54 protein-coding genes (1 of these 54 cut by a window edge) are annotated in these 55,636 nt (G+C 67.8%); 37 read left to right on the top strand and 17 right to left on the bottom strand.

Going from position 1 to position 55,636, the window contains the following annotated elements; translation table 11 throughout:
• Both RM50_RS01505 and RM50_RS01500 read left to right on the top strand, forming a co-directional pair.
• Window positions 1-512, top strand: the 3' portion of a protein-coding gene (locus RM50_RS01505; protein WP_043449356.1) for a TetR/AcrR family transcriptional regulator. The gene continues 67 nt to the left of window position 1, outside the view; 512 of the gene's 579 nt are visible here — the last part of the coding sequence; the start codon falls outside the window, past its left edge; its stop codon occupies window positions 510-512.
• 90 nt (window positions 513-602) lie between these two features.
• A complete protein-coding gene (locus tag RM50_RS01500; protein ID WP_043449212.1) occupies window positions 603-1,304 on the top strand; it encodes an esterase/lipase family protein in 702 nt (233 codons plus the stop codon).
• Here the strand turns inward: RM50_RS01500 and RM50_RS01495 are convergent.
• The gene (locus tag RM50_RS01495; protein ID WP_043449210.1) at window positions 1,273-2,403 is read right to left on the bottom strand and encodes a flavin-containing monooxygenase; all 1,131 of its coding nucleotides are present in this window, start codon (window positions 2,401-2,403) and stop codon (window positions 1,273-1,275) included. The two genes, RM50_RS01500 and RM50_RS01495, sit on opposite strands and share 32 nt — an antisense overlap.
• 108 nt (window positions 2,404-2,511) lie before the next feature.
• On the opposite strand from RM50_RS01495, the gene RM50_RS01490 reads away from it, so the two are divergent.
• Window positions 2,512-3,186 carry a TetR/AcrR family transcriptional regulator gene (locus tag RM50_RS01490; RefSeq protein WP_043449208.1) on the top strand — a complete coding sequence of 225 codons (675 nt, stop codon included), beginning with the start codon at window positions 2,512-2,514 and terminating at the stop codon, window positions 3,184-3,186.
• Window positions 3,187-3,232: 46 nt separating this feature from the next.
• Here RM50_RS01490 and RM50_RS01485 read toward each other — a convergent pair whose 3' ends face one another.
• The gene (locus tag RM50_RS01485; protein ID WP_043449354.1) at window positions 3,233-3,583 is read right to left on the bottom strand and encodes a hypothetical protein; all 351 of its coding nucleotides are present in this window, start codon (window positions 3,581-3,583) and stop codon (window positions 3,233-3,235) included.
• A gap of 92 nt (window positions 3,584-3,675) precedes the next feature.
• Here RM50_RS01485 and RM50_RS01480 point away from each other — a divergent pair, with 92 nt between their 5' ends.
• The 6 genes from RM50_RS01480 (at window position 3,676) to RM50_RS01455 (ending at window position 7,448) form a co-directional block, all read left to right on the top strand.
• On the top strand, window positions 3,676-4,251 hold the full coding sequence (locus RM50_RS01480) for a TetR/AcrR family transcriptional regulator (protein WP_043449206.1): 576 nt from the start codon (window positions 3,676-3,678) through the stop codon (window positions 4,249-4,251).
• Window positions 4,252-4,414: 163 nt separating this feature from the next.
• Window positions 4,415-4,954 (top strand): alternate-type signal peptide domain-containing protein, encoded by a 540-nt coding sequence (locus RM50_RS01475; RefSeq protein ID WP_043449204.1) that lies wholly within the window; start codon window positions 4,415-4,417, stop codon window positions 4,952-4,954.
• A 74-nt stretch (window positions 4,955-5,028) separates the two neighbouring features.
• A complete protein-coding gene (locus RM50_RS01470; protein ID WP_043449202.1) occupies window positions 5,029-5,637 on the top strand; it encodes a hypothetical protein in 609 nt (202 codons plus the stop codon).
• Between the two features lie 133 nt (window positions 5,638-5,770).
• Window positions 5,771-6,271 carry a signal peptidase I gene (locus RM50_RS01465; protein WP_346421895.1) on the top strand — a complete coding sequence of 167 codons (501 nt, stop codon included), beginning with the start codon at window positions 5,771-5,773 and terminating at the stop codon, window positions 6,269-6,271.
• Window positions 6,272-6,769, top strand: a complete 498-nt coding sequence (locus RM50_RS01460) for a hypothetical protein (protein WP_043449197.1) — start codon at window positions 6,272-6,274, stop codon at window positions 6,767-6,769.
• Window positions 6,770-7,067: 298 nt separating this feature from the next.
• Entirely contained in the window at window positions 7,068-7,448 is a 381-nt protein-coding gene (locus RM50_RS01455) for a VOC family protein (RefSeq protein WP_043449352.1), read from the top strand.
• 234 nt (window positions 7,449-7,682) lie between these two features.
• Here RM50_RS01455 and RM50_RS01450 read toward each other — a convergent pair whose 3' ends face one another.
• Window positions 7,683-8,588 carry a phosphatase PAP2 family protein gene (locus RM50_RS01450; protein WP_043449193.1) on the bottom strand — a complete coding sequence of 302 codons (906 nt, stop codon included), beginning with the start codon at window positions 8,586-8,588 and terminating at the stop codon, window positions 7,683-7,685.
• A 36-nt stretch (window positions 8,589-8,624) separates the two neighbouring features.
• Window positions 8,625-9,809, bottom strand: coding sequence for an MFS transporter (locus RM50_RS01445; RefSeq protein WP_043449190.1), 1,185 nt, complete (start codon window positions 9,807-9,809; stop codon window positions 8,625-8,627).
• A gap of 53 nt (window positions 9,810-9,862) precedes the next feature.
• On the opposite strand from RM50_RS01445, the gene RM50_RS01440 reads away from it, so the two are divergent.
• From RM50_RS01440 to menD, 8 genes are all read left to right on the top strand, one after another.
• Window positions 9,863-10,849: an ABC transporter ATP-binding protein gene (locus tag RM50_RS01440; RefSeq protein ID WP_043449188.1), complete on the top strand. Its 987-nt coding sequence runs from the start codon at window positions 9,863-9,865 to the stop codon at window positions 10,847-10,849.
• A gap of 1 nt (window position 10,850) precedes the next feature.
• A complete protein-coding gene (locus RM50_RS01435) occupies window positions 10,851-12,473 on the top strand; it encodes an ABC transporter permease (protein WP_043449184.1) in 1,623 nt (540 codons plus the stop codon).
• On the top strand, window positions 12,470-13,009 hold the full coding sequence (locus RM50_RS01430; protein WP_240471790.1) for a GbsR/MarR family transcriptional regulator: 540 nt from the start codon (window positions 12,470-12,472) through the stop codon (window positions 13,007-13,009). The genes RM50_RS01435 and RM50_RS01430 overlap by 4 nt, the downstream gene beginning before the upstream one ends.
• A complete protein-coding gene (locus RM50_RS01425) occupies window positions 13,006-14,022 on the top strand; it encodes a magnesium and cobalt transport protein CorA (protein ID WP_043449181.1) in 1,017 nt (338 codons plus the stop codon). The genes RM50_RS01430 and RM50_RS01425 overlap by 4 nt, the downstream gene beginning before the upstream one ends.
• Window positions 14,023-14,083: 61 nt before the next feature.
• Window positions 14,084-15,085: an o-succinylbenzoate synthase gene (locus RM50_RS01420; RefSeq protein ID WP_043449178.1), complete on the top strand. Its 1,002-nt coding sequence runs from the start codon at window positions 14,084-14,086 to the stop codon at window positions 15,083-15,085.
• 41 nt (window positions 15,086-15,126) lie between these two features.
• A complete protein-coding gene (locus tag RM50_RS01415; protein WP_205622210.1) occupies window positions 15,127-15,504 on the top strand; it encodes a hypothetical protein in 378 nt (125 codons plus the stop codon).
• 171 nt (window positions 15,505-15,675) lie between these two features.
• Window positions 15,676-17,742: a PhoX family protein gene (locus RM50_RS01410; protein ID WP_043449175.1), complete on the top strand. Its 2,067-nt coding sequence runs from the start codon at window positions 15,676-15,678 to the stop codon at window positions 17,740-17,742.
• 147 nt (window positions 17,743-17,889) lie between these two features.
• Entirely contained in the window at window positions 17,890-19,629 is a 1,740-nt protein-coding gene (gene menD / locus RM50_RS01405; RefSeq protein WP_205622213.1) for a 2-succinyl-5-enolpyruvyl-6-hydroxy-3-cyclohexene-1-carboxylic-acid synthase, read from the top strand.
• Between the two features lie 102 nt (window positions 19,630-19,731).
• On the opposite strand, the gene RM50_RS01400 is transcribed toward menD, so the two are convergent.
• The 4 genes from RM50_RS01400 to RM50_RS01385 all read right to left on the bottom strand — a co-directional run bounded on the left by RM50_RS01400 (window position 19,732) and on the right by RM50_RS01385 (window position 24,055).
• On the bottom strand, window positions 19,732-20,508 hold the full coding sequence (locus tag RM50_RS01400) for an amino acid ABC transporter ATP-binding protein (RefSeq protein ID WP_043449170.1): 777 nt from the start codon (window positions 20,506-20,508) through the stop codon (window positions 19,732-19,734).
• Window positions 20,505-21,464, bottom strand: a complete 960-nt coding sequence (locus tag RM50_RS01395; protein WP_043449167.1) for an amino acid ABC transporter permease — start codon at window positions 21,462-21,464, stop codon at window positions 20,505-20,507. The genes RM50_RS01400 and RM50_RS01395 overlap by 4 nt, the downstream gene beginning before the upstream one ends.
• 35 nt (window positions 21,465-21,499) lie before the next feature.
• A complete protein-coding gene (locus RM50_RS01390) occupies window positions 21,500-22,453 on the bottom strand; it encodes an ABC transporter substrate-binding protein (RefSeq protein ID WP_043449165.1) in 954 nt (317 codons plus the stop codon).
• Between the two features lie 186 nt (window positions 22,454-22,639).
• On the bottom strand, window positions 22,640-24,055 hold the full coding sequence (locus tag RM50_RS01385; RefSeq protein ID WP_043449162.1) for an isochorismate synthase: 1,416 nt from the start codon (window positions 24,053-24,055) through the stop codon (window positions 22,640-22,642).
• A gap of 120 nt (window positions 24,056-24,175) precedes the next feature.
• On the opposite strand from RM50_RS01385, the gene RM50_RS01380 reads away from it, so the two are divergent.
• The 4 genes from RM50_RS01380 to RM50_RS01365 all read left to right on the top strand — a co-directional run bounded on the left by RM50_RS01380 (window position 24,176) and on the right by RM50_RS01365 (window position 28,723).
• The gene (locus RM50_RS01380) at window positions 24,176-24,952 is read left to right on the top strand and encodes a demethylmenaquinone methyltransferase (protein WP_240471788.1); all 777 of its coding nucleotides are present in this window, start codon (window positions 24,176-24,178) and stop codon (window positions 24,950-24,952) included.
• A gap of 3 nt (window positions 24,953-24,955) precedes the next feature.
• A complete protein-coding gene (locus tag RM50_RS01375; RefSeq protein ID WP_043449157.1) occupies window positions 24,956-26,287 on the top strand; it encodes a geranylgeranyl reductase family protein in 1,332 nt (443 codons plus the stop codon).
• Window positions 26,284-27,384: a polyprenyl synthetase family protein gene (locus RM50_RS01370; RefSeq protein WP_043449154.1), complete on the top strand. Its 1,101-nt coding sequence runs from the start codon at window positions 26,284-26,286 to the stop codon at window positions 27,382-27,384. The genes RM50_RS01375 and RM50_RS01370 overlap by 4 nt, the downstream gene beginning before the upstream one ends.
• Window positions 27,385-27,871: 487 nt before the next feature.
• The gene (locus RM50_RS01365) at window positions 27,872-28,723 is read left to right on the top strand and encodes a DUF559 domain-containing protein (RefSeq protein ID WP_043449151.1); all 852 of its coding nucleotides are present in this window, start codon (window positions 27,872-27,874) and stop codon (window positions 28,721-28,723) included.
• 111 nt (window positions 28,724-28,834) lie between these two features.
• Here the strand turns inward: RM50_RS01365 and RM50_RS01360 are convergent, their stop codons facing one another.
• Window positions 28,835-29,263, bottom strand: a complete 429-nt coding sequence (locus tag RM50_RS01360; protein ID WP_043449149.1) for a hypothetical protein — start codon at window positions 29,261-29,263, stop codon at window positions 28,835-28,837.
• A gap of 52 nt (window positions 29,264-29,315) precedes the next feature.
• Complete coding sequence (locus tag RM50_RS01355) at window positions 29,316-29,969, bottom strand: trimeric intracellular cation channel family protein (RefSeq protein WP_043449146.1); 654 nt, start codon at window positions 29,967-29,969, stop codon at window positions 29,316-29,318.
• Between the two features lie 60 nt (window positions 29,970-30,029).
• Between RM50_RS01355 and RM50_RS01350 the strand changes: the two genes are divergently transcribed.
• The 5 genes from RM50_RS01350 to RM50_RS01330 are packed head-to-tail and all read left to right on the top strand — an operon-like array spanning window position 30,030 to window position 35,777.
• Entirely contained in the window at window positions 30,030-30,899 is an 870-nt protein-coding gene (locus RM50_RS01350) for a sirohydrochlorin chelatase (protein WP_043449144.1), read from the top strand.
• A gap of 54 nt (window positions 30,900-30,953) precedes the next feature.
• Window positions 30,954-32,699, top strand: a complete 1,746-nt coding sequence (locus RM50_RS01345) for a nitrite/sulfite reductase (RefSeq protein WP_043449142.1) — start codon at window positions 30,954-30,956, stop codon at window positions 32,697-32,699.
• On the top strand, window positions 32,699-33,427 hold the full coding sequence (locus RM50_RS01340) for a phosphoadenylyl-sulfate reductase (RefSeq protein ID WP_043449139.1): 729 nt from the start codon (window positions 32,699-32,701) through the stop codon (window positions 33,425-33,427). Before RM50_RS01345 ends, RM50_RS01340 begins: the two co-directional genes overlap by 1 nt.
• Complete coding sequence (gene cysD / locus RM50_RS01335; protein WP_043449136.1) at window positions 33,424-34,368, top strand: sulfate adenylyltransferase subunit CysD; 945 nt, start codon at window positions 33,424-33,426, stop codon at window positions 34,366-34,368. The genes RM50_RS01340 and cysD overlap by 4 nt, the downstream gene beginning before the upstream one ends.
• Complete coding sequence (locus RM50_RS01330) at window positions 34,368-35,777, top strand: sulfate adenylyltransferase subunit 1 (RefSeq protein WP_043449134.1); 1,410 nt, start codon at window positions 34,368-34,370, stop codon at window positions 35,775-35,777. The genes cysD and RM50_RS01330 overlap by 1 nt, the downstream gene beginning before the upstream one ends.
• 96 nt (window positions 35,778-35,873) lie before the next feature.
• Here the strand turns inward: RM50_RS01330 and RM50_RS01325 are convergent, their stop codons facing one another.
• A complete protein-coding gene (locus RM50_RS01325; RefSeq protein WP_043449131.1) occupies window positions 35,874-36,311 on the bottom strand; it encodes an SRPBCC family protein in 438 nt (145 codons plus the stop codon).
• 74 nt (window positions 36,312-36,385) lie between these two features.
• Here RM50_RS01325 and RM50_RS01320 point away from each other — a divergent pair, with 74 nt between their 5' ends.
• From RM50_RS01320 to RM50_RS01290, 7 genes are all read left to right on the top strand, one after another.
• The gene (locus RM50_RS01320) at window positions 36,386-37,552 is read left to right on the top strand and encodes an RtcB family protein (RefSeq protein WP_043449128.1); all 1,167 of its coding nucleotides are present in this window, start codon (window positions 36,386-36,388) and stop codon (window positions 37,550-37,552) included.
• Window positions 37,553-37,682: 130 nt separating this feature from the next.
• Window positions 37,683-38,813: an ABC transporter substrate-binding protein gene (locus RM50_RS01315; RefSeq protein ID WP_043449125.1), complete on the top strand. Its 1,131-nt coding sequence runs from the start codon at window positions 37,683-37,685 to the stop codon at window positions 38,811-38,813.
• A 27-nt stretch (window positions 38,814-38,840) separates the two neighbouring features.
• A complete protein-coding gene (locus RM50_RS01310) occupies window positions 38,841-39,566 on the top strand; it encodes an ABC transporter ATP-binding protein (protein ID WP_043449123.1) in 726 nt (241 codons plus the stop codon).
• A complete protein-coding gene (locus tag RM50_RS01305) occupies window positions 39,556-40,521 on the top strand; it encodes an ABC transporter permease (RefSeq protein ID WP_043449120.1) in 966 nt (321 codons plus the stop codon). Before RM50_RS01310 ends, RM50_RS01305 begins: the two co-directional genes overlap by 11 nt.
• A gap of 198 nt (window positions 40,522-40,719) precedes the next feature.
• Window positions 40,720-41,166 carry an SRPBCC family protein gene (locus RM50_RS01300; RefSeq protein ID WP_043449117.1) on the top strand — a complete coding sequence of 149 codons (447 nt, stop codon included), beginning with the start codon at window positions 40,720-40,722 and terminating at the stop codon, window positions 41,164-41,166.
• Between the two features lie 87 nt (window positions 41,167-41,253).
• Window positions 41,254-42,510, top strand: a complete 1,257-nt coding sequence (gene cobA / locus RM50_RS01295; protein WP_043449116.1) for a uroporphyrinogen-III C-methyltransferase — start codon at window positions 41,254-41,256, stop codon at window positions 42,508-42,510.
• Window positions 42,511-42,533: 23 nt separating this feature from the next.
• Complete coding sequence (locus RM50_RS01290) at window positions 42,534-44,000, top strand: FAD-dependent oxidoreductase (RefSeq protein ID WP_043449113.1); 1,467 nt, start codon at window positions 42,534-42,536, stop codon at window positions 43,998-44,000.
• A gap of 73 nt (window positions 44,001-44,073) precedes the next feature.
• On the opposite strand, the gene RM50_RS21015 is transcribed toward RM50_RS01290, so the two are convergent.
• The 3 genes from RM50_RS21015 to RM50_RS01270 are packed head-to-tail and all read right to left on the bottom strand — an operon-like array spanning window position 44,074 to window position 46,468.
• Window positions 44,074-45,315 carry an SRPBCC family protein gene (locus RM50_RS21015; RefSeq protein WP_240471787.1) on the bottom strand — a complete coding sequence of 414 codons (1,242 nt, stop codon included), beginning with the start codon at window positions 45,313-45,315 and terminating at the stop codon, window positions 44,074-44,076.
• Window positions 45,316-45,343: 28 nt separating this feature from the next.
• Window positions 45,344-46,174, bottom strand: a complete 831-nt coding sequence (locus RM50_RS01275) for a DUF1206 domain-containing protein (RefSeq protein ID WP_043449110.1) — start codon at window positions 46,172-46,174, stop codon at window positions 45,344-45,346.
• Between the two features lie 3 nt (window positions 46,175-46,177).
• Complete coding sequence (locus tag RM50_RS01270) at window positions 46,178-46,468, bottom strand: hypothetical protein (protein WP_043449107.1); 291 nt, start codon at window positions 46,466-46,468, stop codon at window positions 46,178-46,180.
• Window positions 46,469-46,626: 158 nt separating this feature from the next.
• On the opposite strand from RM50_RS01270, the gene RM50_RS01265 reads away from it, so the two are divergent.
• Window positions 46,627-47,166: a hypothetical protein gene (locus tag RM50_RS01265; RefSeq protein ID WP_043449342.1), complete on the top strand. Its 540-nt coding sequence runs from the start codon at window positions 46,627-46,629 to the stop codon at window positions 47,164-47,166.
• A 187-nt stretch (window positions 47,167-47,353) separates the two neighbouring features.
• On the opposite strand, the gene RM50_RS01260 is transcribed toward RM50_RS01265, so the two are convergent.
• Window positions 47,354-48,034 carry a FadR/GntR family transcriptional regulator gene (locus RM50_RS01260; RefSeq protein WP_043449105.1) on the bottom strand — a complete coding sequence of 227 codons (681 nt, stop codon included), beginning with the start codon at window positions 48,032-48,034 and terminating at the stop codon, window positions 47,354-47,356.
• 4 nt (window positions 48,035-48,038) lie between these two features.
• The gene (locus RM50_RS01255) at window positions 48,039-49,367 is read right to left on the bottom strand and encodes a CynX/NimT family MFS transporter (protein ID WP_043449102.1); all 1,329 of its coding nucleotides are present in this window, start codon (window positions 49,365-49,367) and stop codon (window positions 48,039-48,041) included.
• 135 nt (window positions 49,368-49,502) lie between these two features.
• Here RM50_RS01255 and RM50_RS01250 point away from each other — a divergent pair, with 135 nt between their 5' ends.
• Window positions 49,503-51,089: a CYTH and CHAD domain-containing protein gene (locus RM50_RS01250; RefSeq protein ID WP_043449100.1), complete on the top strand. Its 1,587-nt coding sequence runs from the start codon at window positions 49,503-49,505 to the stop codon at window positions 51,087-51,089.
• Between the two features lie 39 nt (window positions 51,090-51,128).
• Here the strand turns inward: RM50_RS01250 and RM50_RS01245 are convergent, their stop codons facing one another.
• Window positions 51,129-52,565 (bottom strand): PucR family transcriptional regulator, encoded by a 1,437-nt coding sequence (locus tag RM50_RS01245; RefSeq protein WP_043449099.1) that lies wholly within the window; start codon window positions 52,563-52,565, stop codon window positions 51,129-51,131.
• Between the two features lie 168 nt (window positions 52,566-52,733).
• Here RM50_RS01245 and RM50_RS01240 point away from each other — a divergent pair, with 168 nt between their 5' ends.
• Both RM50_RS01240 and gabT read left to right on the top strand, forming a co-directional pair.
• Complete coding sequence (locus tag RM50_RS01240) at window positions 52,734-54,164, top strand: aminobutyraldehyde dehydrogenase (protein WP_043449096.1); 1,431 nt, start codon at window positions 52,734-52,736, stop codon at window positions 54,162-54,164.
• Window positions 54,165-54,222: 58 nt separating this feature from the next.
• Window positions 54,223-55,593, top strand: coding sequence for a 4-aminobutyrate--2-oxoglutarate transaminase (gabT, locus tag RM50_RS01235; RefSeq protein WP_043449094.1), 1,371 nt, complete (start codon window positions 54,223-54,225; stop codon window positions 55,591-55,593).
• The last annotated feature ends 43 nt before the right edge of the window (window positions 55,594-55,636 follow it).

Below are 55,636 nucleotides of genomic sequence, written 5' to 3'. Positions count from 1 at the left end.
AGCGGGGGATCCGTGCGGTGGGAATGGATACCGTGGTCAAGGAGTGCGGGGTGGGGAACGCCACCATCTACCGTCAGTTCCCCACCAAGGACGCCCTCGCTACGGCATATGTACAGGGGCGTGCGGATGCGTGGTTTGAGCGGATGTGGCAGGTAGCCGACGAATGCAACGAACCCCGGGAAAAGCTCATGGCCGTCTTTCGGGTTTTAGCGGAGGACACCGCGGGCGCCACTTACCGCGGGTGCCCGATGCTGAATACGAACACGGAGTTCCCGGAGGGAAACCATCCGGCGCACCTGGTGGCCGTGGGACACAAGCAGCAAGTTCGGGACTGGTTCCAGTCCCTTGCAGCCGAGGCTGGAGTGCGTGATCCGGATGAGCTGGCCGAAGAGTTGCTCATCGTCCTTAACGGGGCCTACGCCACGGGCGCGGTTCTCGACGGCGCCCTCTACGGCAAGCGCGCCCTGAATCTTGCCCGGCGCCTCGTCGATGACGCCTGCGCGGGGCTCTAACTGGCGGAAGCCTGCAGGGTCTGGCCGTGGCTTGACGTGCCGCTGGTGGTGTTCGCAGGAAGTGTCGCAGGGGCGCGTTATCCTCAACACATGAGTGACCCTGGCGCAGACCTCCGCATCAGTCCACTGCAGAAAGCCGTGTGGTGGGCGCAGGACTATGTGTACGCCGCGGCCTGGCAGGTGCGCGGATTCCTGTCGCGCGTGCAGCCGGGGTCGTTCCGCAACGGAACCCGCGCCCCCGTGGTGATCATTCCCGGCGTCTACGAAAACTGGCAGTTCATGATGCCGCTCATCCAGGTGATCCACGACGCCGGACATCCGGTGCACGTGGTCACCGTCCTGCAGCGCAACAAGCTGAAGGTGCCCGACGCCGCCCGCCTGGTGGCCCAGCACCTGGAGGAAGCCGGGCTGCGCGATGCCATCCTGGTGGCACACAGCAAGGGCGGCCTGATCGGCAAATACACCATGCTGCAGCTGGATCCCGGGCACCGGATCGACCGGATGATCGCCGTCTGCGCCCCGTTTTCCGGTTCCCGCTATGCCCGGTACATGCTGCTGCCCAGCCTGCGGATCTTCTCGCCGCGGAACGCCCTGACCCTCCAGATGTCCCGCGAGTTGGCCATCAACGGCCGCATCACGTCCATCTACGGGCCCTTCGATCCGCACATTCCGGAGGGGAGCGTGCTGCCCGGCGCCACCAACATTGAACTGCCCGTGGCGGGGCACTTCAAAATCCTGGGCGATCCCGAGACGGCGAGGATCATTGTGGAGCAGCTGAACCTTCCGGCCTGACCGCGTCCGCCGCCTGCGTGGCCTCTGGTGCTGCCGGTGTCCGGGAGGCAATGTGCTGCGCGATGAACGCCGCGTCGGCTCCCACGCCGTGGACCATGGAGGATGCCAGCGACTGCTGGAAAGTGGCGCCCAGGAAGAACAGCCCAGGCTGCGCCGCGGCCACGCCCCGGTGCTGATCCGGCTGCCCGTCCCGGCCAAACACCGGCAGCTGGATCCAGTCCAGGTCCGGCCCGAACCCTGTGCACCACACGACGTTGGAGACCTCGAGGGTCCTGCCGTCCGCAAGCACCGGCCACCCGTCCCGGGCGCTTTCCGTCCGGGGGACGCGTTCGACGCCGGCGCGCACCAGATCCCGGTTCTTCACCCTGACCAGTGGTCCACTGTGCGCAAGGATCTGTGGGCGGGCTTTCCTGCCCAGGGGCGTGTTGAGCGTCAGGAGGTGCGAGAAGGCGAAGAAGACAGCCAGCGTGAGGGGCCTGGCGGCCGCGGCGTCGATGGGCCAGGGGATTTCCCCCGGGTGCCGGCCGGAAAGGTAGGTCTTATGGATGGGGGCAAGCTCGAGGGCGATATCCGCGCCCGAGTTGCCGGCCCCGACCACCAGGACCGGGCCCGGAGCGAGGTCCCTGGGGTTCCTGTAGCTCCCCGCGGTCAATTGGCGGAGGTCCGGGCTGAGCTGCCGCGCGAACTCGGGCACCTTGGGTTTCCGGTCCCAGCCCGGAGCCACCACCACGTTGTCCGCCTCGAACACCACGCCGTCAGCCTGGACGACGAAGGCGCGCCCGTTGTGGCTGAGGCTGGTGACGCGGACGCCGTGCCGCACCGGCAGCCTGAGCCGGTCCGCATACCCGGCCAGGTAATCGGCAAACTCTTCGCGGGCTGGGTACGACCACTGCGGCGCCGGGTAGCGGCTGCCGGGGAGGGCGTCATAGCGCGCCGGAGTGAACAGCCTCAGGGAGTCCCAGCGCGTCCGCCAGCTGTCCCCGGTCCTGGCATTTTCATCCAGGATGAGGAAGGGACGCTTCAGGCGGGACAGGTGGTAGCCCATGGCCAGACCGGCCTGGCCGCCGCCGATCACCACGGTGTCGAAGTGTTCTGACATGATGGCCTGCCCTTCTGCCCTTCTGCCCGTCGCCGCTGCGCCGCGTCTCCGGAGTACTGCTAGAATTCGTCCGAAGTGTATTCGGATGAATTAAGGCTAGGTCCGGCAATGAACGAAGTCAATGCCCCGGCACGCCGCTACCACTCGCCCCGGCGCAAGGAACAGGCAGCAGCAACCCGGGACGCCGTCCTGGCTGCCGCGCGCGGGTTGTTCGTGGGGGAGGGGTACCGTTCCACCACCGTGGCGGCCATCGCGCGGCAGGCCGGGGTCGCCGTCGACACTATCTATGCCACCATCGGGCGCAAGCCGGACCTGTTGCGGGAAGTGGTGGAAGCGGCCATTTCAGGGACCGGCCAGGCAGTGCCGGCGGAGCGCCGCGACTACGTCCTCCGCGTGCGGGATGCCGCGGATGCGGGCGAAAAGATCCGGATCTATGCCGAGGCCCTGGCCGGTATCCAGCCCCGCCTGGCGCCGGTCTATGTGGCGCTGCGGGATGCCGCCGGCACCGATCCCGATTGTGCCGCGCTGTGGCGCGAGATCTCCGACCGGCGTGCGGCCAACATGCGCCGGTTCGTGGACGAGCTGGCCGCCACCGGGGAGCTCCGGCCGGACCGCCCGGCCGCCGAGCTCGCCGACGCGGTGTGGAGCATGAACGGGCCGGAGTACTGGGTCCTGCTGGTGGACCAGCGCGGCTGGAGTCCCGACCAGTTTGCGGCATGGCTGGCCGACGCCTGGTGCCGGCTGCTGCTCCGTACGGTCCCGGCGCCGGACAGCGGCACGTGATCACGGCCCCGCTTCCTTGGGGACTGCTTCCTTCCGGGCGTGCGGGTCAGGATGTGGACGGGCCCAGGTGGCCGGCATGGTGCTCGCCTGTTAATGCGTGGCGGGGTTCCTTTAGTTCCACGAAGAGGCAGTGGGTTGGGGTTGAGCCGATGTTCGTTCCGGAGTGCTCCTGTGCATCCAGCCAGCGGGCCTGCCCTGGCTGCAGCTCCACGTCGGCCTCCCGGTCTCCGGAACGCAGCCTGCGGGCGAAGGAACTCAGTGTCACCATCACGCTGTCCGGGTGGGAATGGGTGCCGGTGCTGTCACCGGGGCCGTCCGTGTACTCCAGGACGCGGACCCGCTCATTTTCGAAGACGAGCCGGTAATGCTGCGGATTGACTGCAATGGGATCGGCCACGGTAAACCCCTCACGTGCTTCATGGGACGTGCGTACCATAACGGTACGTAGGTATCATAAAACCTGTGTCCGGACACCACAATGAGAAATATTTGCTGAGCGGGAGGATCAGGCAAAAGTCGCGTACCCGCGAGGCCCTGGTCGGCGTCCTGCGGGACCAACTTGAAGCCGGGCGTGATCCGTCAGTGGCGGAAGTGGCGGCGATCGCCGGCATCTCCCGGACCACTGCCTACCGGTACTTTCCGGACAAGGAGGCGCTCCTGCACGCCGCGCTCCCCGAAACCGGAGCCGGCTCGCTGCTTGGTGAGGACCCGCCGTCGGACGTTCATGCCCGCCTTGCACGCACCCTGGACGCCCACTTCGAGTTCATCCGGGCCTGGGAACCACAGCTGCGCGCCGCATTGCGGCTGTCCCTCACGCCCGGCACCTCACGCCCCACGCTTCGCGGCGGCCGCGCCATCGCCTGGTACCGGGATGCCCTGTCCCCGCTGGAGTCAGCACAACCGGGCTGCGACACCGCCGCCCTTGCCGTCAGGCTGCGCTCTGTCGCCGGCATCGAACCCTACGTGTGGCTGCGGGACGTCGCGGGGCTGCCTCCTGGACAGGCGTTCGACGTGATGCGCGCCAACGCCCTGGCCGTCCTCGGTGCCGCCCTTGCAGGACAGTGACAGCCGGCACGGCCGGGACAGTAAAAGCGCAGGTCAACGGCCAGTTGAAATTTCAAATACCTTGAGCATTTGTTGACTCTTTACCCCCTCACTTCCTGAGCTTGGCCATGCAGTGTTGTCCCCAGCTAGACCACACCACACCAACAAAGTCTGAGGGGACATCATGAAGAACAGCACGCTGATCAAGGGAACCGCAGCCATCGCCGTAGGTGCCGCACTGCTGCTGGGCGGCGGCGGAACGCTGGCCAACTGGAACGCCGAGGCAACCGCAGCTCCCGGCACCATCGTTTCCGGCGACCTGAACGTCGCGAAGACCGCCGCCGGCGTCTGGAAGGACCGCACCGGTGCCACGATTGACATCACCACCTACAAGGTGGTCCCCGGTGACAAGCTCACCTTCACCCAGGACCTCACCGTGACCCTCGTCGGAGACAAGATGGCCGCCAACGTTGCCACCACCGGCATCACCGCCACCAACGGTTTCACCCCGGCCAACGTATCCGTGAGTGCTCCTGCACTCACTCTGGGCGGCACTGCCGTCGCCAACCCGCTGAAGGCCACGGGGTCCGCCCAGACGGTCACGGCGACCATCACCTTCGAGTTCCTCTCCACCACCACCGGCCGCGCGGACACCAGCGTGAGCTACAACTTCAACAACGTGGCATTCCAGCTGACCCAGGTAACCCAGCCCGGCCTTTCCTGATCACCGAGGGCGGGTGGCTGCTGACCAGCCACCCGCCCAAGGCAACCACAGCGGACCAGGACCAGGAGGAGACCATGCGCATCAAGCGCAGACTGCAGGCGGCTGCGCTGGCTGCCGCGGCAGTGCTCCTGGGCCTGTTAACGGTGCAGGGAACGTACGCGTTGTGGAGTGCATCGGCAGCCGCCTCGCCGGGAACTGTGTCCTCGGCGTCGTTCGATACGGCGCTGACAGCGGTGAACACGGGCCAGACGACGACGATGACACTCGCGGACGGGACGGCAGCCACGCTCACGCTGTCTCCCGCAGGGACCCTCGGTCCCGGCACTTCCGTTTACGGCGGCGTCGTGGTCATCAACACAACCAACGCCGGCGGCCAGTTCAACACGGCGATCACGGCCAGCCAGCCCAGCATCGCAAACGTCAATGGCGGAACCCTCGCCGGCTACGTCAGCGTCAACGCCAAGAACGCAACGTCCTCGGCGGAGTGCAGCACCGCCACCGGCTTTGCGCCGGTGGGTACGGTCGGGCTCGTCTCGCCGACGGTTGCCAAGGGCCGGACCACCGTCTTCTGCTTCCAGGTCAGCCTCAGCTCCAGCGCCCCATCCACAGTGAAAGGACAGGCAGTGAACATCTCGCTCCAACTCACCGCACGTCAACTTTGCGGGGTGCCCAGTGGCTGCTGACCTGACCGAACGACTCCTGGGTGGTGGCACCGATCCTGGGAACCGCGGGGAAACGCCGGCAACCACTCCGCGGCCGGGACATATACGCCGCGGTGCCTGGGCCGTCGTCGGACGTCTTGCCAGCATGGCCGTCATGCTGGCAGCACTGTTTGCCGCCCTGGTGCTCATCGTGGTGCCGGTGGCGACCGGCTCGCAGACCTATACGGTCCTGACCAACTCCATGGCCCAGAAGTTTCCACCAGGAACCTTCATGGTGATGAAGCCGGCACCGTTCGAGGACCTCAAGTACGGCGACGTCATCACCTTCCAGCTGTACTCCGGAAAGCCCGAGGTGGAAACGCACCGGATCGTCGGCTTCGGCTCCACCCAGGCGGGCGAGAAGACGCTGATCACCAAGGGCGACAACAACGGCGCCAACGACCCCAACCCGGTGCGCGCCATCCAGGTCAAGGGCAAGCTGTTCTACGCCGTCCCGTATGTAGGCTTCGTAGCGAATTTCCTGGGCAACTCGGACCGCGGAATGTGGACGGTCGTCGCGGCCGTCGCGCTGATCGGGTACGGAGCCATCACCGTCTACACGTCGGTGCGCAAAGCCCGGAAGCCGCACGACGCGCCGGGCCCTGGGGTGGGATAGATGGAGAGGATCCATAACCTTCCCGGCGCAGGCCTGGCCCTCGGCGCGTTCGTGCTCACGGTGCTGCTGGGCATTGGCGGGGCGTCGGCCTCGGCACTCTGGCAACAGAGCGCGACGGCGACCATGACCGTCACGGCATCGGGCACCTGGCCCACGGCCGGGTTCTCGAACTTCACCTGCACCAACGACAGTCCGCAGAAAGTGGCCACGCTGACAGCGGCCGGATCGAGGGCGCCCACCACCCTGACCTACGCTGCGCTCCAGGCCAACGGAACCTACGGGCCGTCCTACACCGAATCCGTGAGCCTTGGAACGACAAGCACCATCACCCTGACGATCACCTCGCAGATCGTGCTGGCCAACCGGACAACAACGCCGCTGACCATCCGTGTCACGGCAACCTACCCGGACCAGAGCCAAAGCACGGCCACGGCAAAAGTGGCGCTGGAGCAGGGCAACAACAGCGACAAGGTCACCTGCCTGTCCACCGCTTTCTAACCGGCCCTGGACCGCCAGCTCGGTGGAAGAAGGTGCCGCTGCAAAACCCCCCACGCAGCGGCACCGCCTCCCGCCGAGCTGGAGCAGCGACGCGGACATTCACCACCGATACGCAGCCTTGTTTCCGCCACGGTTATCCGGGCCGCGCAGGGGAAGATGCGGGTCGAAAGAGGAGATGCGCGTCGCGGAGGGTGACCCGCGCCGAAGGTGGCACGGCCCCGGGACGGATCTGCCGCCGTCGTACCCAATGCCCGTGTCCGGCACCAGCCCACCGGCCTGCCGTCCGTACACTGGCACCATGTCATGCCGAATCAGTGAACTTGTCCTGAACTGCGCCGACCCCGAACTGCTGGCCCGGTTCTGGAGTGACGTGCTGGGTTACGTGGAGCTCGACCGGGAGGACGGGGCGATCGAAATCGGGCCGCCGGACGCGGGATTCGGCGGACTGCAGCCCACGATCATCCTGAGCCCCAGCACCAATCCGCGGGTGGGAAGGCTTCCGCTGCACATCGACGTCAACCCGGTGGACCGCGACCAGGACGCCGAGCTGGAACGCCTGCTGGGTCTCGGGGCACGGCCCGCGGATGTGGGGCAGGCCGGCGGCGAGCAATGGCACGTGCTGCAGGACCCGGAAGGAAACGAGTTCTGCCTGCTGCGCAAGCGGCTGGACGCCCTGTAACCAGGTCCTGACGGCGCCTTGGAACCTGCGCCTTAAACTGCAACGCTCCCTCGGGGACGAGGGAGCGCGAACAGGGGTGTGCCTGGCGGCGCCCACTTCAAAACGCCGGCCAAGCACTTGCCACTATGCCTGGGGCGGCTCAAGCTTAGGGGGTCGAATTCCTCAAGGTTTCCTCAAGAGTCGTCCGCCGGCCGGTGTTCCATGCTAGGGCATGCCGTGCATGGCCTGAAGGCCCTACCGCCTGGGTATGTCCCGCCGTCGCGCGGCGAAGGCGAACAGGGAAGTGGTGGCAACGGTGGCCAGGTAGCCCGCGATCACAATCAGGGAGATCCCGGCCCAGAAGTAGTTGGTGGTACTGCTTTCCTGCCACGGGCTGGGCGCGATCCGGACCAGCGAATATACCGCCACCCCGGCGGAGGCGAGTCCGATCAGCACCGGCAGCGTGAGCCAGATCCGGGCCGAGCCGATGTGCCCGCCGAACCCGTCCCACTCGTTCCACGATCCGCGGCGCAGGATCAGCCACCCGGCCGGGATCATGAACGCGCCCACCAACAGGAACGCGGCCACCACGTCGGCAGGCCGGTGCCATTGGTTGATCAGCGTCGACACCCCGGAGGCGATGGCAAAGGTGCCGCCAACGAAACCGGCCATCGGGCGCCAGCGCGGTGATGCCATGAGGAACACGGCGGCGGCCGCGGACGCCGCGAGTGTGGTGTGGCCGGAGGGCAGCGAATTCAGTTCCAGCGTCAGCACGCCTTTATCCGGACGTGCCGGCAGCAGGTCCTTCAGGACCTGGGTGGCTATGTTGGCGCCGACGCACGCGGCCACGGCGATCCCGGCCTCGGCCCAGTGCCGCCGGATCACGGTCACAAACAGGACCACGACGGCGGCCATCACCAGTGAGATGGTGGGCAGCCAGTCGAGGAACCGGGTGGCGGCCTTGCCGGCGGGGCCATGGATCTCCACAGCCTCCACCAGCGCGGACTCGTCAATGAACTGTCCCGTGGTGGTCTGGACGAAGAAGTAGTAGGTGGCAACGAGTCCGGCAATGCAGGCCAGGGTGGACAGCACGAACAGGAAGGCCGAGCCCGGAGCGGGCCGGGCAGGAGTCCTGGTGGATAGTTGCCGTGAAGAAGTCATCGCGGTTAAGGGTGACACAGAAAGCTGGAAGGCCGCTCAGGCGGCGGGTTTGACCGGGTCGAGCCGGGGGATCGCTGCCGCCGCCACCAGCAGGGCCAGCGCGCCGAGCCCGAAAGGCAACGCGGTTGCCGTGGCGATGCCGCCCACCAGCAACGGGCCGCCGGCGTCGCCCAGTTCGCGTCCCAGCTCGGCCGAGCCCATGGTCCGGCCCATCCGCTCGGGTGGCGTGGTGTCGGCAAGGTGCGCGAAGCCCAGGGGAGTGACAGCACCGATTCCGGTGCCCACCAGTGCCGCCGCAACGAAAATGGTGACCACGCCCGGCGCAGCCGCCACCAAACCCACGCCTGCAGCGATCAGCAGCAGGCCCGCCGTCGTACCCTTGTTGTCCGTGACCGCGTGCCGGTCCCGCAACCTGCCGATCCACGGCTGGGTCAGCACCGAGCCGAGCGCCACCACGCTCACCGCCGCCGTACCGGCAAGGGCGTCCAGGCCATGGCGGGTGGCCAGCGCCGGAAGGAAGCCGACGGCGGCACCCAGCGCGCCGGTGGAGGCGGCCAGGACCAGCGTGGGCACCAGGAAACGGCGCTCGCCCACCTGCCGCGCCAGGTCCATCACCGTGTACCGCTTCCGCGGCAGCGGCACCAGGTGCGGCACCGACACCAGCACCCACACCGCAGTCACCGCGGCGAGCACGGACAGCGCGCCGAAGAGCAGGGGAAAGCCGCCCGCCAGGATCAGGCCGGCACCCAGTGGCGGCCCGATGATGTAGCCCAGGCTCTTCCAGGATCCGTAGCGGCCAAAGTAGGTGCCGGCCTTGCCGCCGCGGGCCATCCTGGCCACCATGGCGGACGACGCCGGTGAAAAGGCCGAGGCCGCGGCGCCCTGTCCCAGCCGGGCGAGGGCAAGGACCAGGGGGTCCGCCGCGCCAAGGCCGATCAGTGACAGGGCGGCAAAGGCGGCCAGGCCGCCGACCACCACGGGTTTGGCGCCAATACGGTCGCTGAGCGCGCCGAAGACCGGCTTCAGGAAGACCTCGGCGACGTCGTAGAGGGCCAGCAGGATGCCGAGGTTCAGCAGGCTCAGGCCGATGTTGCCGCTCTCCGCGCCCAGGCCCGCCGCGATGCTGTGCGCGCCGAAGGCGGTGACGAACCCTGCGGCATAAAGCGGTGCCGAGGACCCGCGGGTTGCCTGCTCGCTGGGCACGGGTTTGTCAGGGCTCATACGGGGGACTTTAGTACCTTCACAAACTTGTGAAAACTTCGAAGACTTGAGGCATGAACAGCGTTGTCCACACGGCGAACCTGCACAAGCACTTTGGAAAGGTCAGGGCCCTGGACGGACTCGACCTCGACGTCCGGCGCGGTGAAATCCACGGCTTCCTGGGCCCCAACGGCGCCGGAAAGTCCACCACCCTCCGAATCCTGCTCGGCCTGGCCAAGGCGACCTCCGGGTCCGCCACCGTCCTGGGCCTCGAGCCCTGGACCCAGGCCGTGGAACTCCACCGGCGCCTGGCCTACGTTCCCGGTGACGTCCGGCTGTGGCCGAACCTGTCGGGCGGCGAAACCATCGACCTGCTGTCGCGGCTGCGCGGCGGTACGGCCGACGGCGAAGCGTACCGCCGCCGGAAGGACCGCCTGTGCCAGGTGTTCGACTTCGACCCCGCCAAGAAGGGGCGTGCCTACTCCAAGGGCAACCGGCAGAAGGTGGCGCTGATCGCGGCCCTTGCCACCGAGGCCGAGCTCTACCTCCTGGACGAGCCCACCAGCGGGCTTGACCCGCTCATGGAGGAGGTCTTCCGGCGCGAGCTGCTCGCCGCCGTCGAACGCGGCGCCACCGTGCTCCTCTCCAGCCACATCCTGTCCGAGGTGGAGGTGCTCTGCCACCGGGTGAGCATCATCCGCGCCGGCAGGATTGTCGACGGCGGCACGCTGGATTCGCTGCGGCACCTCACCAGGTCGGAGGTGTCCTTTGCGGCGGACGGGCTGGACCCCGACGCCCTGGCCCGCCTGGGCGTCGTACACGACCTGACGGTCGACGCCGGCCGGGTCAGGTTCAGCGCCGACTCGGACCGGATCGCCGAGGTGCTGCCCGCCTTGGGCGCCCTGGGTGTGCAGGGCCTGACAATCGTCCCGCCGTCGCTGGAGGAACTGTTCCTGCGGCACTATGGCGACGCCTCCGCGGCGTCCGGGGCCGTGGATCCCGCTGAGGACGGCGGCCGGGCGGCCCGCCGCCACCTTCTCGGGGCGAGGGGGCGCAGCTGACATGGGAGTCCTCCTGGTCCTCTGGGGTCAGCGGCTGCGCCGGGACCGCTGGCAGCTCCTGAGCTGGGTGGTGGCCATCGGCGCGTTTGCGGTGTTCGCGGCGGCTGCCGTCTCCCAGACCTACGGCAACGTGGCCAGCCGGACCGAAATCCTTCAGGTGGCCATTGCCACCCCGGCCATCCTGCTGCTGCGCGGCCTGCCCCGCGGGGCGGACCAGGGCGCGTTCACGTTCTTCCTGATCTACGCCTTCCTCGCCCTGCTGGCGGGCCTGATGAGTACGTTCCTGGCGGTACGCCATTCCCGTGCCGACGAGGAAAGCGGCGGCGCGGAACTGGTGGCCGCCACGCCGGCCGGCCGCCTGCTGCCGTCCGCCGCCACCCTGCTGCACGGGACCACGGCGAACCTCCTCGTGGCGATCGCGGTGTCCGCCGGGTTCGCGGCCCAAGGCCTGGACCCGCAGGGTTCCCTGATCGCGGGCGCCGCAACGGGCGCCGTCGGCTTCGCCTTCATTGGCGTCGGGCTGCTGGTGGCCCAGTTCATGGGGACCTCCCGCGGTGCGAACGGCGTGTCTGCTGCCCTGGTTGTCCTTGCCTATCTGCTGCGCGGCATCGGCGATGCCACCGGCACGCCCGGCCCGGACGGGACCACCATGACCGAGGGGGCGGCCAGCTGGTTCTCGCCCATCGGATGGGGCCAGCAGACCTATGCCTACACAGGAGACCGCGGCTGGCCGCTGCTGTTGCCGGTGGCACTGGGTGCCGGCAGCATCGCCGCCGCCTGGCTCATCCTCCGCAGCCGGGACAGCGGCGCCAGCATCTGGGGTGCCCGGCCGGGACGCGCGGCCGCCCGCCGCGGACTTGGAAGTCCGGTGGCCCTCGCCCTCCGGCTGCAGTCCGGATCGATCATCGGCTGGGGTTTCAGCGGGTTGGCCTTGGGGCTGCTGGCGGGCTCGCTGGGAAAGGCAATTGCCGCCGTCGACACCCCGGACACCAACATCACCGCCGTCATGCGGGCCATGCTCCAGGCGCAGGGGGTCTCGCTCACCCAGCTCATGGTCTCGGTGCTTTTCTCCATGGCCGGCGTCCTGGCCGCGGCCTGCGCGCTGCAGGCGGTGATCCGGATGCGGCAGGAGGAGGCGGCCGGAACAGCCGAACTCCTGCTCTCGGTTCCGGTCGGCCGGGTCCGGTGGCTGGCCGGCTACCTGTTGCTGGGCGCGGCGGCCGTGGTGCTGGTGGTGGGCCTGACGGGGGTGGGTGCCTGGGCCACGCTTAACGGTTCCGGGGACCAGTCCATGCCGGCAGATGCGCTGTGGCAGACCGCCCTGGCCCAGCTGCCGGCCGCACTGATCTACCTCGCCGTTCCCGCGCTGGTCTTCGTCCTGTGGCCGGCGGCGGCCATCGGGACCAGCTGGGCACTGCTGGCCCTGGGCGTGCTGCTGGGCATCTTCGGCGGCATGCTGGGCATCGACCAAAGCCTGCGCGACCTGTCGCCGTTCACCCACACGCCCGTGCCGCACGGGGACGCCACGGATTGGAGCGGGGCGTGGTGGATGCTGGCCATCGCCCTCCTGGCCGGGGCGCTGGCAGTTGCGGCGATGCGCCGGCGGGAGGTGGGTTCGGCATGAGCACCGGTGCCCGGGTGGAGGCCGTGGCCCCTCCTTCAACGGACGGCTATCCTGCTGCTGCTGCTTCTGCCGCCGCTGCCGCCGCTGCCGCTGCCGAGCGGACGGCAGCCGCTTTCGCCGCAGCCGGGTTTCCGAAGATGCCCGCCCGTGCGCTGCTGGCCCTGGTGTCCTCCGAGCAGGGGAGCCTGACCGCCGCGGAACTGTCCGAGCGGCTGGGGGCCAGTGCTGCGGCGGTGTCGGGGGCCGTGCGGTACCTGCAGACCGTGGGTTTCGTCCACCGGGTGTCGCAGCCAGGAAGCCGCCGCGACCTCTACGCCCTGCACGAGGACGAGTGGTACGTGGTGTCCATGCGGAACAGCCCGGTATACGAAAAGCTCGCGGCCCTGACCGATGCCACCGCCGAAGCGCTGCCCGAGGGGTCGGCCGCGCGGGCCCGGGTGGCGGAGATGGCAAGGTTCTACCGGTTCCTCAAATCCCGAATGCCGGCGCTGCTGGACGACTGGGAGCGGGAGCGGGCCACGGAGGCAGGACAGTGACCATCATCGACAACGCGGTCTACGTCAACGGCGTCCGGACGGAGGACCCGGAAGACCTTGATGAGACGTACTTCCTGCTCCGCCAGCGCGAGGGGATGGCGTGGATTGGGCTGTACCGGCCGGACGCCGGGGAACTCCAGTCCGTGGGCGAGGAGTTCGACCTGAATGCCCTTGCCGTGGAGGACGCCCTTGCCGGCCACCAGCGGGCCAAGCTGGAGCACTACGGCGAGTGCCTGTTCCTGGTGCTGAGGCCGGCACGGTACCGGGATGACGAGGAAAAGGTGGACTTCGGCGAGATCCACGTTTTCGTCGGCGATGAGTACGTGGTGACTGTACGGCACGCCGAGTCCCCGGACCTCGCCAAGGTCCGGCGGAGGATGGAGTCCATGCCGGAGTTCCTGGCCCTCGGGCCCGACGCCGTGCTCTACGGAATCCTCGACCAGGTGGTGGACGAATACGAGCCGGTGGTGGCCGGCCTCGAGAACGACATTGATGAGATCGAGGACGACCTCTTTGGCGCCGACCCGGACGTCTCCCGCCGCATCTACGAACTGTCCCGGCAGGTCATCACGTTCCAGCGGGCCACCAGCCCGCTGGCCGGTATCCTGCAGGCCCTGATGGCCGGTGCTCCGGACCGTGGTGAAGCCACCGAGCTTCGGGACCACTACCGGGACGTCCTGGACCACGTCCTCCGGCTCAATGAGCGCGTGGCCTCCTTCCGGGCCCTGCTCCAGAACGCGCTCGCCGTCAACGCTGCCCTGGTGGCCCAACGCCAAAACGACGAGATGCAGCGGATGACCGAGTCCAGCTTCGAACAGAACGAGCAGGTCAAGCGCATTTCCTCCTGGGCGGCCATCCTGTTCGCCCCCACCCTGGTGGCATCCATCTACGGCATGAACTTCGCCAATATGCCCGAGCTGTCCTGGACCTACGGCTACCCCTACGCCCTGGGGCTGATGGTGGCCATGGGCCTTGTCCTCTACCTGGCGTTCAAGCACAACAAATGGATCTAGGTTGTCCACATAGCGCAGGTGCCCGGGCGGCCTGTTCCGGCGGCGCCGGTACAGTGAATCCATGCCTGCCCCCGATTCCCGCATCCCCCCGTTGGACGAACTGCTGGCGGGCGCCTTCGTGGTCAGCCTGCCCATGCGGGTGAAGTTCCGCGGCATCATGCAGCGGGAATCCCTCCTGCTCCGCGGCCCCCTGGGCTGGGGCGAGTTTTGCCCGTTCCCGGAGTACGGCGACGCCGAGGCCTCCCGCTGGCTGGCCGCCGCCATTGAGGCGGGGTGGCAGGGTTTTCCGGCCCCGCTGCGTTCCGTGGTGCCGGTGAACGCCACGGTTCCGGCCGTTTCCGCCGACCGGGTGCCGGACGTGCTGGCACGGTTCGGCCGGGTGGACGCCGTCAAGGTCAAGGTGGCGGAGCAGGGGCAGTCGCTAAACGACGACGTCGCCCGGCTGCGGGCGGTCCGCTCCGCGCTGCCGGAGGCTGCCGTACGCGTGGATGCCAATGGAGGGTGGGACGTACCGGGGGCGGTTGAGGCGCTGACGCGGCTCGCGCCGATAGGACTGGAGTACGCGGAGCAGCCCGTGCCCACCATCGAGGGCCTGGCCGAGGTCCGGGCCCGGCTGCGGGATGCCGGGACTCCCGTGCTGATCGCGGCGGATGAGAGCGTCCGGAAGGAAACCGACCCCCTCCGCGTTGCCCGCGCCGGCGCGGCGGACTTGATCGTGGTTAAGGTGGCGCCGCTTGGGGGAGTGCGGCGTGCCCTGGACATCGTGGCACAGGCCGGACTTCCCGCCGTCGTCAGCTCCGCCCTGGACACCTCCGTGGGCATCCGCGCTGGCCTGGCGCTCGCCGCCGCCCTGCCGGACCTGCCCTACGCCTGCGGCCTGGGGACGGTGTCGCTGTTCGAATCGGACATCACCCTGGACCCGCTGGTGGCCGACGACGGTGGCATCCGGCTCCGCGACGCCGCCGCCGACGCCGGGCTGCTGGAGCGGTTCGCGGCGCCGCCCGAACGCCGGGACTGGTGGCTGGCCCGGCTCCGCCGCGTCCACGCCCTCCTCACCAGCTGACACGCGCGCTCAGCGATACCACCGGGCAGTAGGGTGGCTGTGTGCGCGGGGTGAATCTGACAGTGCGGATCGGGTGGCTCTGCCTCGCTGCCGTCAGCGTGGGCATCCTGGTGTTCGGTGTGGTGGTTGCCCTGTTTCCGCCGGACGGGGATGCGGGTGTGTACCGTGCGGACGGGCTGGCCTCTGCGGGACTGGGTCTGTTCGGTATGTTAATCGTGCTGGTGCCGTACCGGCGGCGCGAGCGGTGGGCCTGGTATGCACTCTGGTTCTATCCGTTCTTTTGGGTGGTGCATCTGATCGGGAACCTCCCGCCAAGCGATGACCACGTCCACCAAGTGCTCTTCATAGCGCTCTCGCTGCTCGGGCTCCTACTGCCGGTCCGCGCCTTCTTCCCGCCTAAACCGTCGATTGCTGCGTAATTGTCGTTGTGGGGCTCCACAACGACAACTACGCAGCAGTCGATGAGGGACTGGGCAATGTTCCTGCGGGTCACGGGCAGTTCACCGGAACTTCATCCAATCGATGGGGTTCCGTAGGAAGCGGCTGGAAGGGTGGGTGGGCACCCCAGTGAGATTCCTTGGAAGGTTCCCATGTCTGAAACTGCCCGCAAGTTCACCCTGCTGCCCATGCTTGGCCATACCAAGGGCAAGCGCAGCCCCGTCACCTGCGCGCTCAAATGCGACAACGCCTGCGCCGGCGATGTCTGCAACACCAGCTCCAACAGCTACTTCCGCGATATCGCCTCCACCACGCTGTCCCGCCGCGCCGCCCTGGGCCTGGGCGCCGCCGGTGCCCTCGCCGTCGCCCTCGGTTCAGCCGTAAGCTCCGCCCAACCTGCCTCCGCCGCGGGTCTGTCCAAAGCCGCCAAGGAAGGCTTCGGCAACTCCAAGCTGCAGTTCACCGCGATCAAGCCCGTCGACAAGGCCGTTGACGCGTTCACGGTGCCGGAGGGCTTCACCTGGCAGCCAATCATCCGCTGGGGCGACCCGCTGTTCGCCGACTCGCCTGACTTCGACCTGAACAACCAGACCGCCGCCGCCCAGGCCCGCCAGTTCGGCTACAACAACGACTACACGGACATCGTGGAAATCCCGGGCAGCAAGGGCCGCCGCGCCGTGCTGTTCACCAACCACGAGTACACCAACGAAAACATCATGGTGCCCGCCGGCTACGACCCCGTGGAAACCCGTGCCATCGGCCGCGCCGCGCACGGCCTGGCCGTGGTGGAACTGGAGCGCCAGAACACCACCAAGCCGTGGAGCTACGTCAAGGGTGCGCCGCTCAACCGGCGCTACCTCTCGGACACCACCTACGAACTGACCGGCCCCGTTGCCGGCTCCGCGCTGGTCAAGACTGTGGCTGACCCGTCCGGCCGCGCCATCAAGGGCACATTCGGCAACTGCTCCGGCGGCACCACCCCGTGGGGAACCATCCTCTCCGGCGAGGAGAACTTCAACGGCTACTTCGTTGCCGGCGGCACGTCCGCCACCGACAAGCGCTACGGCCTCACCGCCAAGCCCACCGCCCGCCAGTGGGAACTCGATGACCCCCGCTTCGACACCCGCAACGCCGGCTACGAAAACGAAGCCAACCGCTTCGGCTGGATCGTGGAAGTCGACCCGTTCGACCCCACCTCCACGCCCAAGAAGCGCTCTGCAATGGGCCGCTTCAAGCACGAGGGCGCCAATGTGATCGTGGCCGAATCGGGTCATGTGGTGGCCTACATGGGCGACGACGAGAAGTTCGACTACCTTTACAAGTTCGTCTCGGCGGACAAGTACCGTGAGGGCGACCGCAGGCACAACATGAACCTGCTGTCCGAGGGCGACCTCTACGTCGCCAAGTTCACCGGCAACTCACCGGCAGCAGAAATCACCGGAACCGGGGCGCTCCCCTCGGACGGCGCCTTTGACGGCACGGGCGAGTGGCTGCCGCTGGTGGTCGGCGGCAAGTCCTCAGTTCCCGGCATGTCCGTCGAAGAGGTCCTGGTGTACACCCGCCTGGCTGCGGACAAGGTGGGCCCCACCAAGATGGACCGCTGCGAGGACGTCCAGCCCAGCCTGCACACCGGCAAGGTCTACGTTGTCTGCACCAACAACTCCGACCGCGGCACCGGCACCAAGGAAGGCGCCACGGAGGTCAACCCGCGCACGCAGAACCGCGACGGCCACATCGTGGAAATCACCGAAACCGGCGACCAGACGTCAACCAAGTTCAACTGGACCCTCCTGATGGTCTGCGGCGATCCGGCGCAGGGCGATGCCACCTACTTCTCCGGCTACCCCGTGGACAAGGTCTCGCCTATCTCCTGCCCGGACAACGTGGCCTTCGACTCCGTGGGCAACCTCTGGATCTCCACCGACGGCGCCCCCTCCGGCATCGGCTACAACGACGGCCTCTTCAAAGTCACCCTGGACGGCGCTGAGCGCGGCAAAGTGGAGCAGTTCCTGTCCGTCCCGCGCGATGCCGAAACCTGCGGCCCAGTCATCCACGACGACGAGCGCATGGTATTCGTCTCCGTCCAGCACCCGGGCGAGGAAGGCACCTTCGAGGCTCCGCACTCTTTCTTCCCGGACTACGTCCCGGCAGGCACGACGCCGGCACCGGGCAAGGTGCGCGCGCCCCGTCCCTCAGTGGTCCAGGTGTTCCGCGGCTAACCTCCCGGACGCCCGATCACCTTCCGTGGGTTTTTCGGTGACGCCCCATCACCTTCCGGTCCACAGCGGCAGGAGGTGATGGGGCGTCGGGTGTTTTGCGGCAGGAGGTGATGGGGCGTCGGGGGGTGGCAGACTGGGTTGGTGACTTTGCCGAACGAATCTGCACCGAATGTCCCCGAGGTGGACGCCCCTGAGTTAAGCGCCCTCGATGCGGCGCGGATCGCCGTCGAGGTTTTGCTCGACGGCGGCGTGCGGCACGTGGTGGTGTCGCCGGGTTCGCGGTCGGCCCCGATGGCGTACGCGCTGGCCGAGGCTTCGGCGGCCGGCCGCGTTGAGCTGCTGGTCCGCATCGACGAGCGGTCCGCCGGCTTCACGGCCCTGGGCCTGGCCTTGTCCACCGGGTCGCCGGCCGCCGCGCTCACCACGTCCGGGACCGCAGTCGGGAACCTGATGCCGGCGGTGATGGAAGCCAACCACGCCGCCGTGCCGCTGATCGTGCTGTCGGCGGACCGGCCCGAGGAACTGCGCGGGACGGGCGCCAACCAGACCACCGTGCAGCCGGACCTCTTCGGCGAGCAGGTCCGGTTTGCCGCGGACGTTCCCGCCGGGACCAGCCCCGAACGGGCCGTCCAGACTGCCATCTCGGCAGCCACCGGGGCGTTTCCCGACCTGCCGCCGGGCCCGGTGCAGCTCAACCTGGCCTTCCGCGACCCCCTGGTTCCCTCCGCGGGCGAGGGGCTGCCGGATGTGGTGGAGCGTCAGCGCTACCGGGTGGGCACCGAGCCGCTGGTCATGAACCTGCTGCCGGCCCCCGATTCCATGCCGGAGCGGCGGACGGTGGTGCTGGCGGGGCACGACGCCGGACCGGTCGCCGAGGCCTTCGCCCGCGCCCATAACCTGCCGCTGCTCGCCGAGCCGTCCTCCAACGCGCGCTTCGGACCGAACGCGCTGGGCCCTTACCGGCTGCTGCTGGAGCATTTCGGGCCCGGCTCGGCGCAGCCGGTCGAGCGCGTGGTGCTGTTCGGCCGGCCCACGCTGTCCCGCCCGGTGGCTGCCCTCCTGGCCCGGGCCGATATCGAGTCAGCCCTGTACCAGCCGGTGCCCGTGGCCTGGTACGAGCCCGGACGGCGTACGGAACTGCCGCTGGAAAACCTGGCCGACCTGGCCGATTTTGCCGGCCGCGGGACCCCGGCCTGGCTGGACAAGTGGCTCCTGGCCGGTTCGGCGGCGCAGCACGCGCTGGACCAGGTGGTATCCGCGGGGGCGGCCGCCACCGGCCCGTCGGTCGCGTCCCTGGTCTGGAAGCATGCCCGCGGCCAGCTGCTGCTCGGGTCCTCGAACGGCATCCGGGACGTGGATCTGGCCGGGCTGCCCGCGCCTGATCCCGCCGCCACCGTGTACGCCAACCGAGGCCTGGCCGGCATCGACGGCACTGTTTCCACCGCCACCGGCATCGCGCTGGGCGGCCGGCAGGAAACCACGGTGCTGATGGGCGACGTGACGTTCCTGCACGACGCCGGCGGCCTCCTCCTCGGCGCCGGCGAGGAACAGCCGGACCTGCGGATCGTGGTCCTGAATGATTCCGGCGGGGCCATCTTCGGGCTGCTCGAGCACGGGGGTGTGGAGGAAGGCGGCCGCTACGGGGACGCCGTCGAACGCCTCTTCGGAACCCCGCACTCGGTGGACATCGCGGCACTCGCCGCAGCGTACGGCGTCGGACATTCACTGGTCAGCACGACGGCGGGACTCGCCGAAGCGCTGGGCCAGCCTGTGCAGGGGCGCACCATCGTGGAGGTGCGCACCGACCGCCGGCAGTTGCGGCAGCTGCATGCCCGGATCAAGGAAGCGGTGGCCGCCGCCGTCGAGGGTGTGCTGGCCGGGCAGTAGCTGCCGACGCGCAAACTAGCCGCTGACGCGGAAATGCCCTGCCGCTACCGATATGCCGGTAGCGACAGGGCATTTGCGTGTCGAAAATGAATTAGCGGAGCGTCAGAGCACGCGGCCGAGGAACTCCTTGGTCCGTGCATGCTGCGGGTTGGCGATGATCTCCCGGGGATCGCCCGATTCCACCACCACGCCGCCGTCCATGAAGGTCAGGGTATCGCCCACTTCGCGGGCGAAGCCGATCTCATGGGTCACCACGATCATGGTCATGCCGGACTTTGCCAGGTCTTTCATCACGTTCAGCACGTCACCCACCAGTTCCGGGTCAAGCGCCGACGTGGGCTCGTCGAAGAGCATCAGTTCGGGCTCCATGGCCAGGGCCCTGGCGATGGCTACCCGCTGCTGCTGTCCTCCGGAGAGCTGGGACGGGTAGTGGCCGGAACGGTCACCGAGGCCCACGCGGTCCAGAAGCTCAAGCGCACGCTTCTGGGCCTCGGACTTCGACTGTCCCTTCACATGGATGGGTGCTTCCATGACGTTCTGGAGCGCCGTCTTGTGCGGGAACAGGTTGAACCGCTGGAACACCATGCCGATCTCGCGGCGCTGGGCCGCGATCTCCTTGGTCTTGAGGTCGTGGAGCCTGCCGTTGACCTCGCGGTAGCCGATCAGCTGGCCGCCTACGGAGATCCGCCCTGCGCTGATGGTCTCCAGGAGGTTGACGCAGCGAAGCATGGTGGACTTGCCGGACCCGGAAGGACCGATCACCACCGACACCTCGCCCTGCTTGACCGTCATGTCGATACCCCGGAGCACATGGTGGTGCCCGTAGTACTTATGGAGGCCCTCAATCTTGACCAGCGGCATTTCTGCTGTGACCGTCATCGTGCACTCTCCTCGGGGAAGTCCGTCTTCATCGAGTGCTGGGCATCTGCGCCGGCACCGGCTGCCTTGGCCGCGGCAGGATTCACCGCCGCCGGGGCGAGGTTGTCCACGCCCTTGCCGTAGTAGGCCTCAAGGTAGTGCTGGCCCACCATGAGGAGGCTGGTCACCAGGAGGTACCAGAACGCCGCAACGATCAACAGGGGGATGGGAAGGTAGATACGGTTTGCCAGCGCATTGGTGGCAAATGTCAGGTCCAGGGTGAACGGGACCGCGAGGACAAGGGAAGTGGTCTTCAGCATGCCGATGGTCTCGTTGCCTGTGGGCGGAACGATGATCCGCATGGCCTGCGGCAGAATAATCCGCCACATGATCTTGCCCTTGGACATCCCGAGCGCCTCGGCGGCTTCCTGCTGCCCCTTGTCAACCGACTTGAGGCCGGCCCGGAAGATTTCCGCGAGGTAGGCCGATTCGTTCAGGCCAAGACCTAGGATGGCAGGAATCAAGCCCTTGCTGGGATCCGAGAGTGCATAGCTGAACAGTTCCGGTCCGAACGGGATCCCCAGCGTGATCGCGGGATAGAGAACCGTCACCAGTCCCCAGAACACCAGCTGCGTGTAGACAGGGGTGCCGCGGAAGAACCACACCCAGACCCAGCTGGTCCAGCGGAACACCGGATTGTCGGACTGCCGCATCACCGCCAGGAGAATGGCCAGGACGATGGCCAAAACCATGGAAGCGACAGTCAGCAGCAGCGTCCAGCCCACACCCTGGACAACCTTGACGTCCAGGATGTAGGTGCCCACGACGTCCCAACGGAAGTTGGGGTTGGTGAACATGCTCTGCAGGAAACCTGCAACCAGGAGGAGGATGACGGCAGCGCTGACCCAGCGGCCGGGGTGGCGGACCGGTACTGGATTGTTCAGTACCGGTGCGTCGTCCTTATGCTGCCCGTGCATGTGAACACCTGACTTGTCGTCGGTTACCCGAAAACTCAAGACTTGACCGCCGGGTTAACTTCGGACTTGGAGATGGCGCCTTCGGAGTTGCCCCAGCCTTCGAGGATCTTCTTGTAGGAGCCGTCTTCCATCAGCTTGGTGACGGTCTTCTGGATGACCTCTGCCCAGGCGGTGTCAGCCTTGGCCACGGCGATGCCCTGCGGAGCGGAATCGTAGACGTCGCCCAGCTTCTCCAGCTGGCCGTTGGTCTGGGTCAGGGCGTAGCCGATGATGGGGGAGTCCGCTGCCATGGCGTCGATGCTGCCGTTGACCAGGCGCGTGGTGACATCCGTCTGGTTCTTCAGGGTGACGATGTCGATGGGCTTCTTGCCGTCGGCGACGCACTTCTTGTTGCGGTCGGCGAGGTCCGGGTCTTCCTGGACGGTGCCGGTCTGCACGCCGATGGACTTGCCGCAAACATCATCCAGGGAGAACTTGTTGGGGTTTCCCTTCTTGACGGCCCAGGCGGTGCCGGCGTTGAAGTAGCTGACCATGTTCACCGCCCCGAGGCGCTCCGGGTTGATGGTGAACGAGGAGATGCCCAGATCGTACTTGGGGCCAAGGGCGGGGAGGATGCCGGTGAACTCCGCAGTCTGCACCTGGACCTTGAGACCCAGGGTGGCTCCGATGGCCTTGGCTATGTCAACGTCGTAGCCAACAGGCGTCTGGCCGTCCGGACCGAGGAACTCAGCAGGGGCGTAGCTGGTGTCCGAGCCCACCGTGATGGTGCCCTTGGACTTGATGGCATCCGGAACCATTGCGGCGAGGGCATCGTCCTTCTTGACGGTGGTGGGGTCAAAGCTGGCGGCCGCGCTGCCGGATGAAGTGGCCGCGCTGGAGGGGCCCGTTTCCGAGGCGTTCGTGCATGCTGAGAGGGCCAGGGCGCTGATGGCGATCATGGTGGCGGCAGTCAGCTTGGAAGTGCCCAGGAGGGTACGGGGAGTCTGCATTTCTTACCTTTTGTTGCAGGGGCTATGAGGTACTAACGCGGCTTATAGTGTAACGCTCAATAAGAGAGGTACGTCACACGCAACTAAGTTTCACTATTGGATAACTGTATCGGGGGCAAAATCAAGCCTTCAAGGAAGGGAATAGTCTGTTATCCCAGACTCATCGCCCCGGCAAGGGGTAAAACTTCAGCTGCTGATGCCCAGCGATTCGAGCATCGGCCGGAACTTGGCCCACGTCTCCGCGAGCTCGGCCTCCGGCTGCGAACCGTCCACGATGCCGCAGCCGGCGTACAGCCGGACAGTCTCGGGGGATTCGATCACGGCGCCGCGAAGCGCGATTCCCCACTCGCCGTTGCCTGCCGCATCCAGCCACCCCACCGGCCCGGCGTAGGGGCCGCGGTCCAGGTGCTCCAGCTTCCGGATCAGCTCGCCCGCCACCAGCGTGGGTGTTCCGCAGACCGCCGCCGTCGGGTGCAGGGCGTTGATCAGGGCAAGGCAGGTGGGCACGTGGCCCTCCACCTCGGTGAGCTCGGCCTTGACGTCCGAGGCCAGGTGCCAGACGTTGGGCAGCTCCAGGATGAACGGCTCATCGTGGGCGTTCATCGCCTCGGAGAACGGCGCCAGCTGCTTGGTCAGCGACTGTATGGCGATCTCATGCTCATGCCGCTGCTTCTCGGAGCCGGCCAGGACCCGCGTTGCGTAATCCATCGGTGCGCCGTCCTCGCCGTGGGCGTCCCGCCGGTCCAGGGTGCCGGCGAGAACCCGGGCCTGCGCCGTGCGCCCCTCCACCTGGATCAGCATTTCCGGCGTCGCTCCCACGAGCCCGTCCACGCCGTAGGTCCAGCATTCGCGGTACCGGGCGGCGAGCTCGCGCAGCACATCCGCGGCATGGACGCCGGCAGGAATGGTTGCCACTACGTCCCGCGCCAGCACCAGCTTCTCCAGCGCGCCCGTGCGGATCTCGGCAACCCCGGCAGCCACGGCGTCCATCCAGGCTTCCTCGCTGAGCGAGCCGGTATGCAGTGTCGCGCCGGCCGCCAGCCGGAGCGGGCGTACGACGGCGCCCCCCGCCGTGCCGGGCACGCTCACCCTGGTGCCGTCCCCGGCGGAGTCCGCTGCCGCCGTCGTGCTTTCAGCGACCGGGGCTCCGGCAGCGTCCGTGCCGGCGGCACCACTGCCAAGCCACCTGTCCAGGGCGGCGAGGGCCGTCTCTTCGGTGAGGGCGCCGTCGTCGAACGTCAGCTGGGTGAGCCAGGCCTGGTTGTCACGCACGCCCACTACGATCTCCGGCACGATCAGCCGGGACTCATGGGCGGAGGTCTTGGAAAAAGCGAAGGAGCCGAACGCCACCGGACCGGTCCCGGGCAGTTCCACGGAGTCGGTCACCTCGGCTTCCAGGACCAGGTGCCGCCACCAGATGTCGGCCTCCAGGAACCGGTCGGGGCCGGTGGCGGTGAAGCGCGCGGTCTCACCAAAGCCTGCCAGTCCGGCTTCGCGGCGGCTCCAGCAGAGGACGTCGTCCCGGACCAGAAACGAAGGCAGTCCCCCGGGGTATTGGTGTCCGTTGAGGGGAAATGTCAAGGTGCGGAGCGTGCTCGTCATGATTGCTCCAACTTACTGTGTTCTGCTGAGTTTTACTGTGTGGCCTGGATAGAACCCAGTAGGGATCCATTCCTGGCGGGGCTGGTCAGGACCTCCGGGAACATTTGAGACAATGTCATGGTGAACCGAGCATCCTTGGATAAGCGTCCGGACGAAGTAGCCACGATGTTTGACGACGTCGCACCGAAATACGACGTCGTCAACGATGTCCTCTCCATGGGGCAAACCCGCCGCTGGCGGAAGATCGTGGTGGACGCGATGGAAGTCTCCAAGGGCCAGCGCGTCCTGGACCTCGCGGCCGGCACCGGTACCTCCAGCGAGCCATATGCCGACGCCGGCATAGATGTAGTGGCCTGTGACTTCTCCCTTGGCATGCTCAAGGTGGGCAAGCGCCGGCGGCCGGACATCAACTTCGTTGCAGGGGATGCCACCAACCTGCCGTTCGCGGACAATACGTTCGATGCGACCACCATTTCCTTTGGCCTGCGCAACGTCAACGAGCCTAGGAAGGCGCTGCAGGAAATGCTGCGCGTCACCAAGCCCGGCGGCCGCCTGGTCATCGCCGAGTTCTCCCAGCCCGTGGTCCCGCTGTGGCGCACCATGTACACCGAGTACCTGATGCGCGCGCTGCCCGCCATCGCCACCAAAGTCGCCTCCAACCCGGACGCCTACGTCTACCTCGCCGAGTCAATCCGCGCCTGGCCGGACCAGGACCACCTGGCCGCCTGGCTGCAGGAAAGCGGCTGGGAGAATGTCACCTACCGCAACCTAACCGGCGGCATCGTGGCGGTCCACCGCGCGTTCAAGCCCGCGGATTCGGCATCCAACGGCGCCGCTGCCGCCATCGCCGCGCACAAGGGCCCGGTGGCCAAGCTGCGCCGCAACATCGTCCGCTGACCTGTGAAGGTTCTGATTGTCGGCGCCGGTCCCGCCGGGTCCACCGCCGCGTACTACCTTGCCAAGGCAGGCCTGGACGTCACGGTCCTGGAGAAGACGTCGTTTCCGCGGGAGAAGGTCTGCGGCGACGGCCTGACGCCCCGTGCCGTGCGCGAGATCCAGAAGCTCGGCCTGCCGCACCCCGAGAACGACGGCTGGCGCCGGAACAAGGGCCTGCGCCTCATCGCCGGCGGCCGCACCATCGAACTGCCCTGGCCCGAGGTGTCCGACTTCCCGCAGTACGGGCTCATCCGCACCCGCCTGGGCTTTGACGAGGAACTGGCCCGGCACGCCCAGGCCGCCGGGGCCACCATCCTTGAGCGGCACAGCGTCACCGATGCCCTGACAAACGATGCCGGCCGCGTCACGGGGGTCCGCGCAGCGCTCCTTGATGAGTCCGGGCGCAAGACGGGGGAGACGCTCGAGTTTCCCGCCGACGTCGTGCTCGCTGCCGACGGAAACTCCACCCGCACCGCCGTGTCCCAAGGCATCCAGAAGCGCGACGACCGGCCGCTGGGTGTCGCCGTCCGCACCTACTTCACGTCCCCGCGCACCAACGACGACTGGATGGAGGGCTGGCTGGAGCTCCCCGGCCGGGACGGCAAGCTGCTGCCCGGCTACGGCTGGGTCTTCGGCGTGGGCGACGGCACCTCCAACGTGGGCCTGGGCATCCTCAACTCCTCGAAGGAATTCGGCAAGCTCGACTACAAGCAGGTCCTGCGCGAATGGACCGCCGGCATGCCGGCCGACTGGGGGTTCACGCCGGAAAACCAGGTGGGCGAGATCCGCGGTGCCGCCCTGCCCATGGGCTTCAACCGCACGCCGCACTACTCACCCGGGCTCCTCCTGCTCGGCGACGCCGGCGGCATGGTGTCCCCGTTCAATGGCGAGGGCATCTCCTACGCCATGGAGTCGGCCCGCTTCGCGGCGGAGTTCATCATCGACGCCTCCTCACGCATGGCTGCTTCGGGCGGAACGTACGACGCCGACGCGCACCTTGCGCGGTACGCGGACTACGTGAGGGGCCAGTGGGGATCGCACTTCACCCTGGGCCGGGCCTTCGCCGCGCTGATCGGCAAGCCCGCCGTCATGAAGCTTGCCCTGCGGACCGGAATGCCCATCCCCGTGCTGATGCGGTTCGTGGTGCGGCTCCTGGCGAACCTCACGGACAGCTCCGCGAAAGGCTTCGAGGACCAGGTGATCCGCGTCCTGGAATCGCTGGTTCCGGCCACATCCAATACCCCGTCAGCTCCGAACCAGCGGTATCCGCAACAAAAAGTTAGGGTTAACCCGTGACCAAATCCGCAGACCACAGCTGGACGCACGCCGGGCACGGCCTGCCGGACTCCGAACCCAGCCTCAACACCACGGCCATCGCCACGGGACTCCAGCTGCCGGCCGGCTTCGCGGCCATCGCAGCGGACGATGAACTGGGCCCTGCCATCACCACCAACCTGGCCAAGGTGGAGAAGAAGCTCCGCGAAGCCATCGCCAACTCGGATCCCCTGGCTGACGCAACGTCGCGCCACCTGGTGGAAGCCGGCGGCAAGCGTATCCGGCCTCTGCTGACGCTGCTCTGCGCCCACCTCGGCGACGCGTCCCTGCCTGCGGTGGTGCAGGCCGCCGTCGTGGTTGAACTGACCCACCTGGCCACCCTCTACCACGACGACGTCATGGACTCCGCGCCCTTCCGCCGCGGAGCGCCGACTGCACACGAGGTGTGGGGCAACTCCGTGGCCGTCCTCACCGGGGACCTGATCTTTGCCCGCGCGTCCATCCTGGTGTCCGAGCTTGGCGGCCGGGCACTCGGAATCCAGGCCCGCACCTTCGAGCGCCTGTGCCTGGGCCAGCTGCACGAAACCGTGGGCCCCCGGCCGGACGAGGACCCGGTGGAGCACTACCTGTCGGTGATCGCGGACAAGACCGGTTCGCTGGTGGCGGCCTCCGGCCAGTTCGGTGCCATCTTCTCCGGCGCCGACGAGGCCTTCGAGGACATCCTGGTGGAATACGGCGAGAAGGTTGGTGTCGCTTTCCAGCTGGCCGACGACGTCATCGATGTCACCGGCGTCAAGGTCAAGTCCGGCAAGTCCCCGGGAACCGACCTGCGCGAAGGAGTTCCCACCCTGCCGGTGCTGCTCCTGCGCAAGGCAGCCGCCGACGGCGACCAGTCCGCCGTCGACCTTTTGAGGCTCATCGACGGCGACCTGTCCTCGGACGAGGCCCTGGCCGCCGCCGTTGCCGGCCTCCGCGAGCACCCCGTAACGGCAGAGTCCTGGGTGGTGGCGCGCCGCTGGGCCGACGAGGCCATCGCCGCCCTGGCTCCGCTGCCCGAGGGCGTGGTCAAGGAGTCGCTGTCCAACTTCGCGCTGGCCGTGGTGGACCGCGCCAGCTGATTGGGTCTGTCAGGAGCCCGGTTCCCTTGGTTGTCCAGGTGGGGGCCGGGCTTCTTCTTTTCATCGACTGCTCCGTAGTTGTCGTTTTGACGCGCCATAACGACAACTACGGAGCAATCGATGGATGGGGCGTTAACGGGACAGCCCCGGTCCGCAGCAACCGAAGCTGCTGTGAACCGGGGCTGTCTCTCCGTTCGCATCAGACCCGCCGGAGGCGTTTAGCGGATCCGGGAATAGCTTATGACAGCTTTGTCACAATACGCAAGTCTTTGTGTAACTCTCCTGTCAAAGAGTTTTCGCGGGGGAGGTCCTACCCCAAATGCGTTACTTATGGCTTCGCCGCGAGGTGCCAGCCCCGTATTTACGTGCACCCTCGATTAGCTGCGCCGCGTAAATTACGCAAAACGGGTCGGCCGCCTCGTTGTCGCTTATCCACATGGACACATCCCTCTGCTCCCGCGAGTGCTCCCCCCACGCACGATGAGGGATGGATATCTGCGACTACCTGGCCAGGCGCGGTGGAGCTGCTCGATCGCTGGAGCTGCATAAGGCCGGGTTCACGCGTACCAAGGTGGGCCGGGCGGTAGCTCTTGGCCTCGTGCTGAAAATCAGGCGGGGTGTGTACTCGCTGCCCGGCGACAAACGCGCTGTCCGGGCTTTGGCCGCTGGCGGGCGGCTCACTTGTCTATCCGCAGCGCCGATCTACGACCTGTGGACCCTCGGCGATCCAGCCGTCCTGCATGTCAGCCGGAGCCACCCCGTACATACGCCTGGCGTCATTGACCACGGCCGCCCCAAACATCCGCGGCATTCCTGGCTGCCTGCATTGGGTCTGGCAGACGTCCTTTTGCATGCGCTGCATTGCCTGCCGGAGCTTGAGGCGCTGGTGATGGTGCAGTCGGCTGTGGGCCGCGGTGACATCGCGCTTGATTTCCTTTACGGGCGTTGCCAGGGCCGCCGGAACGGGCGGACACGATCGGTACTGGACCTGGTGATTCCCCGAGCGGACTCCGTGCTTGAGGTACTTGCAAATGTCCACTTTGCTCGCGCCGGACTGCGGCTCCGGCGGCATGTTTACATCGCAGGAGTAGGCGAAGTGGACTTCCTGGTGGAGGAGTGCCTGGTGGTGGAGACAGATGGTTCAACCCACTTCGAACCAAAATCCGTCAAGCGGGACCAACGCCGCAACAACCAAAGCATCATCGGGGGCTACCTGGTGCTGCGCTATTACTATGACGACGTCATCCACCGTCCCGACGCCATGGTGGCAGAAGTCCAGGCGGTGTTGCGCAGGTGGCGAAGGCCAACGAACAACCGGGACGGCAACACGTTTGCGTAATTTATAGGCCAGCAGAGGGTGTGAAACCCCTGCAATCCGGGGCCTGATCCTGAAATGACCTATAAATGACGCATTTACGCTGAAGGCAGCGGGCCCAGAGGAGGAAGCCCTTTACTCTTCCTCTTCGTCCTCGAACGCCCACTCGAACATGTCGAAGACGAACTCGGAGAAGGTCCCTTCCTCGGACTTCCATTGGCCGCGGGCATTGTTGCGCCGGTACACGATGGGGTCAGGGACGCCGAGGTCGCCTACCCGGAAGCCCCAGGTGAACTGTTCCTCTTCATCCTCGAGGAACATCAGGAAGCCCTCGTCATCGACCTCGAGCTCCTCGGGGTCCCAGAAGTAGTGGTACGCCTCCATCAGGTCCTCGCAGCCGCCCAGGGCGAGATAGAACTCGCGCAGGACCAGCGGGATCTGGAACTGGTGGTCGGCGAGGGCCTTGTCCAGCTCCTCGGGCGTCAGGCCGTCCTCTTCCTGCCATTCATCCTCGAGATACTTCGGAACAAGCGCACGGAACTTCTCGAGGAACATGTCAGTCATGCTCATATCCTAGCCAATCCGGAGGCCCCCAAAATGACATCGCGCCGAACCCTCAGAGGCCCGGATCGGCCGCCCGGCGTTGCCAGCCACGCACCGCGAGGGGCGCCTGCCAGGAGCGCCGCCAGGCAAGCACCCGGAACGTGAAAACCACAGCCGCGATGCCTGCCGCCGTCAGGACGTTGAACACGCCGAAAACCCACAGGATTGCCGTCAACAAGGAGCCCAGGAACGCGGGCAGGGCATAAATGTCCTTGGGGTTGAACAGTTCCGGAACCTCGTTGGCGGTAATGTCCCGCAGCAGGCCACCGCCCACCGCCGTCGTTACTCCCAGCAGCACCGAAGCCACCGGATTCAACCCCGTGGCCAGCGCCTTCAGCGTGCCGGTCATGCAGAACAGCGCCAGGCCGGCGGCGTCGAACAGGACCAGCAGCGACGTGTAGCGCTGGACGCTGGAGAACAGGAAGAACACCAGCACGGTGGCCAGCAGCGGCGGAACCAGATACGCGGGGTTGGTGAACGCTGCGGGGACCACGGCAAGGATGATGTCGCGGATCACGCCGCCGCCAAGCCCCACCAGGGAGGCCAGCAGCAGGGACCCGACAATATCGATCTGCTTCCGCGCCGCCAGCAGCGAGCCCGAGACGGCAAAGAAGAACACGCCCAGCAGATCCAGCCACACCGGGGAGTTGTCAAAGGCGAATGTCATGGAGCGTCCCGGCAATTCAAAGAGGGCGGACAGGGCGGCTCCAACGTTACGCTAACCCCTATGAACAGCCCCATCATGATCGCCTGCGCCCATGGGACGTCCAACACACAGGGAGCCGCGGAGGTCAACGCCCTGCGCGCTGCCATCGCCGAACTCCGCCCCGGACTGGATGTCCGGGAGGCCTACGTGGACGTCCAGCAGCCCGACCTGGTGGACGTGGTGGCGGGCCTGCCGGCCGGGGAACCCGCCGTCGTGGTTCCTTTGTTGCTGAGCGTTGGCTACCACGTGAAAGTGGATATTGCCCGTGCCGTGAAAAGCCGTCCGGGCAGTGCGGCCGCCGCGCCGCTGGGTCCCGACCCGCGGCTCGCCCAACTGCTGGACCAGCGGCTGCGGGAGGCCGGCACCACGGACAACGACGTCATCGTGCTGGCCGCGGCCGGCTCCTCCAACCCGAACGCCGCCGTCAGCGTGGAGGAGTTGGTGGGCCAGCTGCGGGAGCTGCGGTCCAACCGCATCGTGGCCGCCTACGGTGCGTCCGCCAAGCCGTCCGTGCCCGACGCCGTCGCCATGCTTCGCGAGGAACTTGCCGGGGGGGCCGGGGCGGGGGAGTCCGCAGGGGCGGTCGACGTCGGCGGGCGCGTGGTGGTTGCCTCGTACCTCCTGGCGCCGGGCTTCTTCCACGACCAGCTGGCCAAGGCGGGTGCCGACGTCGTGACCGCGCCGCTGCTGCCCTCCCGCGTGCTGGCCGAAATTGCGCTGGACAGGTATGACGCCGCCGTCGCCCGGATGAATTCAACCCGCGCCGAGGCCCCCGAACAGGCCGCCCCCGCGGCTCCCGCCGCAGCCCCCACCGAGGTGCCCGCCGATGCACAGCAGGGAGGCTTCTTCAAGGCCGTCCGGCGTTTCGTGACGAAATATTTCCCTAGGTGACTTAGCGTTTCCGGGCCTTTGTGACGCTATTCGGCGTCGCCCTACAGTCGATGCATGACTGATACAGCTCTAGCCGGAGCGTCGGCGGACTCCGCTGCCGCCAAGCGCCCCGCACGCCCGTCCCGCCCCGCTGCAAAACCGCACGGGCAGTGGAAAGTGGACGGCAAGACGCCGCTGAACGCCAACGAAACCTGGAAACAGGAAGACGACGGCCTGAACGTCCGCGAGCGTATCGAGACCATCTACGCCAAGGAAGGCTTCGACGCCATCCCCGGCCAGGACCTGCACGGCCGTTTTCGCTGGTGGGGCCTCTACACCCAGCGCAAGCCCGGGATCGACGGCGGCAAGACCGCAACCCTTGAGCCGCACGAGCTTGAGGACAAGTACTTCATGCTGCGCGTGCGGATCGACGGCGGTGCCCTTACCACCGAGCAGCTGCGCGTCATCGGCCAGATTTCCGTGGACTTTGCCCGGGACTCCGCCGACCTCACCGACCGGCAGAACATCCAGCTGCACTGGATCCGCGTGGAGGACATCCCCGAGATCTGGAACCGGCTGGAGTCCGTGGGCCTGTCCACCACCGAAGCCTGCGGCGACGTGCCCCGCGTCATCCTGGGTTCGCCCGTCGCCGGCATCGCCAAGGACGAGATCATCGACCCCACCCCGCTCATCGCCGAGCTGGGGGAGCGGTTCATCGGCAACCCGCTGCTGTCCAACCTGCCGCGCAAGTACAAGACCGCGATCACCGGGCACCCCAGCCAGGACGTGGTCCACGAGATCAACGACTGCGCCTTCGTGGGGGTCCGCCACCCCGAGCTCGGCGTTGGCTACGACCTCTGGGTGGGCGGCGCGCTGTCCACCAACCCGATGCTCGGCAAGCGCCTGGGCGCCTTCGTCCAGCCGGACCAGGCCGCCGACGTGTGGCTGGGCGTCACCAGCATCTTCCGGGACTACGGCTACCGCCGCATGCGCACCAAGGCCCGCCTGAAGTTCCTGCTGGCCGACTGGGGCCCGGAAAAGTTCCGCCAGATCCTGGAGGACGAATACCTGGGCTACAAGCTGGCCGACGGTCCCGCCGCCCCCAAGCCGGCCACTCCCGGCGACCACGTGGGCGTGCACGAGCAGAAGGACGGCAAGTTCTTCATCGGCGCCACCCCCATCGCCGGCCGGCTCTCCGGCGCCGCCCTGGTCAAGCTCGCCGACACCCTCGAGGCCCGCGGCTCCTACCGCCTGCGCACCACCCCGCACCAGAAGATTGTGGTGCTGGACGTCGAGAAGGACCAGGTGGAGCCGCTCATCACCGAGCTGGACACCCTTGGCCTGTCCGCCCGGCCGTCCGTGTTCCGCCGCGGCACCATCGCCTGCACCGGCATCGAGTACTGCAAGCTGGCCATTGTGGAGACCAAGTACACGGCCGCCACCGCCGTCGCCGAGCTGGAACGCCGCCTGGCCGACCTCGCCGGCTCCGGCCAGCTGCCGCAGGCACTGTCGCTGCACATCAACGGCTGCCCCAACTCGTGCGCCCGCATCCAGACGGCGGACATCGGCCTCAAGGGCATGATGCTGCCAACGCCCGACGGCGATCCCTCCCCGGGTTTCCAGGTCCACCTGGGCGGCGGGCTGGCAAACAACGACCGCGAGGAAGCCGGCCTGGGCCGCACCGTGCGCGGCCTGAAGGTCTACGTCGACGACCTGCCCGACTATGTGGAGCGCGTGGTGCGCCGGTTCGTCGCCGACCGCGGCGAAGGCCAGACCTTCGCCGAATGGGCCCACGCAGCAGACGAGGAGGCACTGCAGTAATGGCAAAGCATCTCGCACCCGCACCGGCCAAGCGCCCTGTCGAAGAGCTGAAGGCCCTCGCCGAAGCCGGCGCCGCCGAGCTCGGCTGGGACGCCCCCGCCCGCGACGTGATCGCCTGGGTGGAGCGCAACTTCGACCTGCCCGCGGTCGCCGTCGCCTGCTCCATGGCCGACGCCGTCCTGCCCGCCCTGGTGGCGGACCAGATGCCCGGCGTCGACGTCCTGTTCCTGGAGACCGGCTACCACTTCCCGGAAACCTACGCCACCCGTGACGAGGTGGCCGCGAACCTCCGCGTCAACGTGGTGGACGTGCTGCCGGAGAACACCGTGGAGCAGCAGGACCGGCTGCTGGGCAAAAACCTCTTCGCCCGGGACGCCGCCCAGTGCTGCGCCCTCCGCAAGGTGGCCCCGCTGCAGCGGACCCTGGCCGGCTACGAACTCTGGTTCACCGGCGTCCGCCGCGACGAAGCCCCCACGCGCACCAACACCCCGCTGATCACCTGGGACGAGAAGAACGGGCTGGTCAAGGTCAACCCGATGGCAGCCTGGACCTTCGACCAGCTGGTCCAGTACTCCGAGGACAACCTCCTCCCCGTCAACCCGCTGCTCTCGCAGGGTTACCCCTCCATTGGCTGCCAGCCCTGCACCCGCAAGGTGGCGCCCGGCGAAGACCCCCGCGCCGGCCGCTGGGCAGGAACCGACAAGACAGAATGCGGACTTCACGTATGAGCACATCCCTTTCCGAGGAGACCCAGGTGACTGACACCGCCGTAACCACGCGCCTGTCCAGCCTGGACACCCTCGAATCCGAAGCCATCCACATCATCCGCGAGGTTGTTGCCGAGTTCGAGAAGCCCGCGCTGCTGTTCTCCGGCGGCAAGGACTCCGTGGTGATGCTGCACCTGGCCACCAAGGCGTTCTGGCCGGGCAAGGTGCCGTTCCCCGTGCTGCACGTGGACACCGGGCACAACTTCCCCGAGGTCATCGACTTCCGTGACCGCACCGTCGAGCGCCTGGGCCTGAAGCTCGTGGTGGGCTCCGTGCAGGAGTTCATCGACCGCGGCGAACTCGCCGAGCGCGCCGACGGCACCCGCAACCCGCTGCAGACCGTCCCGCTGCTGGACGCCATCCAGCAGAACAAGTTCGACGCCGTCTTCGGCGGCGGCCGCCGCGACGAGGACAAGGCCCGCGCCAAGGAGCGCATCCTCAGCCTCCGTGACGAGTTCGGCCAGTGGGACCCGCGCAACCAGCGCCCCGAGCTGTGGAACCTCTACAACGGCCGCCACACCGTGGGCCAGCACGTCCGTGCGTTCCCCATCAGCAACTGGACCGAGCTGGATATCTGGCGCTACATCGAGCGCGAGAACATTGAACTCCCCGGCCTGTACTACGCCCACGAGCGCGAGGTCTTCGCCCGCGACGGCATGTGGCGCGCCGTGGGCGAGGTGTCCCAGCCCCGCCCGGATGAGGAAGTCATCACCAAGACCGTCCGCTACCGCACGGTGGGCGACATGTCCTGCACCGGCGCCGTCGAGTCCAACGCGTTTACGGTGTCCGACGTCGTGGTTGAAGTCGCCGCCTCCACCCTGACCGAACGTGGCGCCACCCGCGCAGATGACCGCATCTCCGAGGCCGCCATGGAAGACCGCAAGAAGGACGGGTACTTCTAATGACCACGATTTCTGAGATTCCGGCCGAATCCATCAACGAAGCCCTGCCCACCACCCTCTTCCGGTTCGCCACCGCAGGATCGGTCGACGACGGCAAGTCCACCCTGGTGGGCCGCCTCCTCCACGACTCCAAGGCCATCCTCGCCGACCAGCTCGACGCCGTGGCCCGCACCTCGGCCGACCGCGGCTTCGGCGGAGACAAGGGCGGGATCGATCTTGCCCTGCTGACCGACGGCCTGCGCGCCGAACGCGAACAGGGCATCACCATCGACGTGGCCTACCGCTACTTCGCCACCGACCGCCGCAGCTTCATCCTGGCCGACTGCCCCGGGCACGTGCAGTACACCAAGAACACGGTGACGGGCGCATCCACCGCGGATGCCGTCGTCGTGCTCATCGACGCCCGCAAGGGTGTCCTGGAGCAGACCCGCCGGCACCTGTCCGTGCTGCAGCTGCTGCGCGTGGCGCACGTGATCGTTGCCGTGAACAAGATCGACCTGGTGGACTTCAGCGAATCCGTGTTCCGCGACATCGAAGCCGACGTGCAACAGGTGGGCCGTGAGCTGGGCCTCGGCGCCGACGGCATCAGCGACCTGCTGGTCATCCCCGTCTCCGCCCTCGACGGCGACAACGTGGTGGACCGCTCCGAGCGCACCCCCTGGTACACCGGGCCGGCCCTGCTGGAGGTCCTCGAAACCCTCCCGGCGGCCGACGAACTGGAAAGCCACCTGGAAAGCTTCCGCTTCCCCGTGCAGCTGGTCATCCGGCCGCAGGGTGCCCTCGCACCGGATGCCGTGGCCGCCGGCCTGGACGTGGAGGCCTTCCGTGACTACCGCGCCTACGCCGGCCAGATCACTGAAGGTTCCGTGAAGGTGGGCGACAAGGTCTCCGTCCTGACTCCCGGCCAGGACCCGCGCACCACCACCGTGGTGGGGATCGACTTCGCCGGTGCCTCCCTTGAGGAAGCCGCCGCGCCGCAGTCCGTGGCCATCCGGCTGGCGGACGAGTTCGACGTCGCGCGCGGAGACACCATCGCTGCTGCCGGCACCGTCCGCGAAGCCTCCGCGGATCTGTACGCGGCCCTCTGCTGGCTCTCGCCCAAGCCCCTCCGGGAAGGCCAGAAGGTGCTGGTCAAGCACGGCACCCGTACCGTGCAGGCGATGGTCCGCAACGTCACCGGCAAGCTGGACCTGGCCTCCTTCAAGCTGGAGCCGGCGTCCACCCTGGAACTGAACGACATCGGGCACGCGCAGCTCCGGCTCGCCGCACCGCTGCCGCTGGAAAACTACCTGCACCACCGCCGCACCGGTGCGTTCCTGGTGATCGATCCACTGGACGGCAACACGCTGGCCGCAGGCCTGGTCAAGGACCACCCGGGCGACCACGAGGACGAGCGCTACAGCATCTAGGTCCTGCCCCCGAAACCGCGGCTTGTTCGCAGATCCGAACCTTCAAGGGACGGACACGCGAACAAGCCGCGGTTTTGTCGTGTCCAGGGCCGGGGCCTACTGCCGTCCCTCGAGGATCGCCTTGAGCCGCTCCAGGTCCTTCCGGTTCTCGCGGCGCATCATCGGCTCCATGACCAGCCCGGCCAGCCGGGAGAAACCCGAGGGGCTCCCGCTGTTGCCCAGGGTCATCCGGGTCCCGCCGCCGTCGTCCGTCCACGTGTAGGTGGTCTGCATGGGAAACGGTCCCTGGTCCGTGCGCATCACCAGCTTTTCACCCGGGACGTACTCCACGAACTCGTAGGTGTAGTTGAGCTCCCGCCCCAGGAACTTCGCGGTGAAGGCCACCTTTGAGCCCGTGCCCAACGGGCCGCCGTCCAGCCGCTGCGAGGAATGGATGTTGACGTACCACCGGGGGGCGTTGTCCGGGTCCGCCGCGAAGCCCGCCACGTAGGCGCGCGGCCTGTTGATGTGGATGTCCGTCTGGACGTTGACCATGGCTGCTTCTCCTCTCGAAGGCGGGGTTAGCCTAGGACTTACCCTAGTCCTGGTCACCGCGGCGGGAGGCGGCAGTGGAAAACATCAGTCCCAAGCTTCTGAACTGGGCGTCCATCCTGGATGACAAGACCCGCGAACAGGCAGTGATGACGGCGGGGCTGCCGTTCATCTACCCGCACCTGGCGCTGATGCCGGACGCGCACCTGGGCAAAGGGGCCACGGTGGGCTCCGTGATTCCCACGCTGCGCGCCATCATCCCCGCGGCAGTGGGTGTGGACATCGGCTGCGGCATGATCGCGGTCCGCACCCAGTACTCGGTGAAGGACCTGCCCAAGGACCGGAAGAGCCTGCGGGAGGACATCGAGCGGGTCATTCCGCTGTCCGCCGGGCACAACAACCGGAAAGTCCTGGCTACGGCGGAGCCGCGGATTGCCGAGCTGAAGCGCCGGGCCGCGAAGGCCGGCTTCAACCCCGGGCAGTACGTCGACAAGTGGGAACTGCAGCTGGGGTCCCTGGGCTCGGGTAACCACTTCATTGAGGTGTCGGCGGACGAGGACGACGGCGTGTGGCTCTTCCTGCACTCGGGCTCGCGGGGCATCGGCAACAGGATCGCGCAGCACCACATCGGCGTCGCCCAGCACGTCAGCAGGAAGCACCAGATTTACCTGCCGGACCCCGACCTCGCCTACCTGGACGAGGGCACCCCGCAGTTTGAGCGCTACATCGCCGAGCTGCGCTGGGCCCAGCACTTCGCCCTGCTGAACCGGGAGGAAATGATGGACCGCGTGACGGCCCGGTTCAGCCGCTGGGTGGGTGGCCCCGTGCGGGAACGCGAACGGATCAACTGCCACCACAACTTCACCGAGCAGGAGACGCATTACGGGAAGTCGGTATGGGTGTCCCGCAAGGGTGCCATCAAGGCCGGGCCGGGCGATCCCGGGCTCATTCCCGGGTCCATGGGGACGGCGTCCTATGTGGTGGAAGGCCTGGGCAACCCGGCGTCACTGAACTCCTCCCCGCACGGCGCCGGCCGGGAGTACTCCCGCAACGCCGCCCGCAAGGCCTTCACACTGGAGGAACTGAAGCGGGCCATGCGCGGGATTGAGTTCCGCGCATCGGAGGCCTTCATCGACGAGATCCCGGCCGCCTATAAGCCGATCGACCAGGTGATGCAGGACGCCGCGGACCTTGTCAGGGTGCGGCACAAGCTGCGGCAGTTGGTCAACGTCAAAGGCAACTGAACCTGCCAAACCGGGCAGCAGCGCGGCCGAATGTGACGCTAGATGAACGTGCGTGACCCCCCGTTTCCGCGTCATTGAACGGGTTTGGGCCACTCCCTATGGTGAAACAATGACTAGTTCCAAGCCCGGGATGACCCGCATCGTGGCAGGCGAAAGCGCGGTCCCCAAGCGCAAGCGTGCCATCGAGGCTGCCCTGGCCCTCGGGCTGGTCCTGCTGATCGCCTTTGGGGCCATCGTGGCGTCTAACGTCTCCCGCAACACCGAGGCCCAGGCTGCCGAGCCCAGCCCTGCCGCCGAACTGAAGCTCGGCTACTTCGGCAACGTCACGCACGCCGCCGCCCTGGTAGGCGTCAAAAAGGAATTCCTGGCCGATGCCCTGGGCAGCACCCGGCTCAGTACCGAGACCTTCAACGCCGGCCCGGCCGCCATCGAAGCCCTGAACGCCGGCGCCATCGACGCCGCCTACATCGGCCCCAACCCCGCCATCAACTCGTTCGCCAAAAGCCAGGGCCAGTCCGTGCGCGTGATTGCCGGCGCCGCGGCCGGCGGTGCTCAGCTGGTGGTCAAGCCGGGGATCACCTCGGCCGCGGACCTGAAGGGGAAAACCCTGGCGACGCCGCAGCTCGGCGGCACCCAGGATGTGGCGCTCCGGGCCTGGCTGACCAGGCAGGGCTACAAGACCAACGTGGACGGCAGCGGCGACGTCGCCATCAACCCCACGGACAACGCCCAGACGCTCAAGCTGTTCCAGGACGGAAAGATCGACGGCGCGTGGTTGCCTGAACCGTGGGCGTCCCGACTGGTGCTCACCGCCGGAGCCAAAGTCCTGGTGGATGAAAAAGACCTGTGGGACGGAACCGGCACCGGCAAGCCCGGCGAGTTCCCCACCACCATCCTGATCGTGAACCAGAAGTTCGCCGCCGACCACCCGGACACCGTCAAGGCCCTGATCAAGGGCAATGCGGAGTCGGTGGCCTGGCTCAACTCGGCCCCGGCCGACGAGAAGGCGAACCTCATCAACGCCGCCCTGCAGGAAACCGCCGGCGCGGCACTGCCGAAGGACGTCCTGGCCAGGTCGCTGGCGAACATCACCTTCACCCTCGACCCGCTGGCCGGCAGCTACCCCAAGCTGCTGCAGGACGGTGTGGATGCAGGAACCACCAGGAACGCCGACATCAACGGCCTCTTCGACCTCCGCGCACTCAACGGGGTCACCGGCAGCACCGACAAGATTTCAGCGGCCGGCCTCGGCCAGGACTGACCAACCCAACTACTGAAGGACGCCACCATGCCAGTGGTACTGGAACACCTGGGCAAGCGCTTCGGCGACGGCGCCCCGGTCCTGGACGACGTCAACGCCAACATCGGGAGAGGCGAGTTCGTTGCACTCCTTGGTGCCTCCGGCTGCGGCAAGTCCACCCTCCTGAACATCATCGCGGGACTGGAAGCGCCGACGTCGGGCGCCCTGGAAGTGCCCAGCGACGGTGCCGCCTTCATGTTTCAGGACGCCGCCCTGTTCCCCTGGCTTACCGCCCGTGAAAACATCGAACTCGCGCTGAAGCTGCGCGGCGTGGGCAAGGCCGACCGCCGCACCAAGGCCCAGGAACTCCTGGAACTGGTGCACCTCGGTTCGGCCGGGGACAAGCGCCCGCACGAACTCTCGGGCGGCATGCGGCAGCGCGTCTCCTTGGCCCGCTCCCTTGCCCAGGACCGGCAGCTGCTGCTCATGGACGAACCGTTCGCCGCCCTGGACGCCATCACCCGCGACCTGCTGCACGACGAGCTGGAACGCATCTGGAAGGAAACCGGGCGCACCATCGTCTTCGTCACCCACAACGTCCGCGAAGCCGTCCGGCTGGGCCAGCGCGTGCTGCTGCTGTCCTCGCGTCCCGGCCGCGTGGTCCAGGAATGGGCCGTCACCGAAGAACACCGAACCGACGCCGGGCTCGCCGGCCAGCTGACCGGGGTCATCACCGCCCGGCTGCGGGAGGAGATTCGCCGCCATGCCAAGTAACCCACCCATGGTCGAGGAGGAGCCGGTGGTTGAGCCCGTCGAAACCACGGGCACCGAAACCCGACACGTCCATGCCGCTCTAACGAGGACGTCCACCGGGAATGAGGACCTGCGGGAGCTTGAATCCGGCCTGGATTCGCTGCAGTCCGACGCCGACCGCAAGCACCGGATCGACTGGAGCCGGATCCTGCTCCCCGTGGCCGCGCTGGTGGTCCTGGTGCTGGTCTGGCAGTTCTACGTCTCGCTCGGTGTGAAGCGCCGCGACCTGGTCCCCGGGCCGCTGGACGTGGTGGCACAGATGGGCTCGCTCTGGAGTGAAGGCAAGCTGCAGGAATCCATGTGGACGTCGCTGCAGCGCGGGGTGGTGGGCTTCCTGATTTCGGTGGCGATCGCCACGCCGGTGGGCCTGCTGCTGGCGCAGGTGGCACCGCTGCGGCGTGCGTTCGGTCCGCTGATCTCCGGCCTCCAGGTGCTGCCGTCCGTGGCATGGGTCCCGGCGGCTATCATCTGGTTCGGCCTGACCGACGCCACCGTCTACTTCGTGGTGTTCATGGGCGCCATCCCGTCCATCATCAACGGCCTGATCTCGGGTGTGGACCAGATCCCGCCGCAATACCGGCGCGTGGGCACCGTCCTCGGGGCCAACCGGCTGCAGATGGCCCTGCAGGTGGTCCTTCCCGCTGCGCTGCCCGGCTACCTCGGTGGCCTCAAGCAGGGCTGGGCGTTCTCGTGGCGCTCCCTCATGGCCGCGGAAATCATCGCGGTGGGCGGCACCATCGGCTTCGGCCTGGGCTCCCTCCTGGACCAGGGCCGGACGCTGTCCGATATGTCCGTGGTCATGGCGGCAATCCTGCTGATCCTTGGCGTCGGCATCCTCATCGAGCTCCTGGTGTTCGGCCCCATCGAGAAGCGGCTCCTGCGCCGCCGGGGCCTCCTGGCCGGCAGCACCCGCTGACCAAACCCCCTCCCAACGCACCGCAAGAGCCCGACGGCGACCTTCCGCCGTCGGGCTCTCTGCTGTCCCGACGCGTTTGCGCCACTTTTAGCCGTCCCCTCGCCCTTGGCCCCCAAACCACGGGGGCTGCCAGTCGGCAAAGGCCCGAAAATCACGCAACTGCGTCACGCCCGATAAGAACGGTGGCAGACTGGCCGGATGACCGCGAGCTTCGAGTGCCGCACCGTATCCGCGCTCCCCGTGGAGCAGCTCTTCGACCGGGCGCGCAGCATCGACCTGCACCTCGTCTCCCAAAAACAAGCGGGGGAGCGGGCCGTGAAAGGCGTCACCAGCGGACTGATCGGCGACGGCCAGGACGTCACCTGGCGGGCCAGGCACTTCGGCATACCGCTCACCATGACCAGCCGCGTTACCGCGTTCGACTACCCGCACAGCTTCACGGATGAACAGGTCAAGGGCCCCTTCAAGGCCTTCCGTCACGTCCACGACTTCGCGCCCACGGCCACGGGAAGCGTCATGATCGACAGGGTGGAGTTCAGCGCGCCGCTTGGTTTCCTGGGCCGCGCCGTCGAGCGACTCTTCCTGGCGCGGTACCTGGAGCGACTCATCGTCCGCAGGGGGCAGTTCCTTGCCACCTCCGGCTAGGGAACGTTTGTGACGCAGCATTACCTTGCGTGAACTGGTGTTGCTCGGCCTTTGTGGGCGAATGTGACGCGGACCTACCGTTGATCCATGGCAATTCAGGATATTTACCCCACCGCGCTGCGGCTGCTTGGCCGTCCCGTGCTGGTGGTGGGCGGCGGCCCCGTTGCTGCCCGCCGCGCCAAGGGGCTGCTCGACGCCGGTGCCGTGGTCACCGTCGTGGCTCCGGTTGCCTCACCCGCGCTGCAGGACATGGCCGACGCCGGCCTGCTCACCTGGGAAGCGCGCCCGTATGACTCCAAGGACGTCGACGGCGTCTGGTTCGTCCAGACCGCCACCGGGGATCCCGGGGTGGATGCCCGGGTATCGGCCGACGCCGAGGCGCAGCGGGTCTGGTGCGTCAACGCCTCCAACCATGAAGCTTCTGCCGCCTGGACCCCCGCCGTTGCCCACGTGGACGACGTCAAGATCGCCGTCAACGCCGGGGGAGACCCGCGCCGCGCCATGGCCGTCCGAGACGCGGTCGCCACGGCCCTGGAAACCGGCGACCTGCCGCTGCGCCGCCGCCGTGCGCACCGGGGAAGCGTTGCCCTCGTCGGCGGTGGACCCGGGGACACCGGCCTCATCACCGTCCGCGGCCGCCGCCTCCTGGGCCAGGCGGACGTCGTGGTGGCCGACCGCCTCGGCCCGCGGGAACTCCTGAACGAACTCGCCCCCGACGTCCGCGTCATCGAAGTGGGCAAAACCCCCGGCCACCACCCCGTGCCGCAGGCAGAGATCAACCGCGTCCTGGTGGAGGAAGCCCTCAAGGGCCACCGCGTGGTCCGGCTCAAGGGCGGCGACCCCTACGTGCTGGGCCGCGGCGGCGAGGAAGCCGAATACTGCCGGCAGCACGGCGTGGAGGTGGAAGTGGTTTCCGGCGTCACCTCCGCGATCTCGGTTCCCGCCGCGGCAGGCATTCCCGTCACCCACCGCGGCCTGGCCAAGGGCTTCAGCGTGGTCACCGGCCACGAGGAACTCTCCGAGGTCCCCGCCCGCGCCGACCACACCATCGTCCTGCTGATGGGCGTCGGCCAGCTGCGCCAATCCGCGTCCGCGCTGGGCGAAGCCGGACTGCCCGCCGACACCCCTGTTGGTATCGTGGAAAACGGCTATTTGCCGGACCAGCGCGTCACCATCGGCACGCTCGGTTCCATCGCCGACCAGGCCCAGGCGGCCGGCGTCGCAAATCCTGCCGTGATTGTCATCGGTGACGTGGTGCGCGTGAGCCCGTTCGCGCCGTCGCACTTCAAAACCGCTGACTACAGCACCACCACCCCGAACAAGCCCCGCGTCCTCTCCGCCTAAGACCGAACAAAAGGAACACAGCCGTGTCATCAAGCACCTCCGTAGGTTCTGCCGAACGTCCGCTGCGCGTCGCCGTCGTGGGCTCCGGCCCGGCCGGCGTTTACGCCGCTGACATCCTCACCAAGAGCGAAGCCGTCAAGAGCGGCGAGCTGACCGTCAGCATCGACCTCTTTGACCGCTACCCGGCACCCTACGGCCTGATCCGCTACGGCGTGGCGCCGGACCACCCCCGCATCAAGGGCATCGTCAACGCGCTGCACAAGGTACTGGACCGCGGCGACATCCGCTTCTTCGGCAACGTGGACTACGGCACCGACCTCACCATCGAGGACCTGCGCACCCACTATGACGCCGTCATCTTCGCCACCGGCGCCATCAAGGATGCGGACCTGAACATTCCCGGCATCGAGCTGGAGGGCTCGTTCGGCGGCGCCGACTTCGTGTCCTGGTACGACGGCCACCCGGACGTGCCGCGCGAATGGCCGCTGGAGGCCAAGGAAATCGCCGTGATCGGCAACGGCAACGTGGCCCTGGACGTGGCCCGCGTCCTGTCCAAGCACCCCGAAGAACTGCTCAGCACCGAGATTCCGGACAACGTCTACGCCGGCCTGAAGGCCTCGCCCGTCACCGACGTGCACGTCTTCGGCCGCCGCGGTCCCGCCCAGGTGAAGTTCACCCCGCTGGAGCTGCGCGAACTGTCCCACTCCAAGGACGTGGACATCATCCTGTACCCGGAGGACTTCGAGTTCGACGAGGAATCGGACCGCCAGATCCAGACCAACAACCAGACCAAGACCATGGTGGGCACGCTCACCAACTGGATCGCCGAGCAGCCCGAGGACCTCTCCGAGCTCAAGGCCTCCCGCCGCCTGCACCTGCACTTCCTGCACAGCCCGGTGGAGATCTACGACGACGCCGAGACCCCGGGCAAGGTGGCCGGCATCAAGTTCGAGCGCACCGAACTGGACGGCACCGGCAACGCCCGCGGCACCGGCGAGTTCGTGGACTACCCCGTCCAGGCCGTCTACCGCGCCATCGGCTACTTCGGCTCCGCCCTGCCGGACGTCGAGTTCGACCACAAGAAGGGCGTCGTCACGAACGACGGCGGCCGCGTCCTGGATGCATCAGGCCAGCATGTGCCGGGCCTCTACGCCACGGGCTGGATCAAGCGGGGACCGGTGGGCCTGATCGGCCACACCAAGGGTGACGCCCTGGAGACCGTGACCTACCTGCTGGAAGACCGCGAAAACCTGCCCGTCGCCACCGTTCCCGCGGAGGACGCCGTCGTTGACCTCCTCGATTCACGCGGCGTGAAGTTCACCTCCTGGGAAGGCTGGCTGGCACTGGACGCACACGAGCTCGCCCTGGGCGCGGCGGCCACGGAGGCCGGCGGCTCGCACGGTGTCGAGGTCACCCGTGAGCGCATCAAGGTGGTGCCGCGCGAGGACATGGTGGACATCTCTCGTGACGGCGTGTCCGCCCAGGTCTAGGAGCTGGAACAGCAGGAACCGCGGTACCGGACGGTGCCGCGGTTCCTGCTTTTAACGGTTTAACCCGCCTGCGCTATTTGGGTTTGCCTGCGCCCCCGATGGCCATCAGTTCCAGGCGGCGCAGTGTCTCGCGGTTCCGGGCCGAAATCATCGGGTCCCGCAGGAATTTCGGCATCAGCTTGCCGGGGCCACGGATGGCATCTTCGGCGATGGTCACCAGGCACTGGCTGCCCCGGTCCTCAAGGGTGATGTCCACCTTGGCCTCGCCCATCGGCCAGCCGCGCGCCACCAGCTCCATCGTGCGCCCGGGCTCCACAGCGGTGACGCGGGTGCTGTCGTTGATCACCAGTGGCCAGGCGCCCACCGAGTGGTGGAGGTGCGCTCCAAGCCCGGGCCACTCGGCGTCCACGTCCCTGATCCTGGAGGCGCCCACCACCCAGCCCGAATACAGCCAGCCGTCGGCGATGACCCGCCAGACGTCCGCGGAGGGGCATTCGAACAACTGCGAGACGGTGGACATGGAGTTCCTTCCGGTGGTGCTCTGCTCTGGGGCCCGTTCCGCCGGGCGTCCGACGGCGGGAGGTGCGGGCCGCCGGGCGGCCCGGTAGGACGGCTTCCGCAGCCGCCGGCTCCACGCGTACGTCCGGGCTCCGGACGGCTGGTTTTCGAGGGGGTCGAACCGCAGCGGGATGTCCGCAGGGTCGGCGCCCGCGGTCAGCCGCAGCTCACCGCATTCGCGCCAGCGGCCACCCGGCGCCGCCCATTGCAGGGCAAGCACCCACTCGCCGGAGGCAAGGGATCCGGCCGGGAGGCTGCGGGTCCGCAGCCCCAACAGCACGGGTCCGTTCCGGCCGCGGTACGGCATCAGCGTGGTCATGGCCGCTCCGGCAACATCCAGCCGCGGCATCAGCAGGAACCGGCCCGGAAGTCCCCAGCCGGTGGAGGCGAACAGGACGTCGGCGGGGCCGGCGGCGGTGTCCCTGGAGTCGGTGCCCCCGGGGTCCGCACCCTTAGCGTCCGCACCCCGCGACGGTGAAACGCGGAGCGCGAGGCCCAGGATGTCGGGCAGCGCCTGCGGCAGCCCCAGGGACCGCGAGAAGCGGGCTACCACCTGGTCGGTTCCGGCGGTGTCCAGCCAGTCGATGCCGCTGGGTCCCGCTGGGTTGCCGGTCCTGGCCAGGGTCCCGGCGAGCCCCAGTCCCTCGGGGTGGATGGGCCGGTCGGGCCGGGCGATTTTCAGGAGCCGGAACAGGGCAGCAAAGGCCTGCCCGGCGCTTCCGGTGACGGCGGAGAGAAGGCTCAGCTGCTGGGTCATACGTCCTTCCTACCCATAAACCGCAGGACTACATACGTCCGAACCGGGCCCTGATCAGGGCGAAGATCCCGTACGCGATGAAGCCGGCGCCGATTGCCACCAGCAGCGTGGGCCCGAACGGATGCCCCTGCAACGCCTTGAGGCTGCCATCGAGGCCGGTGTTTTCTTCGGGGCTGTGTTTTGCGGCGGCAATGATGAACAACAGCCCGGTAAGGCCCAGGGCAACGCCTTTGGCCACATGGCCCACGGCGCCGAGGGAATCGATGACCCTGCCCCGCCGTGTTCCGTTGAAGTGGAAAAGCTCCTCTTTCTTGAACCCGCGCGAGACGCCCTTGACCACGAAGTAGACGCCAATGCCGATGATGGTCAGCCCCACCGCTACCAGCACCCACAGTCCCAGCGGCTGGTCCATCAGTGCCGCGCTGAAGTCGCGTGTGCTGTCGCCGGAGTCGCCGCGGAGGCCCACGGCGAAGCCCGCGAAGCTGAGCCCCACGCTGCCGTAGGCGATGGCCAGGAAGCCGGAGGAAATGAGTTTCGCGATCCGGACCTTGCGTGGTTCGCCGCGCATCCGCAGGGTTGCCTCGCTGGCCTGCCACAGCGCCAGGCCCAGGCACGCCACCACGCAGCCCCACATGACCACCGGACCCCATGGGTTGTCGGCCAGCTGCGCGATGGCACCCGTGGCCTCGGCCTCACCGGAATGGCCCAACGCGATGGCAATGGCGATCACCCCCACGATGATGTGGAGCAGGGCCATGACGGCGAACCCGGCGCGCGCCAGGACGTCCAGTACCTTATGGTTGGACGCCTCCTCGACAGCGTCTGCTGCCTGGCTGAGGGTGGATTCGCCGTCGGACATTCCCTAGCCGTTCATGGGCCCTTCGGCCCGCAGCTTCTCCGCGCCGGGGCCCTCAACGTGTACGGTGCACCGGACCACCAGCTGGCCGGGGGCGTTGTCCAGCTCCACCAGGGAATCATCTGCGCTGAGGACGGTGAACACCTCGGATCCCGCCACCACGTCAACGCCCTTGGCCTTCGCTGTTTCCTTTGCGTTGCCGAACGCCTCGCGCTGCAGGCCGTCAACGTAGCCGCCGTCACTTTCGCGGGCCGGATCGCCGAAGGCCCAGCCGAACAATGTCCCTGTGTTTCCCATGGCGACGATATTACGCGGTCCGCCTCTGTCCCGGCCGGGCTTTCGTAATATTAGTAAGTGTGCTTACCATGGGCGCACCCTACCTCGATGGGACACAGCAAGCTAAGGCCGCGGACAGCGGCAACCGGAACCAGTTCATAACGTTAGGAATGCGCATCATGGCAGGAAATCTCATTGCCCGTTCAGTTCACGACCTGACGGCAGCAGCATGGTTCGGCGGGTCACTGATGGGTGCCATCGGACTCAACGGCGCGGCGGCCCAGGCCAAGGACCCGGCCGAGCGCACGCGCCTTTCCAGCGCCGGCTGGATGAAGTGGGCCCCGTTCCAGACGGCCGCGTTCGCCTCCCACCTGGTGGCGGACCTGGCGATCGCCTGGGAGAACAAGGGCCGCATCGCCAAGCAGGAGGGCGTGGCCCGCGACACCGTCATCAAGACGGCCGTCACCGTGGCAGGCGCCGCCGTGACCCTCTACTCCGGCATCCTGGGCAAGAAGGTGGAGAAGCTTGCCGGTGAGGGCGCCGAAGGTGCAACGGAGCCGCACGGTGCAGCCTCGGATGAACTGAAGGCAGCCCAGCAGCAGCTCAAGTTCCTGCAGTGGATCATCCCCGGCTTTGCCGGCCTGGTGATCGTCCTTGGCGCCAAGCACGGAGAGATGCAGCGCCCCAAGAACGTCCTCGCGGGCCTGCGCCGCGACTAGGACGGGTAAAGAACACAGAGCTTACGACGGCGGCCCGGCACCAAAGTGCCGGGCCGCCGCCGCACGTCTGGCTTCTCGCTGCGCACATGCAACCGGGACGCGGAGATTCCCTGACGCGCCCCGTATATCGCCGCGCCAGGGAATTTCCGCGTCGCAAGGGGAGACCGGGTAGCCGGCCGGCAGGGCGCTATTCCGCGAGCCACTCCGCGCAGGAATTAAGGTTGCGGTTCACGGTGGCCACTGCCGCGTCCTCGTCCCGGCGCTCCAACGCTTCAAGCAGGGTTTCGTGGCCGTCCCGGGGAAGCCCGTTGAAGCCGGGCCGGGGCTGCTGGGTGAGCAGATCCTGGTGGAACACGGTCCCGAAACTGGCGTAGAGCTCGTGCAGCAGCGGATTGCCCGAAGCCCGGGCGATGCCCTCGTGGAACTGCCAGTCGGCGTCGGCCCAGGCCCCGAAGTCCCCCTGGTTCCAGGCGTGGTCCCGGGTTGCCAGGAAGGCGCGCAGTTCGGTGATGTCCCCGGCGGTGGCGTTCCGGGCGGCGAGGCGGGCGGCCTGGGTGTCCAGTCCCAGCCGGACCTCCAGGATGTGCTGCTCGGTATGGTCCTGGTACATCCGCCGGGCCGCGCCGGACATCTCGCTGGTGGCGCGCACATAAGTGCCGTCGCCGCGCCGGACCTCGAGCATGCCGCCGTGGGCAAGGGCCTTCACGGCCTCCCGGAGGGTGCCGCGGGACACGCCGAGCTTGGCCATGAGCTCAGGCTCGGGCGGGATCCGGCCATTGAGGGGCCATTCGCCGGAGTGGACCATTTCCCGCAGCTTGGCGGTCACTTCAGCGGCAAGCGGCGGACGGACAGAGGGGCTTAGGGACACGCTGCTACTTCCTTCCTGCCGCGGTCCGGCGGCTGGCGGTGCCGGACGCCTGCCCGGCCATGGCCGGGCGGGTAATAAGGTGGGACACCACGATCTGGACAAGTGCCAGCACCAGCAGCAGGACCAGGGGCAGCGTCCAGCCGCCGGTGGCACTGTGCAGCAGCCCCATGCCGAACGGGCCCACGGTGGCCAGCAGGTAACCCGAGGACTGCGCCAGCGTGGACAGCGCGGTGGTCTCCGCCGTGCTGGTACCGCTGCGGCTGATCATCACCATGACCAGCGGGAAGATGCCCAGGCCAAAACCCAGCAGCACGGCGGGGATAATGGCTAGCCCCACGGGGAGGACCAGCAGCGCCGCGATGCCGGCCATCATGGTGGTGCTCACCAGGTAGAACGCCGGCCGCAGCATGCCGGGCCGGGCTCCGAGGGCGATCAGCACCATGCCGGCAGGAACGGAGACCAGCTGCATCAAGCCAAACATCAGCCCGCTGTCCGTAGCGCCCAGCCCCATGGTGGTGAGCATGTAGGGAAACCAGCTGAGCAGTGCGTACGCGAGCAGGGCCTGGAGGGCGAAGATCGCGGTGAGGAGCTGCCCTTTGCGGGTCCGCAGCAGCGGCCAGGGGGACACCCGGAGGGCCGCGGCCGGGGCGGCGTGCCGGTGGGCGTGCAGTGCCACGGGAAGGAACCCCAGGAAGGCGGCCACGGCAGCAATGCCCACGGCGCCCACGGCGGCGGACGGGGATCCCAGCGCCTGGGCCAGCGGAACGACCAGGACGGAGGTCAGCGTGCCGCCGGTGGTCATGGTCACCGTGTAGACGGCCGTCATGAATGAGGTGCGCGAGGCGAAGTGTTCGCGGATGAAGGACGGCATGGCCACATTGCAGACAGCCAGCCCGGACATGCCCACCACGCTGCCGGCCACGAGCATTCCGGTAGCAGGGATGCCGCGCAACAGCAGGCCACCGGCCAGCAGTGCGAGCGACAGCAGGATGGCCTTCTCCACGCCGAGTTTGCCCGTCAGCCAGGAGGTGGCGGCGCCGGCCAGGGCGAAGCAGAGCGTGGGAATGGACGGGATGATGGCCGCCACCAGCGCACCGTAGCCCAGGACCGCCTGGAGATCGTGCAGCAGCGCCGAAGCTCCGGTAATGCCCGCCCGAAGGTTGAGCCCGATCAGCACCAGCGCAATGACGCCGAACACGACGGCGGAGCGCGGCCGCCCAGGAGCCGCACCGCCGGGAGCGGCGCTGAACGGGGCAGCACTGAGCGGGGCAGCCGTGCCGGTGGCGGGAGCGTGGGCGGCTGCTGGCGCGGAAGCGGGGGGAGTGGCGGGCATACTGTCCACTCTAAAGGTTAGACGTTTGATGTTTGAGGTTTTGTGGCGAACCTCTCCAGCCGTGGACGACTGGAATAGACTTCCAAGGGACTGTCGGAGGGCCTGGCGCGGACCAGGCGGTGCGGAAGGACGGCTGTGGAGGCTTCCCGGGGACTGGAGATCGAGAAGAAGTACGACGTCGATGCCGGCGCCGAAGTGCCGCCGCTGGACCAGGCCGCCGGGGTGGCCCGGACCGGCAAACCGCACACCGACGTCCTCGAGGCGGTGTACTTCGATACCCCCAAGCATGCCCTCGCAGCCCGGCGCATTACGCTGCGCCGCCGCGCGGGCGGCAAAGACGCCGGCTGGCACCTGAAGCTGCCGCCGGCCGCCGCCCTGGCCGGGGAAGGGCCCCAGCAGCGGACGGAACTGCACGCACCCCTGGGCCGGCCCGACGTCGTCCCCGACGCCCTGCTGCCCCACCTCCAGGCTTACCTTCGCGGTGCCGTGCCCGCACCCGTGGTGCGGCTGGAAACCCGCCGCACCACCCACCCGCTGTACGGCGAGGACGGCGTGCACCTGGCCGACCTCGCCGATGACCAGGTCACGGCCGTACGGCTGGAGGACGGGGCCGGGGACGCCCTGCAGTGGCGCGAATGGGAACTGGAACTGGTCCACGGGAAGCCGGACCTCTTCGTGCCGGTGGAGGAACTGCTCGCCGCTGCCGGCGCCCGGCCGGCCGGCCACGCCTCCAAGCTGGCGCGCGCCCTGGGCACCGACAAGAAAGCCGGGAAGCGCGCCGCCGCTGCGGAGGCTCCCGACAGCGGCGGCGGCGAAAGCACCCCGGCGCTCCTGGCGGGAAAGCGTGCCCCGGCGGCCGCCGTCGTCACCGTCTACGTGGCCGCGCAGATCGACCAGATCCTCGCCGGGGACGCCGCCGTCCGGCTCGAGGAACCCGAAGCCGTCCACAACATGCGCTCCGCCACCCGCCGCATCCGTTCGGTCCTGGCCGCGTACGGCAGGCTCTACCGCGCGTCGCCGGTGCGGAAGCTGCGCAGCGAGCTGAAGTGGCTGGGGCAACTGCTCGGCCGGTCGCGCGACGCCGAAATCCTGCGGTCCCAGCTGCGTGACCAGCTGGGCGAACTGCCCCCGGCTGACGGGATTGCCGCTGCCGCAAGCACGGTGGAGGAGCGCGCCGGCGGCGATTTCGACGCCGGGTACCGCCTGCTGCATGAAGCGCTGGAATCGGCCCGCTACTTCCGGCTCCTGGACAAGCTTGAGGATTTCCGTGACAACCCGCCGGTGCGTGCCGACGCGGTAAAGCCGGGACGGCGGGCTGCCTCGAAGGCAGTGGACAAAGCCGCCAAGCGGCTCCGGCGCTCGCACAAGGCGGTCAAGGACGCCAGGCGCGGCAGGGACCAGGAACGTGCCCTGCACCGGGTGCGCAAGGATGCCAAGCGGCTCCGGCACGTGGCGGAGTCGGCCGCCCTGGTCCATGGGAAGAGCGCCGGCAAGGTGGCCAAGGCGGCCCGCCGGCAGCAGAAAATCCTCGGCCGGTTCCAGGATGCGGTGGTGGCCCGTGACCTGCTGGCCGCCCTTTCGGCGGAGTACGGAGAGGCTGCCACCGCCGGGATTTACGCGCAGCTGCTGAACCTGCAGGAGGAAAAGATGCAGGCGGCCCGGACCGATTACCGGAAGGCGCGGAAGAAGTCGCGCGAGCTGTTGGGCCACGGGGTCCTCTGACGGACCGGCACGGCAGGTGCGCCTGGGTGACTTGCGGCGTTACTTGCCCTGCCGGGCCGAGAGGCGGGCCACCGCAAGGGCGAGCCACAGCTGCACGCGGTCCGCGGTGACGGCGGGGTCGTAGCCGGTCAGCTCGGTGATCTGGGCCAGCCGGTAGCGCACGGTGTTGCGGTGCAGGGTGAGTTCCTCGGCCACCGCCGCCACCGAGCCGTTGTTGTTCAGGTAGCTTTCCAGCGTGGCCACCAGCTCCGAGCCGTGCGAGGCGTCGAAGGAGCGCAGCGGGTTCAGGGACTCGTGCGCCATGTCCGCCAGCGGCACGTCCTCGCTGGCCAGCAGCAGCGAGGTCAGGCTCAGCCGCTCGGGTTCGTTGACCGGCAGGCCGTGGCTGGCGGCATCACGGGCCTCGAAGTAGCTCCAGCGCAGCCCGTTCGGCTTGGTGTAGGCACCGCCGATGCCGATCGTGGCGTGGATGCCGGCCTCGGCAAGGTGGTCGCTCAGTTTCCGTGCCAGCGCCGGCGCGGTCCCGCCGTCGTCATTAATCACCAGCACCAGGTCCTTGCCCACGACGGCGGCCACGGCCTTCTCCAGCTCCTGCGGCACCGACGTGCTCCCCAGGGCCTTGCCGTGGGCGGCCGACACGGCCAGCAGCACCACATTCTTGCGGGTGCTGTTTACGCCCACGCCGGCCAGCCGGCGCTGGGCCTCGCTGGTCTCCAGGGCCCCGTGGATCACGTCCTCCAGCACCTGGCCGCAGAGGGCGCGCTGGGCCTGGCGCTGCTTGACCATGTTGTTCAGCTCCACGCTGATCAGGTTCTGCGCGTAGCCAATGATGCCGGTGTCCTCGAAGGGCTGGCGCACCCATAGGGTGCAGGCGTCGCGCCGCCCGGTGGGGACGGGGTAGCTGGACCAGGTGTCTGCCGACGGGCCGGCGGTGCTGCTGTTGTACAGCTGGGCGGTGAACTGGGTGAGGGCAATGTCGGTGCGCAGCATGCCGCCCAGGTTCTTCAGCAGCTCGGCCAGGCCGCCGCCGGTCAGCAGCGCCCGGGCCAGCACCTGGTGCCCGGCGATAAGCCGTTCCAGCTTGGCGTAGTGGTCCGCAGACTGGGCGTCCGCCACGAGCTTGGTGATGGCGATGAAGGGGGTCTCATACGGTACTTCCACCACCGGCAGGCCCCAGCGGTTGGCTTCCGCCAGGAGGGCCGGGGGCACCACCTCGTGCGACAGCCCGACGCCGAATCCGATGCCCACCGCTCCGGCACGCTGCACCTGGCGGACAAACCGGCGCTGCTCGGGCGCTGACCGGAGCCGCAGGCCGGTGGTGAGCACCAGCTCGCCGCCGTTGAGGAACCGCTGCGGATCCTCAAGCTCGGTAACCGCCACCCAGTTGATGTCCTGGTTCCAGGTGGTCTCCGCGACGCCCGCCTTGGACAGCTTCAGGGACGTCACGCCCACCAGGGCAGCAAGGGAAATGGCCATGAAGCAAGGATAAACGTGAGCTGGGCAACCGCACTAAACCTGTTCCGGAAGGGTGTGCAGGTGGCTATTCACCCGCATAGGTCGCTGGCATAGGCTCAATGCAGTTCCATCCATCCGTCCTGGTGCCCGCCCGGCCGCCGATGGCCCTTACGAAAGAGGTTGCACACCGTGGTCCAAACCTTGCAGAACTTCATCAACGGGAAGTTCGTCACCCCCGCCGGCACCACCCTGCTGGACGTGGTCAACCCCACCAACGGCGAGGTCGTGGCGCACGCCCCCGTTTCGGTGCAGGCAGACGTCGACGCCGCCATGGCGGCCGCCAAGGACGCCTTCAGGACCTGGAAGCACGTCACGCCCGGCCAGCGGCAGCTGATGCTGCTCAAGCTCGCCGATGCCATCGAGGCCAACAGCGACGAACTCGTCGAAGCCCAGCACCGCAACACGGGCCAGGTCCGCTCCCTCATTGCCTCCGAGGAGGTGGCCGCCGGAGCCGACCAGCTGCGCTTCTTTGCCGGTGCCGCCCGCATCCTCGAAGGCAAGTCCGCCGGTGAATACTTCGAGGGCCACACCTCCTATGTCCGCCGCGAACCCATTGGCGTGGTGGCGCAGGTGGCCCCGTGGAACTACCCGTTCCTGATGGCCATCTGGAAGATCGGCCCCGCCCTGGCTGCCGGCAACACCGTGGTCCTGAAGCCCTCCGACACCACCCCCGAATCCACCCTGGTGCTGGCCCGCCTGGCCGGCGACATCCTGCCCGCAGGCGTCCTGAACGTGGTCCTCGGGACCGGCGAAACCGGCGCCATGATGGTGGAGCACAAGGTCCCTGGCCTGGTCTCCATCACCGGGTCCGTCCGGGCCGGCATCGCCGTCGCCTCCGGCGCCGCCAAGAGCCTCAAGCGCGCCCACCTGGAACTGGGCGGCAAGGCCCCGGCCATCGTCTTCAAGGACGCCGACATCAAGAAGAGCGCTGCGGCCATCGCGGAGTTTGCGTTCTTCAACGCCGGCCAGGACTGCACCGCCATCACCCGCGTGCTGGTGGAGGAGTCCGTGCACGACGACGTCGTGGCAGCCATGGTGGAGCACACCCGGACCCTGCACACCGGCTCCCAGAACGACGAGGACAACTACTTCGGCCCGCTGAACAACGTCAACCACTTCAACGCGGTGACCTCAGTGGTGGAGAACCTGCCGGCCAACTGCCGCATCGAGACCGGCGGCCACCGGGCAGGGGAGAAGGGCTTCTTCTTCGAGCCCACCATCATCACCGGCGCAAAGCAGACCGACGACGTGGTCCAGAAGGAAACCTTCGGCCCCGTCATCACCGTGCAGAAGTTCAGCACCGAAGCCGGAGCAGTGGAACTGGCCAACGACGTGGACTACGCCCTGGCCTCCAGCGTCTGGACCTCCAACCACGGCACCGCCATGCGGCTGAGCCGCGACCTGGACTTCGGTGCCGTCTGGATCAACACCCACATCCTGCTGACCGCCGAAATGCCGCATGGCGGCTTCAAGCAGTCCGGCTACGGCAAGGACCTCTCCATGTACGGCGTGGAGGACTACACGCGCATCAAGCACGTCATGTCCGCACTCGACGCCTGACCATTCCCCGCCGGCCGAGCCTGCCGAAACCCCGGAAACGTAGAAAGAAAGAACCCCAATGACCACCACCGCATCAGACATCACCTACCGCCTGGAGCAGAAGCGCAACGTCCAGGCCGATTTCCCGGGCCCCAAGTCCGTGGCACTGACCGAACGCCGCAAGTCCGTGGTGGCTGCCGGCGTCGCCTCCAGCGTCCCGGTCTACGTTGCCGACGCCGACGGCGGCATCATCCATGACGTCGACGGCAACTCCTTCATCGACCTCGGATCGGGCATCGCCGTCACCAGCGTGGGCGCTTCCGATCCCGCCGTCGTCGGCGCCGTGAAGGAAGCCGTGGAGCACTTCACCCACACCTGCTTCATGGTCACCCCCTACGAGGGCTACGTGGCCGTCGCCGAGCAGCTGAACCGCCTCACCCCGGGCGACCACGAAAAGCGCACCGTCCTCTTCAACTCCGGTGCCGAGGCCGTGGAAAACGCCGTCAAGGTGGCCCGCTTGGCAACCGGCCGGGACGCCGTCGTCGCCTTCGACCACGCCTACCATGGCCGTACCAACCTGACCATGGCGCTGACCGCCAAGGCCATGCCGTACAAGACCAACTTCGGCCCGTTCGCGCCCGAGGTCTACCGCATGCCCATGAGCTACCCGTACCGCGAGGAAAACCCGGCCATCACGGGCGCCGAGGCCGCCAAGCGCGCCATCACCATGATCGAGAAGCAGATCGGCGGCGACCAGGTGGCCGCGATCATCATCGAGCCCATCCAGGGCGAAGGCGGCTTCATCGTCCCGGCTGAAGGCTTCCTCCCGGCGCTGGCAGCCTGGGCCAAGGAGAAGGGCATCGTCTTCATCGCGGACGAGGTCCAGTCCGGCTTCTGCCGCACCGGCGAATGGTTCGCCGTCAACCACGAAGGCGTCGTCCCGGACATCATCACCATGGCCAAGGGCATCGCCGGCGGCATGCCGCTGTCCGCCATCACCGGCCGCGCCGACCTGCTCGACGCCGTCCACCCGGGCGGCCTGGGCGGAACCTACGGCGGCAACCCGGTGGCCTGCGCCGCCGCGCTGGCTTCCATCGGCTCCATGGAGGAATACGACCTGAACGGACGCGCCCGCCACATCGAGGAACTCGCCCTCGGCCGGCTCCGCGACCTGCAGGCCGAACTGGCTGCTGCCGGCACCGCCGTGATCGGTGATGTCCGTGGCCGCGGCGCAATGCTGGCCATTGAACTGGTCCAGGCCGGCTCCAAGGAACCGAACCCGGAACTGACCAAGGCTGTTGCCGCCGCCTGCCTGAAGGAAGGCGTCATCATCCTCACCTGCGGCACCTACGGCAACGTGATCCGGCTGCTGCCGCCGCTGGTCATCACCGACGAACTGCTGGCCGACGGCCTCGAAGTCCTGGCCGCCGCCATCAAGGCCAACGCCTAGGCAGAACACTCCTCCCGCAACGCACAGAAGGTGGGCTCCCGGC

It is taken from the genome of Pseudarthrobacter phenanthrenivorans, from assembly GCF_000813845.1.
GTDB lineage: Bacteria > Actinomycetota > Actinomycetes > Actinomycetales > Micrococcaceae > Arthrobacter > Arthrobacter phenanthrenivorans_B.
This window is presented reverse-complemented; position numbering and strand designations above follow the sequence as displayed.

Excerpts from the sequence above, each read along its gene's own strand:
- RM50_RS01460 (WP_043449197.1), top strand. The coding sequence starts at position 6,272 with ATGGAGAGGATCCATAACCTTCCCGGCGCAGGCCTGGCCCTCGGCGCG.
- RM50_RS01300 (WP_043449117.1), top strand. The coding sequence starts at position 40,720 with ATGACCGCGAGCTTCGAGTGCCGCACCGTATCCGCGCTCCCCGTGGAG.
- cobA (WP_043449116.1), top strand. The coding sequence starts at position 41,254 with ATGGCAATTCAGGATATTTACCCCACCGCGCTGCGGCTGCTTGGCCGT.
- RM50_RS01450 (WP_043449193.1), bottom strand. The coding sequence starts at position 8,588 with ATGACTTCTTCACGGCAACTATCCACCAGGACTCCTGCCCGGCCCGCT.
- RM50_RS01360 (WP_043449149.1), bottom strand. The coding sequence starts at position 29,263 with ATGACTGACATGTTCCTCGAGAAGTTCCGTGCGCTTGTTCCGAAGTAT.
- RM50_RS01490 (WP_043449208.1), top strand. The coding sequence starts at position 2,512 with ATGAACGAAGTCAATGCCCCGGCACGCCGCTACCACTCGCCCCGGCGC.
- RM50_RS01255 (WP_043449102.1), bottom strand. The coding sequence starts at position 49,367 with ATGCCCGCCACTCCCCCCGCTTCCGCGCCAGCAGCCGCCCACGCTCCC.
- RM50_RS01410 (WP_043449175.1), top strand. The coding sequence starts at position 15,676 with ATGTCTGAAACTGCCCGCAAGTTCACCCTGCTGCCCATGCTTGGCCAT.
- RM50_RS01350 (WP_043449144.1), top strand. The coding sequence starts at position 30,030 with ATGAACAGCCCCATCATGATCGCCTGCGCCCATGGGACGTCCAACACA.
- RM50_RS01395 (WP_043449167.1), bottom strand. The coding sequence starts at position 21,464 with ATGCACGGGCAGCATAAGGACGACGCACCGGTACTGAACAATCCAGTA.
- RM50_RS01465 (WP_346421895.1), top strand. The coding sequence starts at position 5,771 with ATGCTGGCAGCACTGTTTGCCGCCCTGGTGCTCATCGTGGTGCCGGTG.
- RM50_RS01245 (WP_043449099.1), bottom strand. The coding sequence starts at position 52,565 with ATGGCCATTTCCCTTGCTGCCCTGGTGGGCGTGACGTCCCTGAAGCTG.
- RM50_RS01265 (WP_043449342.1), top strand. The coding sequence starts at position 46,627 with ATGGCAGGAAATCTCATTGCCCGTTCAGTTCACGACCTGACGGCAGCA.
- RM50_RS01270 (WP_043449107.1), bottom strand. The coding sequence starts at position 46,468 with ATGGGAAACACAGGGACATTGTTCGGCTGGGCCTTCGGCGATCCGGCC.
- RM50_RS01330 (WP_043449134.1), top strand. The coding sequence starts at position 34,368 with ATGACCACGATTTCTGAGATTCCGGCCGAATCCATCAACGAAGCCCTG.
- RM50_RS01310 (WP_043449123.1), top strand. The coding sequence starts at position 38,841 with ATGCCAGTGGTACTGGAACACCTGGGCAAGCGCTTCGGCGACGGCGCC.
- RM50_RS01305 (WP_043449120.1), top strand. The coding sequence starts at position 39,556 with ATGCCAAGTAACCCACCCATGGTCGAGGAGGAGCCGGTGGTTGAGCCC.
- RM50_RS01435 (WP_043449184.1), top strand. The coding sequence starts at position 10,851 with ATGGGAGTCCTCCTGGTCCTCTGGGGTCAGCGGCTGCGCCGGGACCGC.
- RM50_RS01340 (WP_043449139.1), top strand. The coding sequence starts at position 32,699 with ATGGCAAAGCATCTCGCACCCGCACCGGCCAAGCGCCCTGTCGAAGAG.
- RM50_RS01500 (WP_043449212.1), top strand. The coding sequence starts at position 603 with ATGAGTGACCCTGGCGCAGACCTCCGCATCAGTCCACTGCAGAAAGCC.
- RM50_RS01455 (WP_043449352.1), top strand. The coding sequence starts at position 7,068 with ATGTCATGCCGAATCAGTGAACTTGTCCTGAACTGCGCCGACCCCGAA.
- RM50_RS01345 (WP_043449142.1), top strand. The coding sequence starts at position 30,954 with ATGACTGATACAGCTCTAGCCGGAGCGTCGGCGGACTCCGCTGCCGCC.
- RM50_RS01390 (WP_043449165.1), bottom strand. The coding sequence starts at position 22,453 with ATGCAGACTCCCCGTACCCTCCTGGGCACTTCCAAGCTGACTGCCGCC.
- RM50_RS01475 (WP_043449204.1), top strand. The coding sequence starts at position 4,415 with ATGAAGAACAGCACGCTGATCAAGGGAACCGCAGCCATCGCCGTAGGT.
- RM50_RS01440 (WP_043449188.1), top strand. The coding sequence starts at position 9,863 with ATGAACAGCGTTGTCCACACGGCGAACCTGCACAAGCACTTTGGAAAG.
- RM50_RS01355 (WP_043449146.1), bottom strand. The coding sequence starts at position 29,969 with ATGACATTCGCCTTTGACAACTCCCCGGTGTGGCTGGATCTGCTGGGC.
- RM50_RS21015 (WP_240471787.1), bottom strand. The coding sequence starts at position 45,315 with ATGACCCAGCAGCTGAGCCTTCTCTCCGCCGTCACCGGAAGCGCCGGG.
- RM50_RS01420 (WP_043449178.1), top strand. The coding sequence starts at position 14,084 with ATGCCTGCCCCCGATTCCCGCATCCCCCCGTTGGACGAACTGCTGGCG.
- RM50_RS01445 (WP_043449190.1), bottom strand. The coding sequence starts at position 9,809 with ATGAGCCCTGACAAACCCGTGCCCAGCGAGCAGGCAACCCGCGGGTCC.
- RM50_RS01385 (WP_043449162.1), bottom strand. The coding sequence starts at position 24,055 with ATGACGAGCACGCTCCGCACCTTGACATTTCCCCTCAACGGACACCAA.
- cysD (WP_043449136.1), top strand. The coding sequence starts at position 33,424 with ATGAGCACATCCCTTTCCGAGGAGACCCAGGTGACTGACACCGCCGTA.
- RM50_RS01275 (WP_043449110.1), bottom strand. The coding sequence starts at position 46,174 with ATGTCCGACGGCGAATCCACCCTCAGCCAGGCAGCAGACGCTGTCGAG.
- RM50_RS01430 (WP_240471790.1), top strand. The coding sequence starts at position 12,470 with ATGAGCACCGGTGCCCGGGTGGAGGCCGTGGCCCCTCCTTCAACGGAC.
- RM50_RS01470 (WP_043449202.1), top strand. The coding sequence starts at position 5,029 with ATGCGCATCAAGCGCAGACTGCAGGCGGCTGCGCTGGCTGCCGCGGCA.
- gabT (WP_043449094.1), top strand. The coding sequence starts at position 54,223 with ATGACCACCACCGCATCAGACATCACCTACCGCCTGGAGCAGAAGCGC.
- RM50_RS01315 (WP_043449125.1), top strand. The coding sequence starts at position 37,683 with ATGACCCGCATCGTGGCAGGCGAAAGCGCGGTCCCCAAGCGCAAGCGT.
- RM50_RS01400 (WP_043449170.1), bottom strand. The coding sequence starts at position 20,508 with ATGACGGTCACAGCAGAAATGCCGCTGGTCAAGATTGAGGGCCTCCAT.
- RM50_RS01365 (WP_043449151.1), top strand. The coding sequence starts at position 27,872 with ATGGATATCTGCGACTACCTGGCCAGGCGCGGTGGAGCTGCTCGATCG.
- RM50_RS01325 (WP_043449131.1), bottom strand. The coding sequence starts at position 36,311 with ATGGTCAACGTCCAGACGGACATCCACATCAACAGGCCGCGCGCCTAC.
- RM50_RS01495 (WP_043449210.1), bottom strand. The coding sequence starts at position 2,403 with ATGTCAGAACACTTCGACACCGTGGTGATCGGCGGCGGCCAGGCCGGT.